The organism is uncultured Fibrobacter sp., from assembly GCF_900316465.1.
In the GTDB taxonomy this organism is placed as follows: Bacteria; Fibrobacterota; Fibrobacteria; order Fibrobacterales; family Fibrobacteraceae; genus Fibrobacter.
The window spans coordinates 173,014-230,684 of record NZ_ONDD01000001.1 but is presented as its reverse complement, the minus strand read 5'-3'; the positions used below and the strand labels follow the sequence as shown (position 1 = coordinate 230,684).

51 protein-coding genes and 2 tRNA genes (2 of these 53 only partly in view) are annotated in these 57,671 nt (G+C 51.5%); 37 read left to right on the top strand and 16 right to left on the bottom strand.

The genetic code is table 11. The features are described from left to right. The 4 genes from QZN53_RS00835 to QZN53_RS00820 all read right to left on the bottom strand — a co-directional run. Positions 1-229, bottom strand: partial view of an electron transfer flavoprotein subunit alpha/FixB family protein gene (locus QZN53_RS00835; protein WP_072798132.1) — the 5' end (the start) only. It extends 797 nt beyond the left edge of the window; 229 of the gene's 1,026 nt are visible here — the first part of the coding sequence; it begins with the start codon at positions 227-229; its stop codon lies off the left edge, out of view. Between the two features lie 3 nt (positions 230-232). Beyond that, complete coding sequence (locus tag QZN53_RS00830) at positions 233-1,114, bottom strand: electron transfer flavoprotein subunit beta/FixA family protein (RefSeq protein WP_072798135.1); 882 nt, start codon at positions 1,112-1,114, stop codon at positions 233-235. A 763-nt stretch (positions 1,115-1,877) separates the two neighbouring features. Next, entirely contained in the window at positions 1,878-2,888 is a 1,011-nt protein-coding gene (locus QZN53_RS00825) for an FISUMP domain-containing protein (RefSeq protein WP_163436766.1), read from the bottom strand. Between the two features lie 99 nt (positions 2,889-2,987). Next, entirely contained in the window at positions 2,988-4,889 is a 1,902-nt protein-coding gene (locus QZN53_RS00820) for a M6 family metalloprotease domain-containing protein (RefSeq protein WP_163436765.1), read from the bottom strand. Between the two features lie 123 nt (positions 4,890-5,012). Here QZN53_RS00820 and pyrH point away from each other — a divergent pair, with 123 nt between their 5' ends. Beyond that, complete coding sequence (gene pyrH / locus QZN53_RS00815; protein ID WP_088628038.1) at positions 5,013-5,720, top strand: UMP kinase; 708 nt, start codon at positions 5,013-5,015, stop codon at positions 5,718-5,720. A gap of 10 nt (positions 5,721-5,730) precedes the next feature. On the opposite strand, the gene QZN53_RS00810 is transcribed toward pyrH, so the two are convergent. Beyond that, a complete protein-coding gene (locus QZN53_RS00810; protein WP_163436763.1) occupies positions 5,731-6,738 on the bottom strand; it encodes a Fic family protein in 1,008 nt (335 codons plus the stop codon). Between the two features lie 271 nt (positions 6,739-7,009). Between QZN53_RS00810 and QZN53_RS00805 the strand changes: the two genes are divergently transcribed. Further along, the gene (locus QZN53_RS00805) at positions 7,010-7,852 is read left to right on the top strand and encodes a 50S ribosomal protein L11 methyltransferase (RefSeq protein ID WP_163436761.1); all 843 of its coding nucleotides are present in this window, start codon (positions 7,010-7,012) and stop codon (positions 7,850-7,852) included. 9 nt (positions 7,853-7,861) lie between these two features. Here QZN53_RS00805 and QZN53_RS00800 read toward each other — a convergent pair whose 3' ends face one another. Further along, positions 7,862-10,093, bottom strand: coding sequence for a YgiQ family radical SAM protein (locus QZN53_RS00800; protein WP_163436759.1), 2,232 nt, complete (start codon positions 10,091-10,093; stop codon positions 7,862-7,864). A 35-nt stretch (positions 10,094-10,128) separates the two neighbouring features. Between QZN53_RS00800 and QZN53_RS00795 the strand changes: the two genes are divergently transcribed. Beyond that, on the top strand, positions 10,129-11,292 hold the full coding sequence (locus QZN53_RS00795; protein ID WP_163436757.1) for an aminotransferase class I/II-fold pyridoxal phosphate-dependent enzyme: 1,164 nt from the start codon (positions 10,129-10,131) through the stop codon (positions 11,290-11,292). Here QZN53_RS00795 and QZN53_RS00790 read toward each other — a convergent pair. Then, positions 11,287-11,991, bottom strand: coding sequence for an epoxyqueuosine reductase QueH (locus QZN53_RS00790; protein WP_163436755.1), 705 nt, complete (start codon positions 11,989-11,991; stop codon positions 11,287-11,289). The genes QZN53_RS00795 and QZN53_RS00790 overlap by 6 nt on opposite strands. Before the next feature lies 1 nt (position 11,992). Continuing rightward, positions 11,993-12,385: a hypothetical protein gene (locus QZN53_RS00785; protein ID WP_163436753.1), complete on the bottom strand. Its 393-nt coding sequence runs from the start codon at positions 12,383-12,385 to the stop codon at positions 11,993-11,995. A 233-nt stretch (positions 12,386-12,618) separates the two neighbouring features. Here QZN53_RS00785 and QZN53_RS00780 point away from each other — a divergent pair, with 233 nt between their 5' ends. Beyond that, the gene (locus tag QZN53_RS00780) at positions 12,619-14,007 is read left to right on the top strand and encodes a hypothetical protein (RefSeq protein ID WP_163436751.1); all 1,389 of its coding nucleotides are present in this window, start codon (positions 12,619-12,621) and stop codon (positions 14,005-14,007) included. A gap of 2 nt (positions 14,008-14,009) precedes the next feature. Continuing rightward, positions 14,010-14,570, top strand: coding sequence for an NUDIX hydrolase (locus QZN53_RS00775; protein WP_163436750.1), 561 nt, complete (start codon positions 14,010-14,012; stop codon positions 14,568-14,570). Positions 14,571-14,666: 96 nt separating this feature from the next. Here the strand turns inward: QZN53_RS00775 and QZN53_RS00770 are convergent, their stop codons facing one another. Beyond that, on the bottom strand, positions 14,667-16,088 hold the full coding sequence (locus tag QZN53_RS00770) for a hypothetical protein (RefSeq protein ID WP_163436748.1): 1,422 nt from the start codon (positions 16,086-16,088) through the stop codon (positions 14,667-14,669). A 126-nt stretch (positions 16,089-16,214) separates the two neighbouring features. On the opposite strand from QZN53_RS00770, the gene rsmG reads away from it, so the two are divergent. Then, entirely contained in the window at positions 16,215-16,988 is a 774-nt protein-coding gene (gene rsmG, locus QZN53_RS00765; protein WP_233144321.1) for a 16S rRNA (guanine(527)-N(7))-methyltransferase RsmG, read from the top strand. A gap of 90 nt (positions 16,989-17,078) precedes the next feature. On the opposite strand, the gene QZN53_RS00760 is transcribed toward rsmG, so the two are convergent. Further along, on the bottom strand, positions 17,079-19,256 hold the full coding sequence (locus QZN53_RS00760) for a PorV/PorQ family protein (RefSeq protein ID WP_294650881.1): 2,178 nt from the start codon (positions 19,254-19,256) through the stop codon (positions 17,079-17,081). Beyond that, entirely contained in the window at positions 19,249-19,812 is a 564-nt protein-coding gene (locus QZN53_RS00755) for a hypothetical protein (RefSeq protein ID WP_294650879.1), read from the bottom strand. The genes QZN53_RS00760 and QZN53_RS00755 overlap by 8 nt, the downstream gene beginning before the upstream one ends. 72 nt (positions 19,813-19,884) lie before the next feature. Here QZN53_RS00755 and QZN53_RS00750 point away from each other — a divergent pair, with 72 nt between their 5' ends. Together QZN53_RS00750 and QZN53_RS00745 are read left to right on the top strand one after the other, a co-directional pair. Continuing rightward, positions 19,885-21,312, top strand: a complete 1,428-nt coding sequence (locus QZN53_RS00750) for an FKBP-type peptidyl-prolyl cis-trans isomerase (RefSeq protein ID WP_294650877.1) — start codon at positions 19,885-19,887, stop codon at positions 21,310-21,312. Positions 21,313-21,353: 41 nt separating this feature from the next. Next, positions 21,354-22,421, top strand: coding sequence for a glucokinase (locus tag QZN53_RS00745; protein WP_163436744.1), 1,068 nt, complete (start codon positions 21,354-21,356; stop codon positions 22,419-22,421). Positions 22,422-22,544: 123 nt separating this feature from the next. Here QZN53_RS00745 and QZN53_RS00740 read toward each other — a convergent pair whose 3' ends face one another. Next, positions 22,545-23,408, bottom strand: coding sequence for an SPOR domain-containing protein (locus QZN53_RS00740; protein ID WP_163436742.1), 864 nt, complete (start codon positions 23,406-23,408; stop codon positions 22,545-22,547). A 210-nt stretch (positions 23,409-23,618) separates the two neighbouring features. On the opposite strand from QZN53_RS00740, the gene rpsU reads away from it, so the two are divergent. From rpsU to QZN53_RS00720, 4 genes are all read left to right on the top strand, one after another. Continuing rightward, on the top strand, positions 23,619-23,828 hold the full coding sequence (gene rpsU / locus QZN53_RS00735; protein WP_014546541.1) for a 30S ribosomal protein S21: 210 nt from the start codon (positions 23,619-23,621) through the stop codon (positions 23,826-23,828). A 140-nt stretch (positions 23,829-23,968) separates the two neighbouring features. Next, entirely contained in the window at positions 23,969-24,439 is a 471-nt protein-coding gene (locus QZN53_RS00730) for a GatB/YqeY domain-containing protein (protein WP_088628069.1), read from the top strand. An 86-nt stretch (positions 24,440-24,525) separates the two neighbouring features. Next, positions 24,526-25,131, top strand: coding sequence for a hypothetical protein (locus tag QZN53_RS00725; protein ID WP_163436741.1), 606 nt, complete (start codon positions 24,526-24,528; stop codon positions 25,129-25,131). A gap of 9 nt (positions 25,132-25,140) precedes the next feature. Next, positions 25,141-26,670, top strand: coding sequence for a sigma 54-interacting transcriptional regulator (locus QZN53_RS00720; RefSeq protein WP_163436739.1), 1,530 nt, complete (start codon positions 25,141-25,143; stop codon positions 26,668-26,670). A gap of 35 nt (positions 26,671-26,705) precedes the next feature. Here QZN53_RS00720 and QZN53_RS00715 read toward each other — a convergent pair whose 3' ends face one another. Both QZN53_RS00715 and QZN53_RS00710 read right to left on the bottom strand, forming a co-directional pair. Further along, positions 26,706-27,317: an outer membrane beta-barrel protein gene (locus tag QZN53_RS00715; RefSeq protein ID WP_163436737.1), complete on the bottom strand. Its 612-nt coding sequence runs from the start codon at positions 27,315-27,317 to the stop codon at positions 26,706-26,708. Between the two features lie 29 nt (positions 27,318-27,346). Next, on the bottom strand, positions 27,347-27,967 hold the full coding sequence (locus QZN53_RS00710; protein WP_163436735.1) for a hypothetical protein: 621 nt from the start codon (positions 27,965-27,967) through the stop codon (positions 27,347-27,349). A gap of 79 nt (positions 27,968-28,046) precedes the next feature. On the opposite strand from QZN53_RS00710, the gene tyrS reads away from it, so the two are divergent. From tyrS to QZN53_RS00610, 20 genes are all read left to right on the top strand, one after another. After that, positions 28,047-29,264, top strand: coding sequence for a tyrosine--tRNA ligase (tyrS, locus tag QZN53_RS00705; RefSeq protein ID WP_163436733.1), 1,218 nt, complete (start codon positions 28,047-28,049; stop codon positions 29,262-29,264). A gap of 6 nt (positions 29,265-29,270) precedes the next feature. Then, positions 29,271-30,227, top strand: a complete 957-nt coding sequence (locus QZN53_RS00700; protein WP_163436731.1) for a 1-phosphofructokinase family hexose kinase — start codon at positions 29,271-29,273, stop codon at positions 30,225-30,227. A gap of 3 nt (positions 30,228-30,230) precedes the next feature. Continuing rightward, the gene (locus QZN53_RS00695) at positions 30,231-30,893 is read left to right on the top strand and encodes a futalosine hydrolase (RefSeq protein ID WP_163436730.1); all 663 of its coding nucleotides are present in this window, start codon (positions 30,231-30,233) and stop codon (positions 30,891-30,893) included. Positions 30,894-30,897: 4 nt separating this feature from the next. After that, on the top strand, positions 30,898-31,689 hold the full coding sequence (locus QZN53_RS00690) for a 1,4-dihydroxy-6-naphthoate synthase (RefSeq protein WP_163436728.1): 792 nt from the start codon (positions 30,898-30,900) through the stop codon (positions 31,687-31,689). Positions 31,690-31,818: 129 nt separating this feature from the next. Next, the gene (locus tag QZN53_RS00685; RefSeq protein ID WP_072801029.1) at positions 31,819-32,019 is read left to right on the top strand and encodes a hypothetical protein; all 201 of its coding nucleotides are present in this window, start codon (positions 31,819-31,821) and stop codon (positions 32,017-32,019) included. Positions 32,020-32,214: 195 nt separating this feature from the next. Then, positions 32,215-33,732, top strand: a complete 1,518-nt coding sequence (locus QZN53_RS00680) for an OmpA family protein (RefSeq protein WP_294650859.1) — start codon at positions 32,215-32,217, stop codon at positions 33,730-33,732. An 11-nt stretch (positions 33,733-33,743) separates the two neighbouring features. Continuing rightward, positions 33,744-35,990, top strand: a complete 2,247-nt coding sequence (locus tag QZN53_RS00675) for a tetratricopeptide repeat protein (RefSeq protein WP_294650856.1) — start codon at positions 33,744-33,746, stop codon at positions 35,988-35,990. Positions 35,991-36,066: 76 nt separating this feature from the next. Next, positions 36,067-39,957: a tetratricopeptide repeat protein gene (locus QZN53_RS00670; RefSeq protein ID WP_163436725.1), complete on the top strand. Its 3,891-nt coding sequence runs from the start codon at positions 36,067-36,069 to the stop codon at positions 39,955-39,957. Positions 39,958-40,144: 187 nt separating this feature from the next. Next, positions 40,145-40,765, top strand: a complete 621-nt coding sequence (locus QZN53_RS00665; RefSeq protein ID WP_088628014.1) for a MotA/TolQ/ExbB proton channel family protein — start codon at positions 40,145-40,147, stop codon at positions 40,763-40,765. A 40-nt stretch (positions 40,766-40,805) separates the two neighbouring features. Next, positions 40,806-41,693 carry a biopolymer transporter ExbD gene (locus tag QZN53_RS00660; RefSeq protein ID WP_163436724.1) on the top strand — a complete coding sequence of 296 codons (888 nt, stop codon included), beginning with the start codon at positions 40,806-40,808 and terminating at the stop codon, positions 41,691-41,693. A gap of 2 nt (positions 41,694-41,695) precedes the next feature. After that, positions 41,696-42,190 carry a biopolymer transporter ExbD gene (locus QZN53_RS00655; RefSeq protein WP_088628012.1) on the top strand — a complete coding sequence of 165 codons (495 nt, stop codon included), beginning with the start codon at positions 41,696-41,698 and terminating at the stop codon, positions 42,188-42,190. 2 nt (positions 42,191-42,192) lie between these two features. After that, positions 42,193-43,131 (top strand): AgmX/PglI C-terminal domain-containing protein, encoded by a 939-nt coding sequence (locus QZN53_RS00650; RefSeq protein ID WP_073319377.1) that lies wholly within the window; start codon positions 42,193-42,195, stop codon positions 43,129-43,131. A 171-nt stretch (positions 43,132-43,302) separates the two neighbouring features. Further along, complete coding sequence (locus QZN53_RS00645) at positions 43,303-44,610, top strand: hypothetical protein (RefSeq protein WP_163436723.1); 1,308 nt, start codon at positions 43,303-43,305, stop codon at positions 44,608-44,610. 109 nt (positions 44,611-44,719) lie between these two features. Further along, on the top strand, positions 44,720-45,085 hold the full coding sequence (locus QZN53_RS00640) for a hypothetical protein (protein ID WP_294650848.1): 366 nt from the start codon (positions 44,720-44,722) through the stop codon (positions 45,083-45,085). A gap of 50 nt (positions 45,086-45,135) precedes the next feature. Continuing rightward, positions 45,136-46,158 carry a rod shape-determining protein gene (locus QZN53_RS00635; RefSeq protein WP_073319386.1) on the top strand — a complete coding sequence of 341 codons (1,023 nt, stop codon included), beginning with the start codon at positions 45,136-45,138 and terminating at the stop codon, positions 46,156-46,158. Between the two features lie 14 nt (positions 46,159-46,172). Continuing rightward, positions 46,173-47,000: a rod shape-determining protein MreC gene (gene mreC, locus QZN53_RS00630; RefSeq protein ID WP_163436720.1), complete on the top strand. Its 828-nt coding sequence runs from the start codon at positions 46,173-46,175 to the stop codon at positions 46,998-47,000. Next, the gene (mreD, locus tag QZN53_RS00625) at positions 46,993-47,484 is read left to right on the top strand and encodes a rod shape-determining protein MreD (RefSeq protein WP_163436718.1); all 492 of its coding nucleotides are present in this window, start codon (positions 46,993-46,995) and stop codon (positions 47,482-47,484) included. The genes mreC and mreD overlap by 8 nt, the downstream gene beginning before the upstream one ends. Continuing rightward, a complete protein-coding gene (gene mrdA, locus QZN53_RS00620) occupies positions 47,477-49,351 on the top strand; it encodes a penicillin-binding protein 2 (protein ID WP_163436716.1) in 1,875 nt (624 codons plus the stop codon). Before mreD ends, mrdA begins: the two co-directional genes overlap by 8 nt. Next, on the top strand, positions 49,329-50,582 hold the full coding sequence (gene rodA, locus QZN53_RS00615; RefSeq protein WP_163436714.1) for a rod shape-determining protein RodA: 1,254 nt from the start codon (positions 49,329-49,331) through the stop codon (positions 50,580-50,582). Before mrdA ends, rodA begins: the two co-directional genes overlap by 23 nt. Positions 50,583-50,678: 96 nt before the next feature. Further along, positions 50,679-51,392: a ComF family protein gene (locus QZN53_RS00610; RefSeq protein WP_163436713.1), complete on the top strand. Its 714-nt coding sequence runs from the start codon at positions 50,679-50,681 to the stop codon at positions 51,390-51,392. Between the two features lie 42 nt (positions 51,393-51,434). Here QZN53_RS00610 and QZN53_RS00605 read toward each other — a convergent pair. Beyond that, positions 51,435-51,515: transfer RNA gene (locus tag QZN53_RS00605), tRNA-Ser, on the bottom strand. 85 nt (positions 51,516-51,600) lie between these two features. Here QZN53_RS00605 and QZN53_RS00600 point away from each other — a divergent pair. Then, positions 51,601-52,737, top strand: coding sequence for an HD domain-containing phosphohydrolase (locus QZN53_RS00600; protein WP_163436711.1), 1,137 nt, complete (start codon positions 51,601-51,603; stop codon positions 52,735-52,737). Positions 52,738-52,820: 83 nt separating this feature from the next. On the opposite strand, the gene QZN53_RS00595 is transcribed toward QZN53_RS00600, so the two are convergent. Continuing rightward, positions 52,821-52,893 (bottom strand) — tRNA-Phe (locus QZN53_RS00595). Positions 52,894-53,102: 209 nt separating this feature from the next. On the opposite strand from QZN53_RS00595, the gene QZN53_RS00590 reads away from it, so the two are divergent. The 4 genes from QZN53_RS00590 to QZN53_RS00575 all read left to right on the top strand — a co-directional run. Beyond that, positions 53,103-55,613 carry a CotH kinase family protein gene (locus QZN53_RS00590; protein ID WP_205428104.1) on the top strand — a complete coding sequence of 837 codons (2,511 nt, stop codon included), beginning with the start codon at positions 53,103-53,105 and terminating at the stop codon, positions 55,611-55,613. A gap of 71 nt (positions 55,614-55,684) precedes the next feature. Continuing rightward, positions 55,685-56,365: a ubiquinone/menaquinone biosynthesis methyltransferase gene (locus QZN53_RS00585; protein ID WP_163436707.1), complete on the top strand. Its 681-nt coding sequence runs from the start codon at positions 55,685-55,687 to the stop codon at positions 56,363-56,365. Continuing rightward, positions 56,362-56,991: a UbiX family flavin prenyltransferase gene (locus QZN53_RS00580; RefSeq protein WP_163436705.1), complete on the top strand. Its 630-nt coding sequence runs from the start codon at positions 56,362-56,364 to the stop codon at positions 56,989-56,991. Before QZN53_RS00585 ends, QZN53_RS00580 begins: the two co-directional genes overlap by 4 nt. Positions 56,992-56,993: 2 nt before the next feature. Continuing rightward, positions 56,994-57,671 carry the 5' portion of a 4-hydroxybenzoate octaprenyltransferase gene (locus tag QZN53_RS00575; protein ID WP_294650832.1) on the top strand. The gene runs 216 nt beyond the window's last position, so 678 of the gene's 894 nt are visible here — the first part of the coding sequence; the start codon lies at positions 56,994-56,996; the stop codon falls past the right edge of the window.

Below are 57,671 nucleotides of genomic sequence, written 5' to 3'. Positions count from 1 at the left end.
GCGGGTTGGTGGTGTAGGGGAACAGGCCTTCGGCGTCGAACACATGAACCTTGTCGACACCGTACGGGAACACCTGCTTTTCAATGCCATCGAGGCCCTTGCCGGCGCAGATGCACTCGAGCTGAACGCCGAGCGTGTTGGCCAGCTTGCGACCCTTGGACAAAAGTTCGAGGGAAACGTCAACGACGGTCGTGCCCTCAATTTCGCAATATACAAATACGTTATTCATAGGCTAGCCAATAATCTTCTCGTCTAAAAGTTCCTTGATAAGTCCTTCAACGTCGGCGTCGCTCGCGGTAAGCGTGCGGCTTTCCTTCGCCTTGAACACGATGTTCTTGACAGCCTTCACGTTCGTCGGAGAACCGGCCTTACCGATCTGCGTCGGGTCGGCGTCGATGTCCGCGGCACCCCACTGCGGGATGTCGAGATAGGGCTTCTTCGCGATGAGGGCGGCGTACTTTTCGGCGGCTTCCGGAGCGCGTTCGGCAACGGCGGTCGCGTTCTTGAACTTCATGATGCGCTTCGCGTTGCGCGGGCGGCACGGAGCGGCACTGCCGTTCACGGTCACGACCAGCGGGAGCGGTGCTTCCACCGTTTCCACACCACCGTCGATATGGCGGCGGATCACAACCTTGCGTGCCTTCTCGTCGAGGCTCAGAATTTCTTCGGCGTAAGTCACCTGGGTAAGGCCGAGCTTTTCTGCAATCTGCGGACCGACCTGGGCGGTGTCGCCATCGATAGCCTGGCGGCCACCGAGGATAATGTCATAGTCGCCGACCTTCTTGACGGCCTGGGCGAGCGTGTAGCTAGTAGCGAGCGTGTCAGCGCCACCGAGGGAACGGTCCGTAATCACGTAACCGCAGTCGGCACCGCGGTACAGAGCTTCGCGGATAACTTCGGCGGATTTCGGCAGACCCATCGTCAGCACAGAGATGGTGGAACCCGGGAACTGGTCCTTCAGGCGAAGGGCTTGCTCCAGGGCGTTCAGGTCTTCGGGGTTGAAGACCGCGGGCAATGCGGCACGATTGATAGTACCCTGCGGCGTCATGGCGTCCGGGCCTACGTTTCGTGTATCAGGTACTTGCTTAGCAAGCACAACGATTTTAAGACTCATATATCCTAACTATTGATTTGCGGTTAATGTTTAGTTGGGGTACAAGATAGAAATTATCGCTTGTTCAAAGCGAAGCCAATTGTGTCTTTTTGCTTGTTAGTGTCTTGTAATAATTCTGTAATATTTTAGTAATAAACGGATTCCGCAGAATGCGTGCCGAAATTCCCCGCGCTCTGTCTTCCCGGCGAAGGCCGGGCGGACAGCACTTAGCACTTTTAGTGCTTAGTGCGCATGGCCACCAAGGTGGGACCTCCTTTTCCCGCCCTCTGTCATGCCGGATCCAATCCGGCACCTCCTTTGATGCCTGAAAAGGGAGAAGCCTCTCCCTGGCTCGCACTTCGTTGCTCTCCACCCTCTCGCCTAGGGGCGGGGCCCCTAAGACCCCAAAAAGGCCACACTGATTCGAAATCACTAACGTGATTTCTGAGACATAGGTTAATTTAAACGCATGCCTCTTTTGTTGTCTTGCCGGGCTTGACCCGGCACCTCCTTTGATGCGTGAAAAAGGAACGCTCCGTCTCTGCCTGCACCGCACGCTCACATGGCCGTTCCGGAATGTTCGCTTTGCGGTCAGGCACTCGCCTCCGCTTCCCTTAGCAGTTACTCTTCTTCTGTCTTCCCGGCGAAGGCCGGGCGGACAGCACTTAGCACTTTTATACGATACTTGGTTCTTTAGCACCTTAGTAGAGTTATCCTCTTTGGGGAAGTGCTTAGTGCGCATGGCCACCAAGGTGGGATCTCCTTTCCCTGCCGGAAAAAAGGATTAGTAATCCTTTACGCAACGAATGCTATAAGGGATATGTTTTCCAATATGATCATCATCCCCAAGCCAAACACTTTGCTCAGTAATGGTGACCGCGAATGTTCCAATTTTACTAGATTCCTTAGGCAGCAAAAAATAAGCCTGCATCACGCTAACGTCATAAGCCTTCATCTTAAACAAAACAGACATTCCAGATGAATTAGCCCCGATCTTTTTCAATTTCCAATTTGATTTTGATGCAAGATCTAACCCTGCACTCGACGTATAGGTTCTCCATTCATAACCATTCATAATATGCCATCCATCCGGACAAATCCCCTGATGGATTTGCTTATCACCTTCTAAAGACTCTTTCCAAAACAGCGTATCATATTTTGCAGGCAAAGCCATCGCTTCGCTCCAAGTATACTGACCTCCCCACCCATTATCGCAGAACCACTCGTCATTCAGTTCACAATGTTTTTCCACCTTAGTATCATCAAGCATTCGCTTACTAGAATCAATCATCACACCATAGTTCAAGTTCTGAGCAAAAACTTCTATTTTATCTGCAGAACCATACGATTCCGACAAAATAACTGTTTTATACACTTGATGATCTCGAGGATCTTCGAATTCACTATAAACAGGTTCATAATCCGAAGCAAACAAGCTATCCATATTGGGGTAAACTTTTTCCTTAGGTTTGTAAACGATGGAATCAGTCTCCCAAAAGCCATCTTCACAATGAGCATATACGGCACGATTCTCCTGATACAACGTATCTAAAGAACCTTCATCGCAGTATTTCAATACGAATTCGCTACTACTTGACTCAACCACCGACGAGCTACTATTCTTACCGCTTACGGAACTAGAAGAATTCTTTTCCGCTACAGAAGAACTGGAACCAGGCTCCTCATTGCTACTCGACGAGATTTCACCGATTGGATCGGGAGCGGAGCTACTAGATTCATCACCGCAGGCGACAAACAAAACCGCAACAACCAACAGCGCAAAAATCTTTTTCACAGAAAACCTCCAGTAACCACAATCGTTTTTGCCAAATTTAAATTATAAAAAAAGGAATCACGTTAGTGATTCCCCATCCGTGTGGCAAAACGAATTCTTTTACTTTCCGATTTCTACATACCTGCCCTTGGGCAAATCAGGCATTTCACCGGAGGCGTTTCTGGTGCCTACGGGTTTGCCGAGAATGTTGAAGATTCGGCTTCCGGGTTTGCCGTGTCTCGACTTTTCAAGGTTTGAAATGACGGTGGTCTTTCCGCCAATGGTTATTGTGATTTCGAAGGTGACTTGCTTGTTCCCGTAAACGACGGCCTGCTTCACAACATAAGTTTCCCCGGCCGAGACCTTGTTCGGCATGTGGCCAATTTTCGTGGTCATGGTCGTGAGGTCCACGTTGGAGAACACGATGCTGGAGCCGTTCGGGTCCCAGGCGACAATTTTGCCGGATTTGTCGAACCAATGCCCGGTGCCTTCGCCGGTCGTTTTGCTGTTGAGGCTTCCGTCGGGTTCCACTCCGTAGAATTCTACTTTGTCTTCAATTTCGGTGCGCTTGATGCCGAGAATACTTGCGACTTTGCTGCCGTTCAGGTCGAGTGTTACGGACGCATAACTATCGCTAATCGGGAGTGTTGTTTCGAGCGCGATTTTCTGGACAGTGATTTCGACGGAGCTGCTGGATGCGGGTTCTGACGAACTGGACGAAGGCTCGGAGCAGTTCTCGCCGATGCAGAACGTGAGTGTTTCGCCGGGGGTTCCGATGTCGGTGATTTTGAGGCCAGTCTTGGAGCCGTTATACCAGCGGATAGCGGGGTAGGCATCATCTGAAAATTCTGAATAGGTTCCGCTCTTGAAGAACGTGTTGGCGGTGCTGCCTGGGCTTGGCCATTGATCGCCCGGGTTGTCGCTTGATTTGCCTGCGGCGCTCGCGTGCACGATTCGGAGTCCCAGCTTGTCTGAAGCAGAATTGCCTTCGATGGAAAAATCGTAATGCTGCATCAAGAGGCCGCTACCTGCAAGCACCTTGTTGCGGCCCGTGTTGCGTACGTAGGACCATACGAGTCCTTCTTGGTTTGGCCTGTTTGGGTTCTTGTAGCGGTAGCAGAATTCGCCGGGCTTGGTGGTTTCGAGAGGCGTTATGTTGTTTATGTCATCGCTCGTGATGTCTACAAACGGAATCCAGCCTTGGTCTGCACGGTAGAAGTCGTTGATCGCGACGGGATTCAAGTCGTTCGCGCGGTTGCCCATGGTACAGTAGTCACCATACCAGTAAAGGTCCGGCCAGCCAAAAATCATGTGTCCACTTTCGTGCACGAATACGTATATCGAAAATTTGCCCGGCATGTCCGTCATCTGGTGGTGCGTGAGTTTCACGCCATCGCGCCTTTCGTTGGACCATCCGGAATGTGGCCACAGGCCCTGCCCCCAGGTTTCACCTGCGCCGGCGTATACGATGTTGATGGCTTCGGTAGTGCCGTCCTTGTCGTTGTCGTAACGAGAAAAGTCGACTTGAGAATCAAAATACGCGAACACCTCTTTCATTAGGGAATCGGACCCTGTGTATCCCGGCAGGCTTTCGTACCAAGATTTAGGATGCTTAGCGCGATACCATCCGTAGACTTCGTTGGTGAGGTCCAGTTGCCCGTTTGAAACGTCTAAATAGTAGTCGCGCACAGAACCGTTGCAACCGTCTCTATTGAAACCTTCTTTGTTCAGCCATTCTTCGACTTCGCTTACGGTGACAGGTGCAGCCTTGTCTGAAAAATCGACAAGTAGAGTCAGACTGTAAATCTTCCCTTTGGGGGCGGCGTAGTGGCCTTTCGTTTGTGTTGCAACTGCTCTCGCTAAACCGGAACTGGACGCGCTTGCTTTGGATCCGGTGAATGTCGGTCGGGCTTCTTCGGGCCATTCCTGGACGCGTTTCCCCTGATACACGATGTCTGCAAAAAGCATCGTCGGGAATAATAATGAGCCTAATAACAGGCCAAATGCAATTTTGGTTTTCATAAACATCCCATTTTCTTTAAACCACCAAATATGGAAATACATTTTTTTTACGGCGATAGGCACCCTTGTCCGTTTTTTATTACATTTCAGAGCATAAAATATTCCTAATTCCCCAAAAAAATTATGTCTAAATTCAAGCGCATTCTTCTCAAGCTCAGTGGCGAAGCCCTCGCAGGCGAAAAGGGCCACGGTATCGACAACCAGATTCTCTCTGACATGGCGTCCGAAATTGCCTCCATCGTCAAGCAGGGCGTGCAAGTTGCTCTCGTCATTGGCGGCGGCAATCTCGTCCGCGGCATTTCTGCTTCTGCAGGCGGCATGAACCGCGCCCAGGGCGATGCCATGGGCATGCTTGGCACTGTGATGAACGGCCTCGCCATGCAAGATGCTTTGGACAAGCAGGGCGTTGACTCTGTTGTGATGTCCGCGATCCGCATGGAACCGGTCTGCGAATTCTTTGACCGCCGCAAGGCCCTCAAGCTTTTGTCCGCAGGCTCCGTGGTGATTTTCTCCGCAGGCACCGGCAACCCGTTCTTCACGACGGACAGCTGCGCCGCTCTTCGCGCTATCGAAAGCGAATGCGACGTGATTATGAAGGCGACTAAGGTCGATGGCATCTACACCGCAGACCCGGTCAAGGACCCGACCGCGACCCGCTTCGACGACATCAGCTACAAGGAAGTTATCTCTCGCGGCCTCAAGGTCATGGACACCGCAGCGGTCGCTCTCTGCATGGAAAACAATATGCCCATCTTCGTGTTCAAGATGGAAAAGGGCAACCTCACGCGCGCCGCTATCGAAGGCGACCTCGGCACGCTGGTGCACTGCTAATTTCAAGCGGTTAAATCAAGCTGTATTTTTGGCTTCGTCCGCCCTTGTTTTCGGGGCGGACGATTTCTTTTTGAATCAAGTCCTGAATGTCGCGGAGTGCGGAATCGTGGCTCGTGCCGGTAAAGGTGGCCACCTCTTTCACCGAGAATATGGCCGGCAGTTCTCCGTTCCAGACGGCTTCGATAATCCTGCGTTCGCGACCACTCAAGTCAGCCTGCTGGTTCTTTTGCAAGAACTGCATTTTTTTGAGGGCACCTGCAATTTCTTTCTTGCTATCATCAATTGATTTTTGCATCGCATTCAAGAACCACAAAATCCATTCGGTCAAGTCGCCGTTGCCTGCCTGCGCCTTGAATAAAGTTTGTATGTAATTTTCGCGGTCTTTCAAGATCTGTTCGTTCAGCGCATACTGGCAGCGAGTCGTGTCTTCGCTGCGGGCTAAAAGCATGGCGGAGAGTGCGCGGGCGATGCGTCCGTTGCCGTCTTCGAACGGGCGGATCGTCAAAAACCAAAAGTGGGCAATCGCCGCTTTAATGGCGCCGTCTTGTGTCGAGTTTTCAAACCAGTCTATAAAACGTCCGATTTCAAGCGGAATGCGTTCCGGGCTTACGCCGGTAAATGTTCCTGCAAAGCTTTCCTTTGTCCTAAAGCTCTTGACCTTGTTCTGGCCAATGGCCGCATGCCATGCGAATAGGCGTTCTTCGGTCAGCGGGAGCTTGGCGTTTTGAATCGCGCCTACAAAATTTCGGATGTCGTTCCTGGCGGAATTCTTTTTCTGAATTTCGCTTTCAAGCTTCGGAATTTCTAGAGTGTAGCCGTCCAGCGCGTAGTTGGCCGCAATGTCTTTCGCGAGCATGCGCGTCTCGGTGTCCGAATCACAAACCAGGTCTGCAACGCCCACGAGGGCGCCTTCAAGCAGTCGAGTCTGTCCCAAGGCGTCCATCACGCTCTGCGCGTTGTAGCGGAACTTGGTCCAGTCGGGGTACTGGTGTATAAAAAGCGGCTTAGAAACGATCATTTAACGCAAAATATACGTAGATAAGCCGAAAATGCAAGCCCCAAAGGCCTTATTCTAACTTGGAATACGAAATTATAAAAAAAGTTTACCTTTCGGAAAGAAACTGTTTATATTAGTTTACAAGATGGATGAAAGGGGCCAAGCGGTTTGAGGTGTTTGCGCTTGGTGAGAGGCTCGGTGACGGGGTTGGCGTACCGAGCCTCTCCTTTTTTTTATAATCCCCGCGAATTCGGGAATTGGCTCATGTTTTTTGAATTTCTATTATTGAGCTATGCAAAAAATTGATACCTGGTACAAGGCCGAGGGCTATTGCCCTGCCGAAGAATTTGAAATCGCAAGCTACCTGCTTTTTGAAGCTGGCGTGGCTACGCTTGAAGAATTGGACCCGAAAGAAGAAGGCCGTACGGACTTCTGTTTTTATACCGGCGACAAGGCCGAACGTGACCGTATCGTAAACGAATTTCCGCAGTATCATTTTACGCTGAGCGATGAACCCGCGAAGGATTGGGACAAGTGGTGGCGCGACCGTGCGCAGCCGGTGTCTGTTTCCCCGCATTTGTGGGTGCGTCCGCCTTGGGTAGAATTTACGCCTGATGACCCGAAGGCTGTGGTGCTTGAACTCGAAGCCAAGACCGCTTTCGGTACCGGCGAACACGATACTACTAGCAGCTGCGCCACTTTGATGGAATCGGTCGATTTCAACGGCAAGACGGTGCTCGACATTGGAACGGGTACGGGCATTTTGGCCATGTACGCTCGTCGCTTGGGCGCAAAGCTCGCGGTCGGTACTGAAATTGACCCGCTCACGATTCCCTGCATTGCCGAAAACTTTGAACGCAATGGCTTCAAGGAAAGCGACTGCATTCTCGGATTCCTGGATGCTTTCAAGGACGGCGCCAAGTTCGACGTTATTCTCTGCAACATGATCCGCAGTGAACTCTGGCCGCTCCGCGATGACATCGAAGACCTGCTTGCCGCAGGCGGTGAACTTATTATCTCGGGCCAGCTCCTCACCGAAAAGGATTATATCCTCAAGTGGTTCGAAGAAGCCGGCTTCAAGGTTGTGCAGGAACGTGTCAGTGGAGAGTGGTGGAGTGTGTTAGCGCGCTCTTAAATGAGCCTACTACCTTCCCCGTTTAAACGAACTGAATTGAACGGGGGAGTTGTTGCGATTGTTATCCTGGCGGCTCTTGCCGCCATTTTTATTGAAGTCGCGCCCCTTGTTGCCGTTAAACTTGCGGTCGCTATGGAAACTCTTTCGCTCACCGCTTCCGAAATTGTTGTTGCGGTTTTCGTCACGGAAGTCGCGGCGTTCGCGATTGTCATCGCGACGACCTTCGCGCCTGTCATTGCGCGGATCGCCAAACTGTGCGGCGCGGCGTTCTTTGCGGGCGGAGTTTTCCCAGCGGCCCTTGTCGCCGGACTTTTGCGGCACGATGGTGACGGCCCGCTGCTCGCGTTTCTGCTGTTCGCGCTGGCGGTATTCTTCGTTTTCTTCGCGTTCCTTGCTCGGGAAGAATTCCTTGCCTTCAGCCTTTGCGCTGCGGCTTAAGAGCAGTCGGCCAATCTTGCCGAGTTTTAAGCGTTCGAGCGTCGCACGAATCTGCGGGCGGTTTTCCGGAATATACCAGAAGAAGAACTGACGCTGGCTGCGCTTCTGTTCCGGCGTTTTCGCCACGTAAAGCGGCTTGCCGTCCGGTGTCATTTCGCTGTAGAACATTTCAGTAGCGATTGTCATCGGTGTCGGCGTAAAGTCCTGCACCTGTTCCAGCTGGAATCCGAGCTGCTTTGTCTCGAGTGCAAGTTCCGCCATGTCGGCCTCGGTACAGCCGGGGTGGCTACTGATAAAGTAAGGAATAATCTGCTGGCGCTTTCCGATGCGCTTGCATTCGTCGTCGAAGAATTCCTTGAACTTGTGGAACAGCGTAAAGCTCGGCTTGCGCATCAGCTTGAGCACGGCGTCACTCGTATGCTCCGGTGCCACCTTCAGGCGTCCGCTCACATGATAGTCGATGAGCTCGCGGGCATATTCTTCGTGGTCGCGAATCAGTTCCTTGTCATCGGTTTCTTGCAACAGCATGTCGTAACGCACGCCACTTCCGATGAACAGGTGCTTCACCTTCGGGTGGTTGCGCACTTCGCGATAAAGTTCCAAAAGCTCGTGATGGTGCGTGTCCATGTTGTCGCAGACTTTCGGGGTCAGGCAACTGGGGCGTGCGCACTTTTGACAACGGCTCGGGTCGCGACCGCGCATGTTGTACATGTTGGCGCTCGGACCGCCCAAATCGGTGATGGTGCCGGCAAAGCCGTCCATCTTCGTAATCAAATCCACTTCGCGCAGAATGCTTTCGCGGCTACGGCTCGCAATGAATTTGCCCTGGTGCGCGTTGATGGCGCAAAAACTGCAACCGCCAAAACAGCCGCGGTGTGTGTTGATGCTGAACTTGATCATGTCGAACGCAGGCACGTTGCCGCGCTTTCTGTAACGCGGGTGCGGTTCGCGGGCGTAGGGGTATTCAAAACTTTCGTCAAGTTCGCCGTATTCCAGCGGCGGGTACGCGGGGTTAATCACCACGGTCTGTTCGGCGACGTCTTGCAGAATGCGGCGCTGGAACCACTTGTTGCATTCAATGTCCACTCTGCGGCAGTTCTCGATTTGATTGCGCTTGTTGGCGAGGCATTCCTCGTAACTATACAGGCGCAAGTCTTCCCACTGCTTGGTCGTAGGGATTTGGCCCTTGGGTGCAAGGTAAGCGGTCTGCGGAATCGAATGCAGGCTGGAGAAGGGTACGCCCTTCTTCAAGAGTCGTACGATTTCTTTCAGCGGCTTTTCGCCCATGCCGTACACGAGAATGTCGGCTTGCGTATCAAACAGAATGCTCGGCTTAAGTCTGTCGCTCCAGTAGTCGTAATGCGTTACGCGACGCAGGCTCGATTCAAGCCCGCCAATCAGCAGCGGAACGTCGGGGTAGAGCTTCTTTAAAATCTTGGCGTACGTGTAAGTCGCGTAATCGGGGCGGAACCCTGCCTTGTTTCCCGGCGTAAAAGCATCGTCGCTACGCAGGCGCTTGGCGGCGGTGTAATGGTTCACCATGGAATCCATACCGCTTGAAATTGCGAAGAACATGCGGGGCTTGCCGAGTTTCTTGAAATCACGCAAGTCGTCGCGCCAGTTCGGCTGCGGTAAAATTGCCACGCGTAAGCCTTCGTGCTCGAAAAGGCGGCCGACCACGGCATGCCCAAAGCAAGGGTGGTCCACGTAGGCGTCCGCGCTAATGATAATCACATCGACATAGTCCCAGCCGAGTTCGTCCAGGTCTTCTTTGCAGATGGGTAAAAAGCGCGGATCGTACATAGAGTGAAAGATAGTAAATTTCTAAATTTCCTCCCATGAAACCTTTAAGCAATCGTACTGAACATTTTACGGAATCGGTCATTCGTCACATGACGCGCATTGCAAACGCTTGTGGCGCCATCAACCTCTCGCAGGGCTTCCCGGATTTTGATCCGCCCAAAGCCTTGCAAGACCGCCTAGCCGAAGTCGCCCACACGGGCCCGCATCAGTACGCGCTTACCATCGGTGCGCAGAATTTCCGCGAAGCGCTTTCTAAAAAGCAGGAACGCTTCAGCGGCCTGCGTTACGACCCGCAAACCGAAATGGTCATCACCTGCGGCAGCACCGAAGCCATGATGGTTTCGATGATGTCGATTTGCAATCCGGGCGATAAGGTGGTCATCTTCTCGCCGTTCTACGAAAACTACACTGCCGATACGATTCTGAGTGGAGCGACTCCGATTTATGTTCCGCTCGATCCGCACGATTTCACCTTCGATGCAAACGTCCTCGAAGATGCCATGAAGCAGCCGGGCGTGAAGGCGCTCGTACTTTGCAATCCGTCGAACCCGAGCGGAAAAGTCTTTACCCGCGAAGAGTTGCAGATTATTGCCGACCTCGCCATCAAATATGATTTGTATGTAATCACTGACGAAGTCTACGAACATATCATATTTGCTCCGCACCATCATACTTATTTGGCGACGCTTCCGGGAATGCGCGAACGCACTATCGAATGTTCCAGCCTTTCCAAGAGCTATTCCATTACGGGCTGGCGCTTGGGCTATGTGCTCGCTGCCGAACCCGTCATGAATTGCATCAAGAAAATTCATGACTTCACGGTGGTGGGCGCCGCTTCGCCGCTGCAAGAAACCGCGCTTACCGCTCTCAATTTCGGCGACGATTACTACGCGGAACTGCAGGCGCATTACACGCACATGAAGGAAATTTTCACGGGCGGCCTGCGCAATCTAGGTTTCAAGTTCACCGAGCCGCAGGGCACGTACTTCGTGATGATGGATATCAGCGAATTCGGCTACAAGTCCGATGACCAGTTCTGTATCGACCTTGCGCAAAAAGTGGGTGTCGCCGCAGTGCCGGGTTCCAGCTTTTTCCGCGAACCGGTGAATCACCTGATCCGCTTCCACTTCGCCAAGAAAGACGAAACTCTCTACGACGCACTTAACCGCTTAGAAGGTTTACGTAAAAAGCTACTATAGATTGGGTTGTCCTGATGTCATTCCGGCCTCCGAGCCGGAATCTCCTTTCTCGGAATCTCGTTTCTCAGCATCTCGCTTTGAATACGCGCACCCGCAATAATTCTGCCTATACAAATTGTATTCTGCCGAAAGCTGAATAGAACGCTTGTATCCGCCCTTCTTCTTGAAGTCGCTGGGCAGGCGCTTGATTCCGTAAATATCGCACTGCTCCTGCACCACTTCGTTCAGCACCTGCGCATTTTTCATGGGGCTAATCGTAAGCGTGGTGGTAAAGTATTCGCAGCTCAGTTCGCGGGCGAGTCTAGCTGATTCGGCAAGGCGAAGCTCGAAACACTTGCGGCAGCGCGCGCCGCCTTCGGGTTCATTTTCGAGCCCGCGCGCGACATCGTAGAATTTTTTCGGGTCGTATTCGCCTTCAATCAGCGTGACCGGATACTTGGTCTTGAATTCGGCAACGAAACGCTTGATTTCTTCGACGCGGTGGCGGTATTCTTCGTCCGGCGCGATATTCGGATTATAGTAGAAAAGCGTAATCTTGAAGTACTGCGACAAGTATTCAATGGTGTAGCTGCTACAGGGCGCACAGCAGGCATGCAACAAAAGCGTCGGCACTTCGCCGGTGCGTTCCAGCCTGCGGATAATATAATCCAAATCGCGCTGGTAATTGTGCTTGGGGGCGTTGGACTGCTGCGGTTCCATCTTATTCCCAGCTGAGAGTTCCGAAAGCGGTAATCCAGTAGCAAATGGCCGTAATCACGGCGAAGGATCCCATCACGGTGCGTTCCTTGTAGGCGGTACTAAAGAGAACCGTCGCGGTATAAAAAGTCAAGTACAGCGCAAAGAAGAATGCGAGAATGCGCGTTATCATGAACGGGATAATCTCGGGCAGAACATGCCCTGCCGAAAGCAACACGAAAAGGGCGACAAACTGCATCGTGGTCGGCACAATGAAGGCCTTGCGAACTTCGGGCGGAATCACCTTGTAGCGGGCGTTCATGGCGTATGCGCCGAGCGGGGCGCCCAAGGCAAGCGCAATATTCAGAGCAATAGAGGGCAAAAAAGCGATAGCCCCGATGATTGTAGCGATAATCATTAGCTCAAATTTAGAATTTAGGCCCTAAAAAAGAGGACGGCCCTGGGTAAAGGAGGTAACCTAGGGCCGTCAGGGAGTGTTTGGGTACCTAAAAAATAGATATTCCAACTTGGAATAAGCCTAAAAATCGTATAAATCGCGTATACCCGAGTAAACATCCTGTATCCATCTAAAACAGGGGCGGAAACGGCGATTTTTTTGAAATTTTGACCTTTTTTTCTATATTCCTTACCATGCTGGACCTCTATAACATTGTGGCGGAACTGTGTTCTGATATCGTAAACTCCTGCTCGGAGAAATTCTTTGTCGAATACAGCTGTGTCTCGCCGGCGGAAAAATCCCGCATCGCAAAAGTCGTCCAGGCAGAAATTCCCGCGCTGTTTCAGGAATCCGACAATGGGGTGGGCGTTCGCGAACTTTCCTCCGAAAACCTAACCACGGAATTTCTTGAAAACTTGAAATCGCTCGTCAATCGGTTGAAAGCCGACCGCGATTATTACGCGCTATTGGGTCTTTTGCAAATTTTGGACCAGGCGATGGCTTCGCTGTTGAATCTGGCTATAGCGGAATTTGAACAGGAAAAATTTTCAATCGTACTGAACACCAACCGCGAATCGGTGGGGGTCGGGCTTTTGCCGCGTTGCTCTTGCATATGGGAACGCAAACACCGCTTGATTCACCGCTACAACAACCTCGAAAGTTTCCTGTACAATATTTTGCTGATCGAAAACTCGGTGCTTGGCGAACTGATTGACAAACATTACTTTTTGAAAGACGAATTGTTCCCGCATTTCAAGGAACGTCATGCCGTAAAGATTGCGGCAACCCCTTTAAGGTTAGAACGGAATTTTAAAGTCCAGTTGACTGACAAGGACAAGGTGCAATATTTCAATATTGCCTACGAAAACTCGACTTTTGAATCGGACAACGAACTCGTCTGGAAAAAGATTTGGACCGCTGCTGAAAATGAAAGCGATATCGTCGTTTTCCCGGAACTCCTCGGGAATGCTGAGATGGCGGAATTTGTTTCAGGTAAAATCAAGTCGCTTTCGCCTGATGACGCCGCCAAAATTCCGTCGCTCATTGTGCTGCCCTCTTACTGGGAAAAGAACCGCAATGTCGTCACGGTCATGGACAAGTTTGGCAACGTGATTTGCAAGCAGAACAAGCAAAACCCGTTCCGCAAAGAATTCGGTGGTGTCGGTTATCTGGAACAAATCAGTTCCAATCTCGTGGTGAATATTTTGCACTACGAAGGCATTGGCCGCATTGCGATTATGGTCTGTCGTGACTTCTTGGAAACGGAATACATGCAGCAACTCATGCGCTGCTTCAAGCTCACGCTGATAATCGTGCCGTCGTTCTCGACAGGTTCCTACGATTTCCGCCGTTCGTTTGACTTGTGCGCCCACGAAGACTGCAACGTGGTCTGGGTTAATACCTGTGCCGCGCTCGTTAGAGGCAAAGAATCGAACTTCCAGGACATCGGCTACGTGCGCAAGCGAATATCGCGCAACGAAGACGAAGCGCAAATGCTTTACAAAATGCCTATTTGCAAGGGCGCGTTTAACCGTGAATGCAAACATGACTGCATTTATTACGAAACTATACAAAAGGTGTGATCATGGAATTTGAATCGATTGAAAAAATCCACCAGGGCAAATTCATTACCCGCTACGATATTCACTATAAGACTGTCAGCGGCAAGCCCAAGACTTATGAAATGATCAGCCGCAATCCCGACATTACGGGCCTCAAGGACATGCTTGAAAAGAAACCGCATGCGGTCGTGATGATTATGCATGACTGCACCGGTCAAAAGCTCCTGCTTTGCAAGGAATACCGCATGGCCGTGGGTGAGAGCATTTACAACTTTCCGGCAGGTCTGATCGATCCCGGCGAAACCTACGAAGAAGCGGCTGCCCGCGAACTCCGCGAAGAAACGGGCCTTTCGCTTATGCGCATCGACGAAGTCTGGAAACCGAGCTATTCCGCCGTCGGTTTTTCTAACGAGCGAAATGTGGTCGTTTTAGGCGTGGCCGGTGGCGAAATCCGTCCGAGCGATTCTGAACTCGAAGAAATTCAAGCGCAGTGGTTTGACAAGAAACAAATCCGCGAAATCCTAAAAGACGAACGCCTCTCCGCCCGCACGCAGACCTATTGCGCCCTCTGGAGCCGTGTTTAAATGTCATCCCGGGCTTGACCCGGGCGGACAGCACTTAGCAACTTGTTGCTTAGTGCGCATGGCCACCAAGGTGGGATCTCCTTTTACTGCCTTCCCCTAAAAACAGATTCTCGCCCTCATCGCCGCATGCAGTGGGTGAAACTCCTCTTCGGCGTTTCGCTTGAATGTAACCGCTAGCGACAACTGTAAAAAGTCATTCCCGACTTCGGCGCTGCTGCGTAGCCTGATCTCTCGCGAAGGCATGCCTTGGGGCACTGTAATCGCAATGCTTGCGCTATTAGCTGCATCCTGTGCGTAAGCGATTCCGGCTTCGTATAGAGGCGTGCTAAAACCTTCGCCTCGCGTGTGCCTTGCGCGAACCTTTCCTGAAAAAACAAAATGCTCGTGTGCCGATTTTTCGCTTTCTAAATTCCATGTTGACCGAATTTTTAGGGCTAGGTCATTTTGCCTGCAATGTTCCTCTGCCGAAAGGCAAGTTACGCTTGCCGCCGCCCTTAAAATCTCGGGGCCCGATTCTGCGCTCGCCTTGAACCGAGTTTTACTTGTGTCGCTTTCAAGCGGAATCATCGTTCGCGCATCCGCCGAGAATTTACTCTTCCAAGCATCGCTAAAAATCGCACCAATCGTCTGGCTTCCCCAAAGTTTACTCTTTGCAATCGTCGCGCTCAAACGCGATTCCTCCGGCAGCGAATCCCCATGCACGTAAGCATCCGTCTTCCATACAATCGTCGCGTATTCCATCTTTTCGCGGTGTTTCAATTGCAATTTCATCAAGGGCAAGTCGCCCGCATTTTCTGGAACCCACCAAACCGAAAAATTACCCCAGTTGCCCTTGGCCTCTGCCGTAAATGAACGATGCTCGATGCTGTCCGCATAGTGTAGGTGATTCCAATAGGCAAGCTCTATTTCAAAGTCTTTTCCTTGCCCGCGGAAAGGCGTGAAGGCGAAGCTCGGGCGGATTGTTTTCGCAGTGTCCAAGAGTCCTCCAAGCCGAAAAGTTCCTATCGGGCTGTAAAGCGGATAGAATAGGGCGGTACCCCACAAGGTATCAAGCGGAATCGCACTATGTAATTCCTTGGTCGAAATCTGGCCGAAGTGCGCTTCGCTACCTTCATTCCGGTAAGTCAAGAGCGATTGCGTTCCAAGCCGTAAAGAATAGCGGTAAAAAATCAAACGCAAGTCCGTACGCTCGCTTTCCAAGTGCCCAAGCGAATCGGCGCGGCCTCGCCATTCAATATACCCATGCGGAACAAGGCTCGGCCGCGATTCCGGTTTTGATTTCTTCGGTCGTGTTTTCGCATCCTTGCGCTTCGCGGGCGCAGTGTCTCCGCTTGCGCAACTTTCTAGCGCGTACACCTCGGCGAGCATGCAGGCTTCCTGCTCGTTGCCTTCTTCGAGCAGGTCCAAGATTTCCCGGGCTTCATCGCCGTCAATGATTCCGTCATCCCACCATTCAAAAACTTGCGCCTCGGTAAGTCCATGCGAATCCGCATAGGCGGGCGTCAAAATTAAAGCCATCTGGATTAAAAAGGCTGGCAGACATGGGCAGTATAGAATTCTCATTTTTTCGGGTCCTCTATATCTATACGCCAGATTCTCCGAAATTGTGAAAAATCGTCCCTAAAAAATTCTATTTTTGTTTTTATGGCAAACAACTGGTCTAAAAAGCCCTTCTCGAAGGCTCCTTCCCGCAACGCATCTGCCGCAGGCCGCGACTTCGTGCCGCACCTCAAGGCGCCCCGTACCGACTTCCCGCTCTTTAACGGCAAGCGTGTTACGCCGTCGCTCGCGGGTCTCGACAAGTTGCTGCATTACTATGGCGTAGAACTTCAGCCCGAAACTCTCAAACAAATTTGGGAATTCCATCAGCTGTTGCGTGCCAATAATGACGACCAGGATCTGACGCGCCTCAATGCTTTTGAGACTATGGTCGAACGCCATTATGCCGACTGCACGCTCATCAATGCGTACGTGCCCAAGTGGCCCGCCCGCATGATTGACGTCGGTAGCGGCGCCGGTTTTCCGGGACTTCCGCTCAAGATCGTGAATCCCTCCATTCGACTCACGCTGTGTGAACCGCGCCCCAACCGAATCAACTTCTTGAATATGGTCATCGAAAAGATGGGCCTCAAGGGTATCGATGTGTTCGGTCACAAGGTCACGAGTCGCAGCATGACTATTCCGGTCGATGGCGTCATCAGCCGCGCCTTTGAACTGATGGAAAAGACGCTCCCGCGCATTGCCAATTCGCTGAAGGTCGGCGGCCGCGTATTCTTCATGAAAGGCCCCGCCGTCGCCGATGAACTCAAGACTTTCCACCCTGAAGATTTCGGCTACAAGTTCGTGGGCAAGCATTTCTATACCATTCCGAACAGCACGCAGGAACGCGCCCTGATTATCCTTGAACGCGTAGAGTAGTTTTTACGAAAATACAAAAGAAAAAAGTCAGGTTTTCGCCTGACTTTTTTAGTCGTAATTCTGTTTGCTAACTACAGCGCCTTTAGCGCATTAGAACTTGAACAGCATGCCGAAGCGCATCTGACCGTCGCGAACGCCGTCGTTGTCGCCTACGTCCTTGATGGTGGCAAAGTCGAACTGCAGCACGTCAGAGAGCATAAAGCCAAAGCCGAGGTCGACTTCGTTACGCTTACCGGTCTGGTCGTAAAGGTAACCGGCGCGCAGTGCAATCGTGTTGGCGTAAACGAATTCAGTACCCAGGTTGAACACGCCCTGCATAATGGATTCCTTGACCTTGTTGCCGTCTCTTTCGGGGTGAATCAAGGACTTCCAGCTTGCAATGTAGAACGGTTCCGGATTGCCCTTTTCATCATCATAAACCACTTCGCGGTTGTAGTCGGCGACCACGGTCCACTTGTAATCGGCAAGGCTCAAGATTTCGTAAGAAAGTCCCAAGCGCCATGTCAGCGGAATCGGGTCTTCAATCGTCTTGTCCACATAGTAGACACTCGGGCCGATGTTGGTAAGTACCAAGGCGAAGTTTAATTTGTCTATAAACAAGTTCTTCTTGAGCACGCCGATATCGAAAGCGTAACCGAAGGTGGTTGCTTCTTCTTCGCCTGCGGCCGCGCCGGAACTCAGGTCAGAATAGAAGAACTTGATCGAGAGGCCTAGGCCCCAGTCGTTCGGGAAGCGTGTGCCGTAGCTGAAGCCGCCCACGATTTCAGAACTGTTATAGGCAACCAAATCGTCGGCGTCTACATCGCCCGAGGCGACGGTCGAACCGAAACTCACAAAGTTCACGAAGAATCCGAGTGTTCCCCAGTCATTCAGCGGAACAGTCATGCCTGCAAAAAGGTGATACAGGTCCGGAATGTTCAGAATCGGCAAGAGCTTTTCGTAGAAGGCGGTAATCTGGTAGTCGGCATCCTTGAACTGCTCCATGCCGTTCGCGGTGCTGAACCAGACGTCGTTTCCTTGCGGGAGCACTGCCCAAACCTTGTTGGTGCTGAGTCCGTTACCACTGTGGTAATGTACCCATTCATCTTCGCTCTTGGTGGAGCCTTCTTCTTCGGCGGCACCACGTTCAAGTTCTGCCTTACGGCCGCTTGCGGTGGCGTAGTCCGGCAGGTGGCGCCATACGCCCTTGTCGGTTGCAATCCAAATGCCGCCACGCTGGTCCACAGAAATGTCGTTCACCTTGTTGTCGGCGAACTGCACCTGTTCCCACTTGCGCAGCGTAAAGTGCGAAAGACCTCCGTTGTGGGCAGCCCACACATGTCCCGAACTGTCGACGGCGAGTGCGGTCGGGTTCAGGTCCATAATGCCGTCTTCCTGGTTGAACAGGCTCCAACGGTCCTTGTCATTCACGCTCTTTTTCGGGATAAGTCTTGCGATACCTGCGCCTTCGACCGCCACATAAAGTTCCTTGCGGTTTTCAGACCACACAAGTGCACGAACCTTCTGGCTCGGGAGCACTTTACCTTTCTGTTCGAATTGACCGTTGCGGTAAACGAACAAACCGTCTTCGGTACCAATCCAGATAGAGGCGCCCTGGCTTTCGAGGGCAGTAATGCGGTGGTTGCCGAGTTCCTGGTCGTAGTTTTTCCAAGCCTTGCCGTCAAAACGGTAGAGCGACTTGGGAGTACCTACCCAGAGCTTTTCGGTGCGACTTTCGTAAAGAACAGCCGTAATGGTATCCTTCACAATCAGGTTCCAGGGCATCTTGACTTCGACCACGTGCTTTTCGTCGTCGGCATTCTTGATGTCGTTGAACTTCTTCACCTGGCGCACGTATTCGTCCAGGCCATGTTCGGTACCTACGTAAACCTTGACTGCGTCGCGGACCTTGGCGTTACCCTGCAGAGTAATGGAGTGGTAATCGACCCATTGTTCGCCGTCAAATTTTTGAATGCCGTTGGCAGTACCCGCCCAAAGTTCGCTCTTGCTAAAGAAACCGTCCTTGGAACGCGAAGCCATGCTTGTAAAGTAGGGGGCGTTCTTGGAATCGGCAGGGTAGCTCATGCGCCATTCGTCGGCAAGCGGGCCAAAGGCAAGACCTGCCGGGTTGTAGTACATGGCGGTCGGGTCGTCGGCAAGGGCGGCGCCGGCTTCGCCCATACCCAGCTGGCGGGCGCCAACGGGCATTTCGAGCGTGATAATGGCAGAGCCTGCCGCAAAAGACAATGCGGGCGCAAAAACGAGAGCTGTAAGTAGAGATTTACGCAAGTTGCCTCCAATCGGGGACGTCGTAGTGGCTGCCGTGCGAGGGCACAACTGCCTTCCAACCAGACTTACTGGGGTTTTCCCAGGGTTGCTTGGGCAACAGCTTGCAATCGCAGCCGAGTACATAGGGCGGCAGAATTTCAGCATGGTTGCGAATCTGCTCGCGGGTAATAAAGTTTTCGTCGCTTACGAACTTCACATATTGCTTGCCTTTGGGGCCAAGTTCAATGCGGTAAGTGGCGGTGCCGTTCTTGTCGCCTTCGTCAATGGTGCGAATGGTTTCTTCCATGGTGGCGTTCCATTGGGCGATCAGTTCTTCTTTCTTTTCGGGGGGCAGGTTCTGGGTGTCAAGCCAAGACCTCAAGGATGCCTCAGAAGGTTTGACAGCGGTCAGCGATTCGCGGGCGGGGCGTACCACAACGGCGTACTGGCCCGAAACGTCAATGACTCGTTTGGGTTCGTCTTTTTCGTCGGAACTGTGAATAATTACGTACGCGCCTATGGCGGCAAGTATCACGGACAAGACGATAATCGCTATGACAATAATGACTGATAGCATATTTTATTCCATTTGGAATTATTCGTTACTCTCAAAAACTAGCATTTTCTAAATTGTGGGACAGGAGATTTTATGTTAAAATTGAAGTTTTTTCTTGTATTGCTGATGTGTAGTGCCTGTTTTGCCATTCCTTTCAAGGTGGAAACGGTGAAGGAAGGCTCTGGAGACCCCATTAAGGCAGGTCAGCTCATCAGGGTGCATTACAAGAGCTATGTGTATTTAGACAGTGCAAGAATCTTGGCAGAAAAGGCTCGCCTGGCCGATTCACTCCGCATCGCAGATTCTTTAAGACTTGCAAACGACTACAATTCCGACCAGGTTGCTGGCGTGACAAAAGTTGACACGACTGCGCTCGTAGACAAGTCCGCCAAAAACAAGAAGAAAAAATCCAAGAACAAAAAGGAATCTAAAGCTGCGGTCGATACGGTGGCTCAAGCCCCTGTCGCAGAACCGGTGGCGCTTGCGACCTACATCGATTCCATCTCTCCGCTTCCGTCCGACACTCGTTTCAGGATGTTCTCGGAATCTTATTCCGGCGGCGAACCGCTTGAATTCACGCTGGGCATGGGCCTTGTCATTGCGGGCTGGGAAAAGGGTCTTGTCGGCATGAAGCCGGGCGAAGTCCGCAAGCTTTACGTTCCCTACCAGATGGGTTACGGCGAAAATTCTCTCGAAGGCGTTCCTGAATATTCCGACTTGTTCTTTATCGTAGAACTCGTCAGCGCCGACAAGCCGATGGAACCGGATGCATTCCCCAAGAATGTGGAAGGCCTCAAGTGGCGTGAAGCCGCCAAGGGCCTCAAGGTCTACGACGAAAAGGTCGGCACCGGCAAGCCCGCCATGGTGGGCTCCGTGCTCAAAACGCATTACACCGGCTGGCTCCTTTCGGGCCGTAAGTTCGGTTCTTCTAAAGACATGGGCAAGCCGCTCTCGGTCGTGATGGGCGCTGGCAAAATGATCAAGGGCTGGGAAGTCGGTCTCGAAGGCATGCGCGAAGGCGGCGTGCGCTGGTTCCGCATCTCTCCGGCTATGGGTTATGGCGCAACGGCCTACTCCATGATTCCTTCGAATTCAACTTTGATTTACCGCGTGGAACTCGTCTCTTCCGAAGTAGACGACGCCGTTATCGCGAACATGGATTTCTTCCCCGACACTTCGACGCTTACGTTTGAAAACGGTCCCGAAGGTCTGCGTTATGCAGTCATCAAACAGGGCGAAGGCGATCCCGCCCAAAAGGGCAATGTGGCAAAGGTGCATTACACCGGTTGGCTTACCAACGGCTACAAGTTTGACAGCTCTCGTGATCGCGGTCAGGTCTTTGGCTTTACGCTGGGTGCAGGTCGCGTAATTCGCGGCTGGGAACTCGGCGTGCAGGGCATGCTCCCCGGCGAAAAGAGGATTTTGGTGGTTCCGCCCGGACTCGGTTACGGTGCTCGCGGTGCAGGACCTATCCCTGGCGGTTCAACTCTGATCTTTGCAGTTGAATATCTCGGAGAGTAATTAGTTATTATTTACCGGTATGAATAAAACTGGAGTTTTTTATGCAAATCAAATGGCTTAATCCCGATGCAAAGTTTGATCGTCTCGTTCTGGCGGGCGATATTGGTGGTACTAACACGAACCTTGGCCTGGTGGGCTACAAAGATGGCAAGTTCACTCTGATCCTTGAAACCGATTGCCCGTCCAAGGATATCGATGGCCTGGACGCCCCGATTCGTGAAACGCTCAAAATTGCAGTCGAAAGTCGTGCAGACCTTAAGCCCTCCCACATTTGCATCAGTGCAGCTGGCCCTGTGGCAAACAACAAGTGCGTCATGACGAACCTCCCCTGGAGTGTCGATGGCGATGCTCTGACTTCTGCTACCGGAATTCCGACGCTCGTCATTAACGACTTCATGGCTATTAGCTACGGCATTCCGACTCTCGATGTCGATGATCCGGCCCAGATCCACAAGCTTGTGCATACCGATGGCAGTACCCCCGCTCCGCAGAAGACCACGAAGGCTGTAATTGGCCCGGGTACCGGCATGGGTGTAGGTTTCCTCGCATTCGACGGTCAAAAGTACATTCCGGCATGCTCCGAAGGTGGCCACTCCACGTTTGCTCCGTTCGACAAGGATTCCCAGGAATTCCACGATTATATGGAAAAGAAGATTGGTACCGTGCCCGGTGTTGAACCGCTCGTTTCTGGCATGGGCCTTCGCAACATGTACGAATGGTGGAAGGAAACCCGCGGCGTTCCCGATAACGAAGCCTTCAAGAAGATTGAAGAAACCGAACCGAATGACCGCCCGAAGTACATCAGCCGCGCAAGCGACACCGATCCGGTCGCAGCCGAAATGATGCGCCTGTTCGTGAAGATGCTTGCCCGCTTTGCAAGCGATGCCGCAACGCTGTTCCTCCCGCTGGGCGGTTTCTACCTGGCTGGCGGTACCGTGCAGAAGGACCTCCGCTGGCTCGAACGCGACAACTTGTTCATGAAGTATTTCGAAAAGAACTACAACCCGAACATCCGCCCGCTATTGAACAAGATCCCGGTGTACGTCATCAAGGATTACAGCATCAGCCTTTACGGCGCTGCCAACGCAAGCCTCAACTTGCAGAAGTGATGCCCGTTCGACAAACTCAGGGCTGGCTCCGCGTCATCCTGAGGCGCACGAAAGAACCGAAAGGTTTAAACGAAAAAAACTCCGCAAAAGCGGAGTTTTTTTTGATATTCACATTTTCGAGACTTATTCCCAGTCGTCGAAGTTGTCGGAGGCTGCAGGTGCTGCCGGAGCGGGTTCCGGTGCGGGTTCAGGTGCCGGAGCGGGAGCCGGTTCAGGTTCAGGCTCAGGTGCCGGGGCTGGGGCCGGAGCAGGCGCAGGAGCCGGTTCGGGTTCAGGTGCGGGAGCCGGAGCAGGTGCCGGTTCAGGCTCGGGTGCGGGGGCCGGTTCCGGTGCAGGAGCGGGTTCGGGCTCGGGTGCCTGGGCCGGTTCATTATAAGTATTAGAATTGGAATAAGAGTTGTTCGAATAGTATTCGTCGCCGCCGGGGTTACCCACGTCGTCGTTCTTGCTCTTGTCTACCCACCAAGCAAAGTTGAGCGGGGTAAGGACTTGTTTGCCGTATTCCTGGGCGTTGGCGCTCGATTCAAAGTAGCCCACGCGAATGCGGTAGTAGGTTCCTTCGAGTTCGCCCGGGTTTTCAACTTCGGCAATGTATGCCTTCACGTTGTTTTCGGCGAGTTTCTTCACGATGCCGTCGGCAGCTCTCTTGGAGGACTGAATGCTCACCTGGACTACATATTCACCCTTGGAAAGCGGCTGGATGCTACCAGCTGCTGCAGGAACGAACGATTTCGGGGCATCTTCGACCGCGGCGTCCTTGGAGTCAGCGTTTCCGGAAAGGGACTGGATGGGCACGAGTTCCGGTTCGTCGGCCTTCGGCTGTTCGGCAGCCTGTTCAGTTGCCTGACCGGCCGGCTGGTCGGCAGGAGCCTCTGCGGTGGGTTTTGCCGGATCCATCTTCGGGACGAGTTCTTCATCTTCATTGCAGGCGACAAGCAAAGAGCTTGCGAGGGCAATGGCGCTCAGAGACAAGATTGATTTTTTCATCCAATTCTCCAATTTTTAGAAAATAAGACAACAAAACGGTCTTTTATAACAAAAATATACATAAGTCTTTGATAAACCGCAAGTTAAATTGTAAAATTTATTCAAAAAAGGCGGTAAAACAGGCTTTTTATTATACCCTTGACGAAATTCAGGCAATTAAATATATTTGGCTATCCAAAAACGAATTTCTAATTTAACCAAAGGATAATCGTGATCGGCGTAATTGTTAAGTCCAACGAACCTTTTGAACGCGCTCTCAAGCGTTTCACCAAGTCCTGCGAAAAGAATGGCATCATTTCCGATGTCAAGAAGCGTCAGCGCTTCGAAAAGCCTTCTGAAGAAAAGAAGCGCATCGAAACGGCTGCCCGTCGCAAGCGCTTGAAGGAAATCGCTGACCAGAACCGTAAGCGCCTCTACTAATTTGCTCCCGGTTTCCGGGTCAAATTGGCAGTCGCCATTAAGGCATCGATTTTTGTAATGAGTCGTCGGTCTATGACCGGTGGCTCGTTGCGTGTTTCTAGAGAATTTTAACCGCGGATGTGTCCGCAAAGGGTAAAACCATGAGCAGTGCATTGCTGACTAAGATTAAGGATGATATCAAGGCCGCCATGAAGGCGCACGATTCCGAAACTCTCGGAACGCTCCGTACCCTCCATTCCGACATCAAGAACGAAGCCATGAAGAATGGTGCCACTCCGGCCCAGATCGAAGAAACGATCACTGACGAAATGTGCGTCGACGTTCTTGCCCGTAGCGTCAAGCAGAAGCAGGAAGCCATCGACATCCTCACGAAGGGTGGCTTCATGGACAAGATTCCGGCAGAAGAAGCAATCATTGCCCTGTACCGCAAGTACATGCCCGCCGAAATGACCGAAGACGAAGTCAAGGCCCTCATTGCAGAAATCAAGGCCGCGACGGGTGCTTCTAGCCCGAAAGACATGGGCAAGATCATGAAGGAACTTTCCCCGAAGGTTAAGGGCCGTTTCGACGCCAAGCGCGCCTCCGCTCTCGTGCAGGAAGCACTGAAGTAAAAAGCGGCAACCTTTGATTAAGGAGTCTTCCCCGACTTGGTCGGGGGACTCCTTTTTTATATCAAACAAAATGTTATATTGGTGACATGCTAAAACGGTTAGGATTTGTTTTTTTGTTCGTCTTGATGTCGTATGCTTCGGCGTCCGGCATTTCTTGGAAAACGATTGACGTCAAGGTAGGGCCTTTCATTGGGGGCTGGAACGATGTCTCGACAACGATGACAGGCTTGTCGCTTTCGGTTGTGAAACCGGTAACGTCTTTCATCGGTGTTGGTGTTGTGGCCGAATTCGGAACATCGGCTTCGGAATGCGAAGATTGCATGGAATATGAGTTCAAAGAACTTTCCGAAGGGGTTCTTGTCAACTTTAATTACCCTATCTGGGGAGGCTTCACCATTGTCACGAACTTCATGTTCCTGGTTGATTTTCAAGATGGATCGTATGCCGGTATAGATGGTGTTGTAAGGACTGACGCCTTTGATGAAGAAGGAAATCGCTTCGATGCTTACCAATATGAATATGACGAAGGGGATTATTACCGCGAGTCCTTTATGTTCCGCTCAAGTTTGGGCTTTGCTTGGCGTACCAAGAGCAATGTTTTCGGATTGGAATTTTACCCGGTAAACTATGCCATAACGGAATATGATGCCTGTTTGGCTTTTGCGTTGAATACGGTCTTCCGGATTTTTTAGGAGATAATCTTGCCTACCTCACAATCCAAAATCCAGGAACTGGAACTGCTCTATAAAATCAGCTCCATTCTGAACCAGACGCTTGATTTCGAAAGCGTCGCGCATCCGATTTTGGAGGTGGTGGAATCTACGATGGGTGTGGAACATGCAACCCTCACCTTGTATAACCGCCACACGGGCGAAATCTCCATTGAAATTGCAGAAGGCCTTTCGAGCCGCCAGGCGCGCAAGGGCCGCTATAAGGTGGGCGAAGGTATTACCGGCCGCGTCGTGGAAACCGGTAAGCCGATTATCATTCCCTCGGTGGCTAAAGACCCGGATTTCTTGGACCGTACGGGGCGCGGTAAGACCGAAGACAAGGCCTTCCTTTGCGTGCCCGTGATTATGGAACACCAGGTGATTGGCGCCTTCAGTGCCGACGTCCAGAATCCGGTCGAAGAAGAACTTCCTGAAAAGCTTCGCCTGCTTGAAATTATTGCGCAGATGCTTGCGGCGGCAGTGAAGCTCCGTCGTGAAGCCCGCGAAGAAAATGAACTCTTGAAGGCCGAAAATGAACGATTGACCTTGGAGCTCAAGGACCGTTTTCATCCGGACAATATCATCGGTCGCTCTAGCGAAATGCAGCGCGTGTATGCGCAGATTGACCAGGTGTCCCGCAGCCCCCTGCCCGCGTTGATTGTGGGCGAGGTCGGTACGGGCAAGGGGCTCGTGGCCGAAGCCATTCATTACCGTTCTGACCGCAACATGGGCCCGTTCGTCCGCGTCCATTGCGCCTCGATGCCGGAATCCGTTTTAGACCGCGAACTCTTCGGTAGCGAACGTGGCGCCTTGGTGGGTGTCATTTCCGAGACGCCTGGCCGCGTAGAACAGGCCGAAGGCGGCACGCTCTTCCTCGACGAAGTGGGCGAACTTTCGCCGAACCTTCAGGTAAAGCTTTTGCGCTTGCTTCAGAACGGCGAAGTCGAACGTATTGGCGCCCGCATTTCAAAGAAGGTAAACGTGCGCGTGATTGCGGCCACCACCAAGAACTTGCAGCAGATGGTCGAAGAAGGAACCTTCCGCGAAGACCTATACTACCAGCTGCATATTTTCCCTGTTTATGTGCCGCCGCTTCGCAACCGCAAAACCGACATCGTGCTCCTGGCGGACCACTTCGTCGAACATTACTGCCGCATCGTGGGCAAGAACGTGCGCCGTCTCGCGCGTACGACCATCAACATGCTCATGAGCTACCCGTGGCCCGGAAATGTGCGTGAACTCGAAAACGGAATCGAGCGCGCCATCCTTGTGGCTGACGAAGACGTCATTTACCCGCACCATTTCCCGACCACGCTCCAAACCGCCGAAACCAGCGGAACACCCGTAAACGGAAACCTCAAGCGCATGGTCGAAGCCTACGAAAAAGATATCATTTGCGATGCCCTCAAGAGTAGCCGCGGAAAAATCGCCGCTGCTGCCCGCAGCCTTTCTACGACACCGCGCATTCTTACATACAAAATAAACCAGCTCGGTATAGACCTCGCTGGTTTCGGGAAATAATGCAGCTTCGCTAAGTGCTGCCTGCTATAACGGAATTAGTTGTAGGTGGCAGAAAACCTTAGTGTTATACCTAGGGATGATTCCTTTGTATCTTTAAGGTTGGAAGCGAAACCGTATAGAAGGGCTGCCGATGCTCCGATACCCCAGTTGTCGCTGACCCACCATTCCTTTCCTCCGCCCACTTGAAAGCCGAATCCGGTGTTGATGTCCTTAGTTGCTCTGTTTTTGACGACCGCGGAGAATACTGCTACGTCACTATTGGCATGGAATTGACTGATGCCGCATGAACCTGTGATGAAAATATTGTTTTCAAAATAATGTGTGACACCCAAGCCTAAAAGAGACATGTTGACTCGAATGTCTTCGTATTCACGATCATAGTCGGTGGTTCCCGTTTTTGTTGTACCGGCGAGTGTTAGGTGCAAAAGGGTGTTGTAGGAAACATTTCCACCAAGTTTTACATCAATATCGGTTGCAAGTCCTGCCTTGTTGTCGGTTTCTTCTTGCCACTCCTCAACAACAAAGTCAATGGATTGGTAGCCCATACCCATGGCTATGCTCAAGAAGCCCCCGTCGTGGGCATGCGGTTCCGATGTAGCGAAAGAAAGGGATGCCGCAAGGGCTGTCAACATGAAGAGCTTTTTCATTTCGTTCTCCTTGAAAGGCTTATGTGTAATTAGTTGAAGGTGAACGTGGCGCTAAGCGAGAACATGTTGGTGCTCGCTTCGTTCTTTTCGCCCCTGTATTCGCCTTCTGCCGAGGTGTAGGTGTACGAGAATGCGATGCCGAGGCCAAGTTCTTCGTGAATCCACCATTCTTTACCGATTGTTGCGATGACTCCAAAACCGGAATCAAGATTCAGAAAATCGGCGGATTGGTTTCCGATGGTTACGCTGTAAGTGGTGACACCGGCCGATGCGCCGAGGAATACGTTGCTTCCGCCCGGAATATAGAATGTTGCGCCACCACCCATAAAAAGAATGTCGAAACCATCGTGCGACAAGCGGTCATCTCTGCCGGTCTTGCTGGTGGCTTCCAAATCAGAATAGAGCTGGTTCATGGCAAATGTTGCATGAATGATAAGCCCATTAACAATGGCTCCGCCGATCTTGATAGAAGCTTCTGCTTGAAGACCGTTGGATTCAATTTGGGCAAACCCATCATCAATGTCGTCATTGAATGTTCCGTAACCAAGGCCAGATGTGACGCTGAAAAAGAAACCGTCGTGTGTGAAAGGGGCCGATACGGCAAAAGAGAGGGTGGCAGCAAAGGCGATTAGTGCAAATAGCTTTTTCATAGAGTTCTCCTTTAAAATGGGAAGAAAGATAGAAATATGTTTTTCTATATTTGTTTTTTGTAAAACAAAAGGAAATAAAATGCAATTCCGTCCTGTTAAAGAACAGCTTGAAATCTTGATGCGCGGTGTAATTGATGTTGTGCCGCAAGATGAACTTGAAAAGAAACTCCAGAAGTCTTATGATACCGGTGTTCCTCTCCGTGTCAAGATGGGTGTGGACCCGACTGCCCCGGATGTGCACTTTGGTCATACTGTCGTGATGCGCAAGCTCCGTCAGTTCCAGGACCTGGGTCATACCGTCGTGCTTATCGTGGGTGACTACACGGCTCAGATTGGTGACCCGAGCGGTCGTAACAAGGCCCGTCCGCGCCTCAGCCATGAACAGGTTCTCGAAAACGCAAAGGAATACCAGGAACAGTTCTTCAAGGTGGTTCGCCGCGACCAGGTGGAAATCCACTACAACGGTGAATGGTTCTCCAAACTCCCGTTCAGCAAGGTGACCGAACTCATGGGCCAGTTTACCGTGGCCCAGATGCTTGAACGCGAAGACTTCCACAACCGCTATGCCGCAAATACTCCGATTAGCCTGCACGAATTCATGTACCCCATGATGCAGGGTTACGATTCTGTCGCCATCAATAGTGACGTGGAACTCGGCGGTACCGACCAGAAGTTCAACGTGCTTCGCGGTCGTGACTTGCAGCTTTTCGAAGGCATGGAACCGCAGATCGGTCTCTTCATGCCGATTCTTCTGGGTACCGACGGCAAGGTCAAGATGTCCAAGTCCATCGGTAACTACGTGGGCCTGAATGAACCGGCCGACGTGATGTACCACAAGATTTACAGCCTCGCCGACAGCATCGTCGAAAACTGGTTCGAACTTCTGACCAACATTCCGCTCGAAGAAATCAAGCAGATGATGGCCGACATTGCCGCAGGCAAGATGAACCCCAACGATGCCAAGCACCGCCTCGCTATCGATATCGTGACGCAGTACTACGGCGCAGACGCCGCCGAGGCCGCCGCTGCCAAGGAACGCGAAATTCACAGCGGTAATGCCATTCCGAGCGATGCAGCCGAATGCAGCGTAGCGGCCGGCACCTACGGTGCCCTGGACCTGCTCGTTGAAATCAAGGCATTCGCCTCCAAGGGCGAAGCTCGTCGCATGGTCCAGAACGGCGGCGTGAAGATTGCCGGCGAAAAGCTCGCCGATCCGCAGTCCCAGATTGAAATCAAGGGCGCAGACCAGCTGGTTATCCAGGTGGGCAAGCGCAAGTTCTTCAAGGTCAATTTCTAGGCTATCATGTCGCAGGAAATCCTTATTCTCGGGCTCAATCCCGCTTGGCAACGCTTGTTCTTCCTGGACAAGTTTACGCCGGGCGAGGTTCACCGTATCGGAAAGATCGAAGAGTATGCTTCGGGCAAGGGCATCAACTGCGGGCTCGTACTTCACCTCTTGGGTGGAACGCCGCTCCTGATGCACTTCTTGGGCTCGGAACATGGTCCCAAAATCTTCGATGAAATTTCTGCATACGGTATCCAGCAGGCGCCCGTTTGGATTAAGGAACCGACCCGCATTTGCACGACTATCGTGAGCGAAGGCAATTCGACCGAACTCATTGAACCGTCTCCGATTCTTTCTGAAATCGAAAACGACGATTTCCTGCAGACCATTAATGACTACTGGAGCTCTACGCAAAGAGTCGCCTTGTGCGGCACCTTCCCGCAGGGCTTTAACATTGAACAGCTGAACGCGCTTGACTTTGCCGGTAAAAAGATTTATGTCGATGCTATCGAAGGCATTGATTCCTGGCTCGAGAAGGGCGTAGAACTCCTGAAAATCAATATCAAGGAATACTGCAAGCTCCTTTCTCGCTTGGGAATTCCGCAGGTCATGTCGAGCCCGCAGTTCTGGAAAATGACTGCCACGGCAGTCCTTGAACGCTTGCCGATTAAGGCTCTTGTTGTCACCGACGAAGACGCTCCGGTTCGCGCATTCCGCTTGGTCGAAAAGAAATTCCAGGGAGTGCAGCTCTTGCCGCCTACTGTGCAGGTTAACAACCGTATAGGCGCCGGAGATTCGTTCTTTGCAGGCTGGCTTTATGCCGATACCATGGGCCTTGATTTTGAACAATGTCTTATCAAGGCGACGGCGGTTGCCTCTGCCCGCTGCGAGGTGGAACGCCCTTGCAACATCAAGGTTGAACGCGTTGCTGAACTAGAAGCGGCTATAGTCGATGCGGTAGAAAAACTGGAGTAAGCCGTGCTTTTCCCCGACAAGAATAATTTGTTTGCGTTTGCAACGCCAATGGAATTTGCTTCTTGTTTCCCGGAATATGCCGACACTGCCGATAGTATCACTTTAGATAAATTAATTGAACTCTCGGAGAACCGAGGCTACGCTTGCGTTCTCGGGATGGGTATCTTAAGTTTCTCGACGAATCTGACGTATTTGATTGGCTCTGCCAAACAGCAAGGGATTCATTTTACGGCAGTGTATATTCTCGGGGTCTGTGGTGCTTATCCTGGCCGCGGAATCAATGTCCTCGACGTCGTCCGAGTCGATTCCGAAAGCGTGGGGGATATGGGCTACCAAGAAAAGGACGGCTCTTTTTTCCCGTTTCCAAGCTCCGTTCGCGCGTCTGCCGTAGAACACGCTCCTGCCCATGTGCAAAAGCTAAAATCTGCCGTAGGCCTCACGGTGAATTGCTGCACGGGCACAGAAAATCTCGCCCAGATGCGTTCCAAGACGTTCAATGCCGATATCGAGAACATGGAAGGGGCGGCCGGAATTGCGGCCTGTATGGCCCACAATATGCCTGTTTTCGAAATTCGCGCCGTGAGTAACATGGCAACCACGCGCGATCGCGCTTCCTGGAAATTCCAAGAAGCCCTCGTCGCTCTCCGCAAAACGATTTTTGGGTGATTTCATGCGTCTTAAACTCGGAATTTCTACCTGCCCTAACGATACCTACATTTACGAAGCTCTTGTCCAGGGGCTTGAAAATTCCCCTTTTGAATGGGAAGTCCACTTTGCCGACGTGCAAACACTCAACGAAATGGTGCGCCGCGGTGAACTCGATGTGGCCAAGGTGAGTGCCCAGGTATACCCCAAAATTGAGGCGGAATACGCCTGTCTTAGCTGTGGAGGTGCTATCGGGTATGGTTGTGGTCCGTTGCTTCTTTCTTCTGTAGGCAACGCTTTTTGCCCCGAAAAACCGGTCGTTTTGCCCGGTGCAGACACGACTGCGGCCCTTTTATTCAAGTTTTGGCATAAAAAGACGGGCCAAACCGAGCAGAAAATCGAATATGCCCTGTTTGACCAGGTTTACCGTTCCTTGCGCTCCAAAGAGGCTGTTCAAGGCGTTGTCATACACGAGCATCGCTTTACCTGGAAGCGTGATGGCCTCTATTTGCTGCAGGATTTAGGCGCTTTCTGGGAAGAAAATACGGGTACGCCGATCCCGCTTGGAATCGCTGTAGCAAGGAAATCCCTTGGTGTCAACACCATTTTCCAGATTGAAGACGAAATCCGAAAAAGTCTGAATATTGCCCGTAAACGCGAAAATTTGGTGACCCCATTTATCGATAAATTGGCTCAAATTGACGACCCAAATGTCATGGAAGCGCACATTAGGATGTTCGTAAATGACTTTTCCGAGGAGGTCGGAGAGCGGGGAAGAGCCTCTCTCGGGTACCTTTGGACCCTTGTCAAGGGCTAAAATCGTGTTAAATTTTGGCAAAATAGGCAATTTTTGGCCTTTTTTGAAGATTTTTTTACAAAACGGCTAAATTTTAGGAATAACTTTAATTTATTTTCCATACTGCATATCTTTATATGGAGTTTGCTTATGAGCTTAGTGAACGATCTTGAACTGGAAGTCGAGAACTTCAAGCGCGAGTACGAAAAGTTCGAGCGCGGTAACAAGTCTGCTGGCACCCGTGCCCGCAAGGTTCTGCAGGATATCAAAAAGACCTGCCAAGAAATTCGCGTGTCTATCCAAGGCGCGAAAAAGGAAGAGGAAAAGGCCGAACCGGCATCCGCCGATTGACCTCGAATGGGCGAGTAATACCTCGATGAACCGATTTAATCGACATTTTCTCAATTATTTTGGCATTTTTTGCGAAAAGCGTTTGACTAATGCCGTTTTTAGAGGTATATTCCCACTTGAATTTTGCATTTGCCTTTTTGGCAGATGTATAGGTTTTAATTTCAAAGTGTTCTATGATTGGAGAAACGTAGCAGTATGACCCTAAAGAAACTGGTCTTAATCACGGCCGGGGCGATGCTTCTTTCTGGAACCGCCATGGCAAAGAATATCAATGTTCCTGGCGACTATCAGAAAATTGCAGACGCACTCGGTAATGCGGACGCCGGGGATACCATCCTTGTCAAACGCGGAACTTATAACGAAAACATCACCTTGATCATGGGTGTTGTACTTAAGGGCGAGGATCCCCATACTACCATCATTGATGGTGGCCGCAGAGGTCCGACCGTCATGGGTACTTCGGGCGCCGAAATGTCGCACTTCACTGTGAAGAACGGTCTTGAAGGTATCCTTTGCGAAAACGCAGCCCCTTACATTCACCATTGCTACGTGCTTGATAACCACGCCACCGGTATCGGTGCGTTTATCTCGCTCCCGCATCTCCGCAACAACGTGGTGTACGGCAACCGCTGGTCCGGTATTCTCGCCTGGGGTGCTAAGTCCCTCGACGCCTTTATCGAACACAACGTCGTCCTCCGCAACGGCTACTCTGGCCTTGCATTGAAGGGACCGACCAACGTGACCGCACGTAACAACATCTTCATGGAAAACCACTACTACGGTGTGTTTGCTGATCCGGCTGCCGGTCAGACGAAGGTGGAATACAACAACATCTACAAGAACTACTACCCGTTCAACCAGTTCATCAAGGTGAACCGCACGAACGTGTCGCTCGACCCGAAGTTCATCAATCCTTCGCTGTCGCAGCCGAACTTCTACTGCCAGTCCACCTCGCCGATGCTCAAGCGCGGTAAGGGTAAGGCAGACATCGGTCTGACTGCCGCCGAACTGGTGAAGGAAGAAGAAGTGGTCGAAGAAACTCGTAATCCGGATACCGATGGCGATGGCCTTTGCGATCCGTGGGTTTCTGAAGAAGGCGTTTCCGACAAGTACGCAAGCGTCTGCACCGGCCTCGACAACTGCCCCGAAGAAGCTGAAGACTTCGACGGTTACCAGGATGATGATGGTTGCCCGGATGCCGACAACGACCGCGATGGTCTTTGCGATCCGTGGGTTGAAGCTAAGGGTATGCTTTCCCAGTTCGCCCACATTTGTAAGGGCGTTGACCTCTGCCCGGAACAGGCAGAAACTCTGAACAGCTATAAGGATGAAGATGGTTGCCCGGACGAAGTCCCGCAGCCGCCTAAGAAAGTCTTCGTGCTGGAAGGTGTGAACTTCGAATCCGGTAAGGCTACGATTACTCAGGATTCCTACATCTCCCTCATGAAGGTGGTAGACATTATGGAAACCTTCCAGGAAGCAACCTTCGAAATTGTCGGTCACACTGACAACGTCGGTAGAAAAGAAACGAATATGCAGCTCTCTGCAGACCGCGCCGCTTCCGTGAAGAACTTCCTCGTGGAAAAGGGCATCAATGAAAGCCGCATCGTTACGAGCGGTAAGGGTGACACCGAACCGGTTGCCACGAACAAGACCCCTGAAGGTCGTGCCCAGAACCGTCGTATCGAGTTTATCCGTACGGATATCAAGTAAAGGAGTAAGTGATGCGTACTAGTGTTATTAAAACAGCAGTCCTTGGACTCACGGTAGCCAGCACTTCCTTGTTTGCAGAAGCCACTTATTCTCCGCATAAGTATCAGCAGAATGACTGGTTTGCAGAATTTGGTGGCAATACTGCCATGTATGTGAACCCCGCAGGAATTTCTGAAACTGACCAGTTGGAATTCAGCGCCGCGTTCTTTAGCTCTATTAGTGGTGAAGCTAGCCAGGAATACGTTAGCTTGACTTTCCCGATGGATTACAAGCACACTCTCGGTTTCTCGTTCTTCGAAAACGGTGCTTCCATTGACGGTGGTAAGTCTTACGGCGAATACGCCTTCTTGCTCGGTTATGCCTACAGGCTCATGCATTGCATCGCCTTGGGTATCGACGTGTCCGTGCTCTACATCAACCAGTTCGACGATGTGAAGCAGGTGACGGTCGGTTCCGACGTGGGCTTGAGCTGGAACCCGCTCAACTCTTCTAAGTTCGGTTACCTCTTGGTGGGCGTTGCCCTCCAGAACATCGCTCAGCCGGGCGTTAGCATGGAAGATGACGGTGGCTTCGTTGCCCCGGGCTTCTTTGGCGGTGACCGCGACGATGCTTACAACATTCCGTCTAACTTGAACTTCTCCCTCTTCTGGCGTGGTTTCAACCGCGTGATCGAAGCTAAGGCAGAACTTTCTCTCATCGACGTGTTCCATTCCGACACCGAAGGTGGCGACGGTCTGAATCCGGAAATGAGCTTCACTTTGACCTACTACCTCTCTCCGCACCTTGGTGTTCGCCTTCGCTTCACGAAGGAAGGTTACCCGGTTGCCGGCGCTACGGTTAACGTCAAGGACGTGAGCATCTTCCGTTACCTCGCTCTCGACCTCGAAATGTCTCACGATGACCTTTACGCTAAGAAGAACCGTGGCTTCATCTGGGCTGTCAAGCTCACCAGCCGCTTCGGTGACACTCGTGAAGAAAAGATCGGTGAAGAACGTTATCGTCGTTTGAAGATCGAACCTGAAAACGACTACCGCGCCGCTATGCGTCTCTACTTGAACCGTCAGTTCTTGGAAGCTGCATACGCCTTCGGTAAGGTTCAGACCAAGTACCCGGCATTCCACCTTGTGGACCAGGCCGCCTTCTATAAGGCAAAGTCTTTCGAAAACCTCCGCATGCACAAGGCTGCTAAGTCTGTGTACGAAGACGCTATCAAGCGCTATCCGCAGAGTGACCAGCGCGCCAAGTATCACTTCCAGTTGATGAACATCGACTATAAGGAAGGCAAGTACATCGACGCTATGGCCAAGTACCAGAACATTGCTCAGAAGTTCGGTGAAAGCGACGTGAAGGCTGACGCTGACTACGTTGCCGGCCAGATCAAGTTCGAACAGGGCCTCTATCAGGAAGCTGTCGACCTGCTCGCCGCCATCCTTCCGGGTAACGCCAACTACTTCTACGCCCGCTATACCATGGGTATTGCTTACAGCCGTCTCGGCAAGTTCGACGAAGCTGAAAACTGCTTCCGCGACATTACCGAACAGCCGGTGTCCAACCAGTCTGAACGTGACTTGCAGGACGCTGCTAAGGTGAAGCTCGGCCACATTTACTTCTCTGGCGAAAAGGCCGACATTCCGGCTGCTGCCCAGATGTATGGCCAGGTCCAGCCCGGTTCTCCGGTGTACGACGAAGCTATGCTCGGTATCGCTTGGTCCTTCCTCAAGGTGAACAAGCCTGATGAAGCTATCAAGCCGGCACAGTGGATCATTAAGAATATGCCTGAATCCTTCCTCGTGTCTGAAGCATACCTCGTTCAGGGTTACTGCTACTTCATCAAGAAGGACTACAACAACGCTGTCAAGTCTCTGGAACAGGCTGAAAAGCGTACCGAACAGCCGGTTGTGACTGTTGCCGCTCGCGACAGTGCCCGTCAGGCCTTCGACGCCATGCAGGACGAATTCGACTCCGTGCAGGTGAAGGCTCTCGACCTCGCTCGTCAGCTCCCGACTCCGCGTGTGCAGAGCAAGCGCGAAGCCTTGCAGCCGAGCTTCGACAAGGCTAACGCCGCTATCGAAGATTACGCCGCCTTCACTCAGAAGGCTATCCAGAGTGACCGATTCGAATCCAACCGCAAGCGTATTTTGGATGACGCAGGCTTTACCTTGGCAACCGTCAAGACCAAGATGGGTCAGGGCGCTGCAAGCTCCGAAGCCGCTCAGGAACTTGAAAGCTTGGATGACGACTTAGACGAATTGGAATAAACAAAGAATGAAGTTAGACCTGGCTTTTTGAAACCAGGTCTTCCCCTTTTTTATCTTAATAGGTGGAAAGAGAAAAATGAAAAAATTTTTGCTTGTTGGTGCAATCGTCTGCTCGCTCGTAGGCTCCTCCTTTGCAGCGTCAGATCCTTGTAAAGACAAAGTCAATGAAGCCAAGAAATTGGCGGCCAAGTGTAAGGCCATGCCGAAGGGACCGGAAAAGACCCAGTGCGCAGGTTCCTACAAGGTTCTCAAGAACCAGGCCGAACAGGCTTGCCGTTCCGGCGGCCTCGATGAAAAGGGCATGGAAGATGCCATTCGTCAGTGGGAAAAGCAGGTAAATAACTGTAAGGGTAAGCAGAACAAGCGTTGCGCCTCTGCTCTCCAGCAGTTGGGTCATTACCAGTTCCAGCTCGAAGAAAAGCACTTCCTCGATAAGAACGCCCAGTACGAAGAAGATGTAGCATGGTGCGCCGACCGCGATAACAAGCCGGCAAAGTGCGCCAACATCGACCAGCTCCCGAAGGCAGACCACCAGAAGTCTCTCGGCTACTTCCTCGAATACATCGACAAGTACCCGAAGGAAGACAAGACTCCGACCGTGATCTACCAGGCTGCCGCCGTGCAGGAAGCTAGCGGTGAAGACGACAAGGCATACAAGCTCCGTATGCGCCTCGTCGAAAACTTCCCGGACAACGGTCTCGTTCCGAAGGCTTGGCTCCGTATTGCGGAATACCACTTCATGAACCGTAAGTTCCGCGACGCTATCAAGGCGTACAAGAAGGTGACCGGTTTCGAATCCCTCACGGGTAAGGAAGCCGCACTCGCCATGTACCACTTGGCTGAATCTTACTATAACATTGCTGAATACGAAACTGCTGCTGTCAAGTACTACGAATACATCATCGGTGCTGACAAGGGTAAATATCCTGCAGACTTGCGCGCAGAAGCTATGGACTTCATGGCAGCCTCCTTCTCCGACCTCGAAGGTGGTGGTGTTGCCGAAGCTGAAGCTTTCTTGAAGGACAAGAAGGTTCCGTTCAAGGATTCTGTGTACTATCGTATCGGTATGAAGAACAAGGACCACGACCGTAACGAAGAAGCCGTGCAGTCCTTCAAGCGCTTGATGTCTATCAACCCGGACTACATCGACGCACCGCTGGCTGACATTGCGATGATCGAAATCCTCATCGTCCAGCAGAAGTTCGAAGAAGCCCAGCAGCACCGCTACACTGTGGTGAAGCGTTATGACCGTAGTTCTTCTTGGTACAAGAAGAACCAGAAGTATCCGGAATCTGTGAAGAACGCTGAAACTGCTATCCGTGGCGCTATGCTCGACATTCCGCAGTATCACCACGCTCGCGCAGCCAAGCTCACCAAGGAAGGTGACTTGGAAGCCGGTAAGAAGCAGTATGCCGAAGCTATCAAGGCTTACGAAGCATTCCTGAAGCGCTATGCCAAGGAACCGACCTGGGACGAATACAAGGTTCACATCAACCTCGCTCTCGTGTACCAGGAAATGGGCCAGTATGCTAACGCTGCCAAGATGTTCAACTGGATCGTCGATACCGACACCACTCGCTACGGCCGTCGCCCGATGGGCTCCGAAGCTCTCCTGAAGAAGGAAGAAGCTGCATATAACGCCGTGCTCATGATGGACCAGTCTCGCGAAAACGCCAAGAAGAAAAAGTATGGCGATGACGCTGTCAAGGCTTACAAGTCCGAAGAAACTAAGGCTTACTTCGAACAAGTTAACAAGTACATGGCCAAGTACGGTCAGAACAAGGAAGCTGCAGAACTTGCATACAACGCCGCTATCGTTCATTACGATGCTAAGCAGTTCAAGGTTGCTGTGGGCGTGCTCCGCAAGCTGAAGCAGGACTTCCCGAAGCATCAGTACATTTTGCTCATCAGCCGTATGCTTGCCCAGTCTCTCTTGGAATCTGGTCAGTATGACGAATCCCTCACCGAATTCGAATGGCTGTACAAGCAGTATACTCAGGTCAAGGAAACTCGTAATGACTCCATGGCCAAGGAAATTGAAAAGGCTATCGCTTACGTGCTCTTCCAGATGGCTGAACAGTCCGTTAAGGCCGGTCAGTATCAGAAGGGTGCTGAAGCTTACCTCGCTCTCGTGAAGCGCTACCCGCTCATCGACATTGCTGACAAGGCTGTGTTCGAAGCCGGTGCCGCTTATGAAAAGGATCAGCAGTACACCAAGGCTGCCGAAACCTTCATGATTCTCCCCAAGCAGTATGCTAAGTCTTCTCTCACCATCAAGGGTATCGTCCGTGCTGGTGACGCTCACAAGAAGGCTGCTAACGCCAAGAAGAGCGACAAGGCTTACTACGAACAGGAATACCGCGAAGCTGCCCAGACCTACTTGTTCATCACGAACAACTTCCCGCAGGATTCCATGGCATTCATGGCTATCGGTTCTGCAGCCCAGGTCTACGACACCATCGCCGACAAGAAGTCTGCTGCTGTGACTTACGAACTTGCTTACAAGCGTTATCCGAAGGATGAACGTACTCCGGGCTACCTCTACAGCGCCTGCTTGAGCTACGATGAAGCCAAGATGACCGACGAAGCAATCCGTTGTAACAAGGACCTCGTCCGCGACTATCCGAAGAGCTCCTACGCCCTCGACGCTGCATTCAGCATCCCGATGGCTTACGGCAATGCTAAGAAGTGGGATATCGCTGCTACTGAATATCACAACTTCATCAAGGCCTACGGTCAGGAAGATAAGGAAAAGCTGATTGCTGCCTACATCGGTGCTGCCCGAGCCTACATGGAACTTAAGGAAGAAGACAAGGCTGTCGAAGATTACCGCAAGACTCTCGAAGCTTACGACAAGTACGGTCTTCAGATCAAGAATGCTGACCCGGGTGTTCCGGCTGAAGCTGCCTTCTACCTCGGTGAATACGAATACCACAAGATGGATCCGTATGTCCTGAAGGGTAAGGAAAAGGAAAAGGCCAAGACCATCAAGACCTTGGTTGATATCCTCCAGAAGGCTATGAGCCAGTACTCTAAGTCTGCTACCTACGCATCTGAACGCTGGACCTTCAAGGCCACCAACAAGATGGGTATGCTCTTCGTGACCATGGCCGCCAAGATCCGTGAACAGGAACTCAACGGCAAGAAGGAAGAAGAAAAGTTTGCTGAACGTATTGGTATCGTGCAGCAGCTCCCGAGCTACTATGAACAGGCTCGTCCGATCTTCCAGAAGAACATTGACCTCGCTCGCGACCAGGGCTTCTACAACCAGGACGTGATCGAAGCAGAAGAAGGTTACATTGAAATGTACTACCAGGGTTGCGCTGTGTTCGTCGAAGTGGCTGACGCATTCGCTAACTCTCCGCTGCCGGACTCTGCCTCCATCGTGAAGGAATACGTTGAATACGAAGGCATGGCCAAGGAAGACGCTATCGAAGCTGTCCATGAAGACTTGGAAGCTTACCGCGAAGAATTGACCAACCGTTCTAACGGCGCTAAGGAACTCGCTATCCCGCAGTGCGCAACCGGTATTAAGGCTGCTGCTCACTACGGTATCGAAAACCAGTGGACCGAAAAGCTCTTCGAACTCCTCAAGAGCCTCGATGAAAACAATGAGACTTTGAACACCAAGATCGAAAAGTTCGACCCGTCTACGCTGTTCTCTGACCCGGCATACTTCAAGACGAAGGCTCGTTTGGAACAGATCGCCAAGTCCGAAGTCATGACTCCGGAAGAACAGATCACGACCTACCGCGAAATCATCAAGGACGCCAAGGCTGAAAACGAAAAGCTGAAGGCTGAACTTGCTGACCTCCAGAAGCAGCTCGCTGGTGGCTCTGCCTCTACGTCCTCTTCTGCTGGCTCTTCTATGGACGAAGCCGACGACTCCGTTGAACCGGAAGCCGCCCCGGCTCCTGCCCCGAAGGCTAAGAAGAAGGCCGCTAAGAAGAAAGGCAAGAAAAAATAGCGGTAAAAACAATTTTACGGGGAACCTAGTTCATAGGGTTCCCCTATTCTATAAGGGTAAAAATGGCGTTTTTTGAGTAGTAAACAAGATTTTACCGGCTCGACTACACAATTTTGCCCTAAAAAAGATTAAATATGAACAAAGATTTTTCAAAATAAACCAAAACACTCAATCAAGGAGTACTCTAATGTCTAAAATGCTTCAATCCTTCAGCCCGGAATCTGATGGTTACCAGTTCATGTGGATCATCCTCGTGGTGTTCATGATTGGCCTCGGCTTCTCTGTTGAACGCTTCCTTTACATCATGGTGAAGAGCGCTAAGGGCCGTAAGGATTTCTTGGCCAAGTTCGGCACTCACATTTCTGCTCAGCGCTATGATGAAGCTCTCAGCTATGCCAACGCAACCAAGCTCCCGATCGCTCGCGTGATGGCCGCAATCGTTGCTGCCCGTAACGGTGGTCGTGAAACCATGTCCGCTGCTTGCGACGCAGTGTTCCTGACCGAAGCTCCCCGTCTTACTCGTTATATCAGCATCATTCAGGTTATGGCTTCCATCTCCACGTTGCTTGGACTTATGGGCACCATTTACGGTCTGATCTACACCTTCGATGCTGTGGCTAACAAGCCGGCTGCTGAACGTGCCAAGGCCCTTTCCGATGGTATTGCTATCGCTATGGGTACTACGCTCCTCGGCCTTCTCTCCGCTGTGCCTCTTCTGGTCATCGTCGGCCTCCTCAACATGAACTCCGAACGCCTCATCCAGGAAATGGAAGAAAAGGGCCTCAAGATTATCAACTCCCTCGCATAATCGAAGAGATAGAGAGATAATTTTAACGGAGTTATAAAACATGGCAAAAGAACTCAAGAAACCAGCCAAGCCTGAAGAACCGGACCTGTTGCCGGCGATGGGCTTGTTCACTATCCTGATTCCTATGCTGTTGTCTATGACCGCCTTCTCCAAGCTTGCTATCGTTGAAATCAACATGCCGGAACGCAGCATGATGAACATGGACAACGATACGCCTCCGGAACCGGACCAGCAGGCTCTTAACCTCTCGCTCGCTATTACCAGTGACTATCTGGTGATCGGTGCCCGCGGTGGTTTCCAGCCGAACGTTTACTTCAAGGAAATGTGGACGTTCCGTTGCAAGTCTGATGCGCAGCTCATTACGCATGCGCCGGAAGATGTGAAGTCGGCCGTGGAAAGCGGTCATGGTCCCAAGTGCAAAGACGGATCCGAAATGGATAAAGAAAAGTATCTTTATGAAATCGAATCCATCGAACTCTGGGCCATCAACAAGGAATCCGAAGAAGACCCGGGCCGCGTGATTTGGGCCGTGTATTCTTCTCAGTCCGAAAATGTGCCTGACAGCGCATACGTGGACGGTAACAACTCATTCCTCGCTGCTCCTGGCGAAGGCGCTATGGGTCTGACCCCGCCGCCGATGCTCAAGAAGCCGAGCGCAGGCGCTGTGCTTGCAACCCTCACTCCGAACTCGGCTCGTACGCTGAAACCGGATGTGGCTGCAAAGAACATCATCTACCCGCTGTCTGCTTACGACTTGATCGCTAAGGACCTGATTCAGATCCATACGCAGTTCATTGACCTCGAAGACGTCGATAACATCATCATCGTTGCTAACGACGACACCCAGTTCGATAAGATCATTCAACTTATGGACCGTGCTAAAGAAGCCGGTTTCAGCAAGATCAACCTTGCTAAGCTGGGAGGTTAATCATGGCTAGAAGAACTCGTAAATTTAGCGAAGACGTACCTTTCTCCCTCACGTCCATGATGGACATGATGACCATTATTCTGGTGTTCATGATCAAGAACTTGGACGCTGAAGGTCAGCTTTTGACCCAGGCCGAAAACCTCATCCTTCCGGTGTCTACCTCTAAGGTGCAGCCGAAGGAAGTGGCTCTGACGGTCGTGGTCGATAACAACTACGTTGTGGTCGATAACGCAAAGATCGTTCCTACCGAAGACGTCTTGAAGCAAGAAGATCTTCTTGTGACCAAGGTGGACTCCGTTCTTAAGGAACGCCGCGCAACGGAACAGGAACACGCCCTCAAGATGGGTCTTCCTGCTGACGAAGCCGGTAACATCATTGTGCAGATCGACAAGAACATCCCTTACGATGCAATGTATAAGGTCATGGCTACTTGTGGCTTCTCTGGCTATACGCACATTGCATTCGCCGTTATGCAGAAGAACGGAGGGGAGGAATAATTATGGCTAAAAAGAATACTCCCGAAATGGATCCGTTAGTAGCGTCCCTGATGCCGGAATCCGACAAGAAGATGGGTGCTATTGCCGGTATCTCTTTAGTCGTAGCTTTGGCTATCTGCCTTTGGGCTTCCATGTACGAACAGGTGGTGGACGAAGTCGTGTTCGACGACTCTGCCGCTGCTGATCTTACTGCTTCTATGACCATCGATGAAAAGAAGGAAGAGAAGAAGGAAGAGAAGAAGAAGGAAGAACCCAAGAAGCCTCGTAAGAAGGCTGGTGGTGGCGGCAAGCCGCGTGGTAAGGGTCAGCCCAACGCTCCCCAGACTCGTGGTGTGCTTAAGCTCTTGACTGCTCAGACCAAGAATGCCTCTGCAGGCGCCTATGACCTCATGAAGAACCAGAAGTTCTCTAAGGACATCGATAAGGTGCTGAAGGACGTGGCTGGCCTCCAGACGACGGGTAAGACCGTTCTCGGTGGTCGTCGCGGTAAGGCAGATGGTGGCTTTAACGAAGGTTATGCCGAAGGTGGTTCCGGTGGTATCGGTGACGGCCTGGCAGGTCTTCTCGGCGGCGGTGGCGGTGGTATCGCTACCAAGGCTAAGGGTTCCATCAGGACTCCGTCTGAACGCGATATCGACATGGGTGCCGGTGGTGGATCTCGTTCCGCTGCAGACATCATGAAGGTTGTGCGTCAGCGTACTCCGGGTCTCCGCCACATCTATAACAAGTTCCTGAAGAAGAAACCGGGCTTCCAGGGTAAGGTTACCTTGAAGTTCACGATCGCTCCGGGTGGCGAAATCATCAGCATCTCCATTGCTTCTTCTACGACCGGTTACGGCGAATTTGACGGCGAAGTCAAGAACGCTGTGAGCCGCTGGAAGTTCAGCAAGGTGAAGTCTGGTAACACCACTGTTACGATCCCGTTCACCTTCTCCGAATAATTCGGCGAAAACTTGAAAAAAGACCGGACTGTCAAGTCCGGCCTTTTTTGTATTGTAGATAACGGTTCCAGTCGGTTTGTATAAAAAAAGTTGACTTTTGTTTAAAATTTTATTGCGTTTTTCGTTTAATTAAACTAACTTTAAAACAGAAATTTCAATAGGAGTTTTCCAATGAACTTAAGAACAGCTGCCGCGGTTGGAGCCGCATTCGGTATTCTTGGCGTGGGTTCTGCTTTTGCAACCTTTGCACGTGTTGAATCCATGGGCAAGAACTCTACTTACATCATGGACGATGTAAGCATCTTCGATAACCCCGCAAACGTAAATCTTTACTCCAACTATTTGATCGGTGGTTTCGGTGCCTATACCGACAACAACATGTCTGCTGGCGGCAATGTTGATCCGCAGCACCCGACTTTTGGTGGCATCTTCTCGATTTCTTTTGGTGAAGACAATATTCCCGACCCGAAGTTCTCGATCGGTGGTCTCTTTGGCCGCGTCAACAACGACCTCGCCATGTATCTGCCGGACTACGTGCAGACTGGTAAGAGCACCTACGCTGTTGTTCCTGAAACGGTGACGAACTTTGATGGCTTCTTGGGCGGCACGTTCTCCAGTGGTGACGCTTGGGGCTTGCATATTTATATCGCTCATCAGGATGGCGGCGACCTCGATGAAAGCGGCACCTACCAGACTAACGACGATGCTTATGCATCTCTCGTTCAGTTGGACGCAGGTTTGAACTTCCAGACGGGTAGCGGCACCTCCTACGAAGTGTCTGGCGGTATTGCTCGTGTGCAGTATGGCCCGGATCGCCACAGCTTCTTTGACGATGGCGATTTCACGATTCTCGCCAAGGCTCGCGCTTTCTTCACCATGGAAGCAATTGATGGTGAACTGGTTCCGGCCGCTTCTATCAAGCTCGCTCAGGCTCCTGGTATCGAAGACAAGCATGCTCAAGCTGGTATGGGCATTAACGTCGCTATGGATCGCGGTTTCTTCTGGCTTGGTCTTGACTTCATCTGGAATCAGAAGAAGGCTCATGACTGGTTCTACGACAAGACTGTGAACGGTGGCGCATGGATTTATGATGCCCGTGACGACGAAGATCCTCATTGGGACAAGCGTTCCGATGTTGGCGGCAAGGTCAGCTTCGGTATCGAACGTAACATTTGGTGGGATTGGTTCGTTATCCGTGTGGGTGGCCAGAAGTCCATTCTCTACACCGATTGCGACGTGAACTCCAAGAACAACTACTCCGATTCCCGCTATGGCATTTGCAAGGACGACGGTACGTTCTTCTCTACCAACCCGCTGGCTGACGGCTCTGCCGACGACCACGTTGGATTCGGTTTCGGTATCAATATCGAAGAACGCCTGAAGATCGACGTGACTGTTGCAGAAGACCTGCTGTTCCGCAACCCGTTCCAGGGTGAAGGCCGCATCTTCTCTCGCCTCGATGCTACCTACTCGTTCTAATTCCTACGGAATTGCTCGGACTTGAATACGAAGACGCCCCTCTTGGAAGGGGCGTTTTTGTTGCTTGTGGCAATTTCTTTTTCGGCGGTTGATTTTCTACTTTATGGGCATGAGATTACTTGTTTGTGTATTGACTTTTGCGGCCTTTCTTGTGGGTTGTTCCGAACCGACGGAACGTATTGAGAACAAATTAACTAATTACCTGCAAGATGACTTGAAGTTCATGGTGGCTGAAACCATCAAGTCTTCTAAAACGCGCGAAGGGCTCTTGGATACGCCTTATTACCGAGTCAAGGACTTTAGGCTTTTCGATGGCGCAGAGGCCCGCATTTATGCGGCCTATGCCGAGGTTGATTTCTTTATCTACAAAGACATCGCCATGCACGAGAAGCGCAAGTATCGCTACGACGTGAATACGCGCGGTTGGGACCGCTACAAGAAAGAATGGAAGTTCGGCGCGGACACGTTGCGGTAGTTTTTTTATATTTTTTTTACGGAAGTTAAATCTTAAAAAAGGATTGGATCTTGTTCGGCCTCTTTTCTTGCGATATCGGTATTGACCTCGGCACAGCGAATACGTTGGTCCATGTGGCAGGTCAGGGAATTGTCATTAATGAACCTACGGTTATTGCGGTGGACAGCAAAAATAACCGTGTCTCTGCCATCGGTTTCGAAGCGAAAAAGATGCTTGGCCGTACGCCTGGCGAAAGCCGTGCCGTGCGCCCGATGCGTGATGGCGTGATTGCCGATTTCGAACTGGTAGAAAACCTTTTGCAGACATTCATCAAGCGCGTGCAGAAGTACCCGCTGTGGATGGTGAAACCCCGCGTGGTGGTCGGTGTTCCTTCTGGAATTACCGAAGTGGAAAAGCGTGCCGTGATCGATGCTGCCAAGCAGGCCGGTGCCAAGGAAGTTCACCTGGTACATGAACCTATGGCTGCCGCTATCGGTATGGGCATTCCTGTGGAAGACCCTGTGGGTAACATGATTGTGGATATTGGCGGTGGTACTTCCGATATCGCCGTGATCGCTTTGAACGGCACCGTTTGCAACGCCTCTGTGCGTGTGGGCGGTGACGAAATGGACGAGGCCATTGTCCGCTACCTCCGTACCATGTACAATCTTTGCGTGGGTGATAGCACTGCAGAACAGATCAAGATCCAGATTGGCTCTGCAAGCCCGCTTGAAGAAGAACTGACCATGGAAGTGAAGGGTCATGACTTCTTGGCAGGCATGCCGCGTACCACGACCATTAACAGCGCCGAAATCCGTGAAGCCTTGAATGAACCTGTGACGGCCATTATCGAAGCCGTGAAGCAGGCCTTGAGCATTACTCCGCCGGAACTCTCTGCCGATATTTACGACAAGGGTATCATCATGACGGGTGGTGGTTCTCAGCTGCGCGGCTTTGATGAACGTATCCGTAAGGAAACGGGTCTTTCGGTGAACGTGATTGATGAAGCTCTGACTTGCGTCTGTAAGGGTGCGGCTCGCATTCTCGAAGACCTGGATAAATATCGCCCGGTTTTGATTGCATCTTCGAACTAATTTGACAGGGCTCGATGCTTAGGGCGATTCGCTTTATTGTCGACTTGTTTACACAAAGGCACGGTATCGTTGCCTTTGTCTTTTTCTTGGCTCTCGGCCTTTTGATGAGGCAGGCGCCGAACACGATTCGCGAGAGTATTGTCTCGTCGGCAGTGTCGACGCTGTATTTCCCGGCGCAGCGCATTGTGTCTGCGGTGGGACATTACAAGGCTGTAGCACTTGAAAACGAACAACTGAAAGAAGAAAACGCACGCTTGAGGCAAGAAACCTACCATGCCCGCGAAGGCTTGCAGGAACTCGCCCGACTGCATACGCTAGTCCGATTTGACGACAAATGGGATTTCCCGATCGTGACGGCCCGCGTGATTGGACACAACCCCGGAAGATTCCTTACGACGATGGTGATTAACCGCGGTACGGAGCATGGCGTGAAAGAAGACATGCCCGTGTTTTCGATGAACGGTTTGGTCGGAAAAATTTCGAAAGCGAGTATGAGCCATTCGCGCGTGCAGTTGCTCGTGGATCCGAACCTTAAGTTGTCTGTAATGGATCGTCGCACTCGCGTGGTGGGCTTTTTGGAATCGATGGACGGTGTTCGCTTGACGGCACTTGTTCCGACCCATGCGGGCGTGCATGCGGGCGATACGCTTGTGACTTCTGGCTTGGGAGGCATTTTCCCGAAGGGCATTCCTGTGGGCACTGTAAAAGAAGTCCGCAAGTCCGATCTCGATGTAATGCGCCAGATGGAAGTGGAACCTTTCCAGGATTTTTCGATTCTTGAAGAAGTGTTCGTGATGGAAAAGGAACCGGATTGGATAATCAGGGAGCTGCTTGATGAATAACTTAGGGTGGCTCAAATCGCTTATTTTGTTTGTAATCGTGTTTGCCTTGCAAATGACGGTTGCCGAATGGCTTAGCTTCTTTGATGTGGCGCCTGATTTTGTGATTATCTTTATTGTGGCGATGGCCATTAGAAGGGGCCCTACGGCCGGATGTTTTTGGGGCTTTGTCGCAGGCTTTACGCAAGACGTGTATGCTCCGGTGGAATGGCTCGGTGCAAATACGATTGCCATGACGGTGGTCGGTTATGCGGTGGGGCAGCTTGAAGAACGATTCCTTTCGCTCAATTTGCCTGCTAAAGTCGGCGTGCTTGGCTTGGGCTTTTTTGTGAGCGACATGATTTACTTTGCGATCACGGGACTTTCTAAAGACGTTGTCACGAATTTGTTCCTCACGAAATCGCTGCCTGAATGCATTTATACAATGCTGATTGGCGGTATATTCTTCTACCTGGATTTAGGCAGTAAAAAGAAGAAGCATGCTTAAGGGAATGTCCGAAAACGAGACCCTGCAAAACAGGAACTGGAATGTATTGATTTACATGACAGGTGTCGTGGTCTTGTTTTTCGTTCTCATTTTGCGCTTGTTTTCGCTGCAGTTCACCCATTACGACGAAAACCTGCAACGTTCCGAAAACAACCGCTTGCGTAAAGTGGTCTTGGTTGCCGAACGCGGATACATTTATGACCGAAACGGCGAAGTGCTGGTGCGTAATCGCCCTTCTTACCAGATTGCCTTGACGGCGATAAACATGCCCCGCAAAAAAGCGGAACGAGATTCGTTGTTTCACAAGTTGCTGGGCATTAAGGATGTTGCGGGAGAGCGACTCTTTGATTCCCTTTCTCTGGATACGGCATTCCAGCGTTCTCGCTGGATCAAGAATAGGCCGATTCGCCTGCTGGAAGATGCAACTGCCGAACAGGTTGCCATTATCGAAGAACGTTCCGAAGAATTGCCTGGTGTCATGACGGTGATTGAATCGCGTCGCGAATACCCTTACGGCACGCTGGCCTCGCATGCACTGGGTTACACCAGCGAAATTTCGGAAGAACAGCTCAAGCTGCCGGAATACGAAGGCTATACGCAGGGCGACCGAATTGGGCAAAAGGGACTTGAACAATTTTACGACAAGGAGTTCCGCGGTGTTAATGGCATGAAGCTTGTGGAAGTGAATGCCTCTGGCCGCGAAGTGGGCTCGCTTGACGGTGTCGAGGGGACGGAGCCTGTGCCGGGACTTCGCTTGGTGTCGACGATTGATTTGCGCTTGCAGAAGGTTGCCGAAGAGGCGATTCCCGATTCTGCGAAAGGTGCGCTTGTGGCGATTGATCCGCGCAATGGTGAAATTTTGGCGATGGTTTCTTCGCCGAGGCTGGACCCGAACATTTTCTCGCTGAAAAAGCGCGAGCGTAACAAGGGCTGGGCGCATGTGGCGCTTGATTCCATGAGACCGCTCACGAACCGCGCGATTTCGGGTACGTATCCGCCGGCATCTGTTTTTAAACTGGTGACGGCGGGCGCGGGCCTTGAAAGCGGAATTTTGACGGAGAATAAATATTATTCCAAGCCCTGTACAGGTGGCTACCAGTACGGGGCGCGCTACCAGAAATGTTGGGGCACGCATGGCAGCTTGAATGTGGTGAATGCGATTCGCCTGAGTTGCGACGTGTTCTTTTACCAGGCCGGTCTCGATATCGATATGGCCCGCATTAATGAATTTGGCCGGCGCTTTGGCTTGGGCGAAAAACCGCTTGGAGTCGACATCCCCGGCGAAAAGGGTGGCTGGCTCCCGGATTCGGCGTCGTTTAACCAGAAGAACAAACGCTTGGGTTGGCGCTGGGCTCGCGGCTTGATCTTGAACCTTTCGATTGGCCAAGGACAGATCGTGACTCCTTTGCAGCAGGCAACCTTGATAGGTTCCTTGGCGACGGGTAAGGGCGTTTACAGACCGCACTTCATGAAGGAACTCCGCGACATCGACGGAAACGTGGTTCGCCGCTATGAGCCCGAAATCGTGCGCCCGGGTAACATGAAACCGTATACGCACCGTATTTTGCTTGCTGCCATGGATTCCGTGGTGAACCATCCGGGCGGAACGGGTAAACGCGGCGCTATCCCTGGAATTCGTGTGGGCGCCAAAACCGGTTCCGGTGAATGGAAGAAGGGCGAAAAGACACATGCCTGGTATGCGGCCGTAGCTCCGCTTTATGATCCGGAAATTGCCGTGGCTGTGATTATGGAAGCTGCTGGTGGCGGCGGTGCTGTTTCGGGCCCGATTGCCAAGAAAGTGATGGAAGCCTATTTTGAAAATAAGGAAAAGGAGGCGGGAAAAAATGAAACCCAATCGACTCCTTAGCCGTTCGCTTCGATTTGACTGGATGTTCATCGCGCTTACGATTGCCTTGATGAGCGTGGGTGTTGCCCTTGTGTATTCGGCGACGATTGCTGAAGATGCATCTGTGGTGGAATTGTTCTGGTTCAAGCAGATTATATACTTTATCTTTGGCGCTGTGTTTGCTGCTGCCCTTATCTTTGTGCGCATAGACTGGTTGAAGCGTGCGGCGTTCCCGCTCTATGTGGTTGCCCTTATTTTGCTTGTGGTGGTGCTGTTCTTTGCTGGCGATGTGGTGAAGGGTGCTGGACGATGGATTGACCTGGGCGTTTTCAAGTTGCAGCCTTCGGAATTCGCAAAGATTGCCTACTTGCTGACCATTTCTTATTGGCTCTCGAAACATCCGGTTAGCTTGTATAAACTGAAGTCGTTTGTGGTGCCGTTCTTCTTGTTTATTGTGCCTTTTGCCTTGGTGCTTAAACAGCCTGACTTGAGTACGGCTCTCGTGTTTATTGCTGTTACGATGGTGAGTTTCTTTTTTGCAGGGCTTACGCTTACAGACATGTTCTTGATTGTAAGCCCGGTGCTTTCGGTATTTTTCTCCCATTCGCAGGCGCTTGTATTTGAAATCCTTTGGGGCCTTTTGATTTGCGTGGTGGTGTTTGCGCTGTTCCGCAGAAAACTTCCGAAGGTGCTGTCGGCCTTGATTCTGATGGCGAATATTTTTGCGGGGTATGCAAGTTCTATGGCCTGGAATATGCTCGAGCCGCACCAGCAAAAGCGCGTGAATACTTTCTTGGACCCGATGAGTGACCCCTTGGGAGACGGTTACCAGGTGCTACAGTCCTTGACTGCAATTGGTTCGGGTGGCCTTACCGGAAAGGGCTTCGGAAACGGCTCGCAGACAAACCTCGCCTTTTTGCCCGAAGAACATACGGACTTTATCTTTAGCGTGCTTGGCGAACAGTTCGGCTTTTTGGGCTGTGCCTTTGTGCTGATTCTTTATGCGTTGTTCCTTTGGCGCGCCACATCGATTTGCAGACTGTCTTCGGACCCGTTCGTGACGCTTATGGTCATGGGGGCTTCGACGGTTTTCTTGTTCCACATTATGGTGAACATTGCGATGACGGTCGGATTGATGCCGGTAACGGGTCTGCCTTTGCCGTTCCTGTCTTATGGCGGTTCGTTTGCTTTGACTTGTATGGTGTTAGTCGGATTCTTGCTTTGCTTGCATTTCCAGGCTCGCCGCCGCTAATAAAAAACTTTGTTGTAAGGGATAAATTTTCCCATTTTTCCGAAATCTGGCGTATAGATAAAGAGGGGCTCCCGCAAGAGCCTCCGAGGAGTTTATATGCGCTGGATAGAAAATGTGGAACGTTTTGTTTTTGGGGCCGAATGTCTGGGCTGCAGGGCGCCTTCGGGTGCCTTGGACCCATGGCTTTGCCCGGAATGCGTCAAGGAACTGGAACGCGAATCGACGGTAGAGCTTTCTCCCGGGCCGGATACCTATAGCCTGTACCCCATGCGGCCATTGACGCGGCGGTTGGTGCATGCGCTCAAGTATAGGGGGATTTCTGGGATGGCGACATACTTGGTCAAGCATTCGGCATCGGTACGGTGCGGGCTTGTGCGCGAAGAGTTGTCCATGTTTCCAAAGCCGCTTTACTTTGTTCCTGTGCCGCTCCATAGGGCCAGGTATAGGGAACGCGGCTACAACCAGGCCGAAAAGATTGCGGCGGCACTTTCGCTTGCCTTGGACGGTAAAGTTTGCCGTTGGCTAAAACGGCGTACTTTCGTTGTTTCGCAGACCAAACTTTCTAAGGAAGAACGAGAGCGCAATGTGGCGTTTGCGTTTGAGTGCGTGTTGAAAAATCCTCCGACTTCGGGAACGGTCATTGTCGTGGATGATGTCTTTACGACTGGGGCAACTACCTCGGCGTGTCTTGCCGCCTTCGGGCGGGATTTTGCGCTACCGATTAAGGTCTGCACGCTACTTTACGACGAGCCTGCCTCGGCTGTTGCCGATTTTGTCGCCGACAACCAGATGGAATGGGAAGTAGAGTAAATGATGGCAAATAAAAAAAGCTCCCTAGAGGGAGCTTTCTAGCGGAGGAAGAGGGACTCGAACCCCCAAGCCTTACGGCGGCGGTTTTCAAGACCGCTGACTTACCAATTAGCCTATTCCTCCAGGGTTTCCCAAGGATAGAAAAATTCGCCTAATTCTGTCAAGCATAGTTGTGAATAATACAAAGTTTATTTAAATTTTACATAGTATGACGGAACTGGATGAAAAACAGGTTGTAGAGTCCCAAAGGATACTAGAGCTGTTGTTCGCTTACATGCCGAAGATTGCGGCTGAGCGAAAGATGGATGGCTTGCTTATCCTGATGGCTGATTTGGGTCGCGCCATTGTGGCTGCGGACCGCTGCTCCCTGTGGCTTGTCGATAACGATCGTGGTGAATTGTGGACCAAGGTTGCGCACGGTGTAAGTGAACTTCGCATCCCGTATAACGCAGGCTTTGTGGGCTATTCAGTCAGGACTGCCGAACCGCTCCTGATCAAGGATGCCTACCAAGACCCTAGGTTCGACCGTCGCTCCGACGAAAAGACCCATTATCGAACAACGTCTGTAATGACGGTTCCGCTCATGAATTCGGCGGGCAACGTGATGGGTGTGTTCCAGGCGATTAACAAGCAGGGAACCGACGAACAGGGCGAACCCGCCGTATTCTCGACACAGGACTTGGAACGCCTGAGCCTTACGGCAGTTTATTCCGCAAAGACGGTTGAATCCGCCATGTTGAACATGGAACTGGAAGCGACCCAGCGCGAAATCATCCATATTCTGGGTGAGGTTTCGGAATACCGCAGCCAGGAGACGGGCGACCACATTCAGCGCGTAGCCGAGATTTCTTGCATGCTGGCGAAGTTCCTGGGCCTCCCGGAAAACGAGGTCGAACGCATTCGCTTGGCGGCCCCGATGCATGACCTGGGCAAGGTCGGCATTCCCGATGCCATTTTGAATAAGCCCGGCCGCTTTAACGATGACGAATACACGATCATGAAGACCCATTCCGAAATCGGTTACAACATGCTTCACAACTCCAAGCGCAAACTGCTTCGCTTTGCTGCCGAAATTGCCCGTTCGCACCATGAACGCTGGGACGGTCGCGGCTACCCGAAGGGTATTGCCGGCGAAGATATCCCCTTGGCTGGCCGCATTTGTTCCGTTGCCGATGTCCTGGACGCGCTTTCTAGCCCGCGTTGCTACAAGCAACCGTGGCCCGAAGAAAAGGTCAAGGAAGAATTCATCAAGCAGCGCGGTGCGCAGTTCCAGCCGGAGCTCGTGGACGTCTTGATGGAACATTGGGACGAAATTTACAGCCTTTACCGCCACGACCCCAATTAAAATTTTCTAAACACTTCGCGTTTTCTTTGACGCGTTTGAAAACAAAAATTAAAAAAGACCTCGAAATCGAGGTCTTTTTTTCGTGGCACCGGTCAGAGTTGAACTGACGACACGCGGATTTTCAGTCCGCTGCTCTACCAACTGAGCTACAGCGCCGACTTGGTAGGCCAAATATAGAACACTCTGTGATACTTGTCAAGGGTAAATAGAATATTACTGACATTTTTCCCTTTTTTTTGAATAATCTTCTAAATTTAGTATCTGGGTGCTAAAGAATATGGCCTTGGAAAGTGGGATTTCCTGGGAAACGTTTTTAATAGGATAGCAGTGTGTACATATTCAACAAAGTAAAATGTCTTGCTTTGATGGGCGGACTAAGTTTGGTTTTTTCGGGCTTGGTAGCCTGTACGGAAGAATCTGCATCGCATAATCATGCCGATGACCCTGTTCCAGTAAGGGTCGATACCTTGGTCAAGGTTGATTCGATTACCGGCGATACGATTACTCAAATTGTTGAAACCCCGGGGCAGAGGGATACTGTCCGTACAATCGACCCGGTCACGGGCGATACGCAGTATGTAGATAGAATCATTTATGTCCCGGCCGATACGACGGTTCGTTGGGTAGGTAACTCTTCTCTGGTGATTACCGAAATTTCTCCGGTGAACCTGGACTGGCTCGATGAAAACGGAGACGACCCGGGTTGGATTGAAATCTACAATGCCGGCGATTCCGCTGCTAACCTTAAGGGCTATTCGCTTGTTGAAAATTTGGAAAAGCCGCGCAAGTGGGTCTTTGGTGATGAACTGATTGCTCCGCGCTCTTTCCGTACCGTATTCTGTGACAAGAACGATGTGAATGCGGTGGCACCCTCTGCAGACACGACCATTTATAAGACACGTACCCATACCAGCTGGAAATTGAATAAGGATGGCGGTACGGTTTACCTGATCGACCAGTATTATTCTATCCGTGACTCGGTCAAGTATCCGGCACTTAGTGCGGGTATGAGCTGGGGCATTATTGATGGCGGTGCCTGGAAGTTCTTTGAAAAGCCGACTCCTGAACAGCCGAACAATGTATCTGATGGTTACGAAGGTGTCACGCCTACAGTCAGCTTCGGTGAACATGGCGGTGGATTCTACAATGGCTCTGTGACATTGAACAAGCCGAACGTTCCGGAAGGTGTGTCCGTGCGTTGCACCAAGGACGGCTCTGTTCCGACCAAGAATTCTGAAGAGTTCAAGTCGGACATGAAGATTGAATCGACTACGGTTCTTCGCTGTGCCGCGTTCAAGGATGGTCTCCTTACTAAGGACGTGACGACCAATACCTACTTTATCGACGAAACGGCTAATATGCCTGTGGTGGCCGTAAGTGTAGATCCGAGCTTCTTTACCAAGTATTACAAGAAGACGAATGGTGGCGAACCCGATATGGATTGCGACCAGATGTACGCTCCTAACGAATGCTATCCGGATGACCCGGGTGAACTTCCGGTTCACGTGGAATACTACGAAAAAGGCAGAAGCAGCAAGGGTAAAGCCTGGGAAGCCGATGGCGGTATTTCCTTGATGGGTGGCTGGAGCCGCATGGAACGCAAGAAGTCCGTGGCCATCGTGATGCGCGAAGAATTCGGTGGAACCTGGCTGAAGTATCCTTTGTTCGAAACCCGCAAGGGCGTGAACGACAAGTACAAGGGCTTTAACCTGCGTAACAATGGTAACCGTTTTGTGAGCGACTACTTTGCCGATGCCGTGGGTGGCGCTATCCTTGAAGGAAGTGGCGTGGATTACCAGCGTAGCCGTCAGGTGGTTGTGTTCTACAATGGTAAGTATTATGGTATTCACGACATGCGTGAACGTTTCAACAAGAACTTTGTAGAAACGAATTACGGAATCGATGCTTCGTCGGTCACGTTCCTCAAGCATTTGGGTATAAAAGTTGAAGCAAGTAACGGTACCGCTGACGAATATCTCGCCATGTTGGAATATGCCGCTTCTCACGACTTTAGCACCGACGATGAAGCGTATACCTACATGACTAAACTCATGGATATGGGTAATTTTGCCAACTATATGCTTGCTGAAATGTATGTTCATAACGGCGACTGGCCGAACAACAACGTGCGTGTCTGGAAGTCTCCGGAATCTCCGCTTTGGAAGTTCATGATTTATGACCTTGACCACGGCTTTGACTGGGATTGGGGCGTGTCTGGCTTTAGCGAAAGCACGAATATGTTCAAGTGGGTCAAGCAGGGTGGCCGCGGTGATACTGGTGCTAAATGCCATACCAGCAGCACTAAAGAAATCACCGGCGAAAAGGTTCATTGCTTCCATGTGCTTTACACGAAGTTGATTGAAAACCCCACGTTCAAGCGTTTGTTCCTGAACCATGCCGCTGTGATGCTTCAGTCTTACTTGAATGCAGAAAATGTCAAGGCAAAAGCAAAGTTCCTTGCTGGCATGCTTAATTCCGAAGATGTTGCTAGGGATATGGATGTGGATGCCTATAAGGAAAGAAGAGGCCAGTACAACCATAGCTTTGATCCGTATGGCGAAAGACTCGGCCCCTGGGCAGAAGAACGCGATGGCAAGTTCCTGTCTGAAATTCAGGAAGAATTTGGAGTCGGAAGCATGACTTCGGTCTCGATTACCGCAAATGGTAAGGGCTCCATTGTTATGGATGGCATGACTTTGCCGAGCGCAAATTATAAGGCCAAGTTCTTTGCCGGAAATGGAATGGTGCTGACGGCTATCCCCGAAGCAGGTGCTATATTCGGCGGATGGACGGGTTGCGAACCTGTAGCTGGCGTGCCGGAAATGTGTGTCGCGACAGTTGCAGAAGGCTTGTCTATTACGGCAACCTTCAAATAATAGTGCTTTGTAAGTTTTTGGAAAGGAGCCTGTGGCTTGAAGCCTAGGCTCCTTTTTCTATATTTGGCGCTATGATAAGCCCTGTGCGCAGAATGTTCGACGAGATTGCCAGTCGCTATGATTTTTTGAATCATACGCTCAGTTGCTTTCAGGACATTTTGTGGCGCCGCAGTTGCTGTCGCGAACTGAAAAAGGTAAAGCCCGGCAAACGTCTCTTGGATTTGTGCGGAGGCACGGGCGATTTTGCGGTCACTTACGAAAAATTCAATGGCAAGCCCGATGTCGCTGTTTTAGGCGATTTTTCTTATGGAATGTTGAAGGGCGCTGCAGGAAAGACGATGACGGCTATCCCCGTGCAGCTCGATGCCATGAAAATGCCTTTTGGCGACGCCTCGTTCGATGTGGTTCTGAACGGATTTGGAATGCGTAACTTGCCCGATGCCGAAGGCGGCTTGAAGGAATCTGCCCGCGTGCTCTCGAATGGGGGGTACTTGCAGGTGCTGGAATTCTTTTCGCCGAGGAATGCGTTCAACAAGTTTTTCTACAAGAGACTTGCACCGCTCTTTATTCCGGTGCTGGGGGCCTTTTTTAGCAAGCGGGAAGCTTACGAATATTTGGTGAATTCGGTGCTCCGTTTTTTGCCGGTTGCAGACTTTGTCAGGTTGGCGGAGTCGAACGGCTTTGAACTGGTGCATGTGAAGCCGTGCTTTTTCGGGGTGGCCTACCGCGTATTACTAAGGAGACGAACATGAGGTTCATTTTGGGGGTGACCGGCGCGAGTGGCGCCATTTACGCGACAAGAACCGCGATGCATTTAAAACGCCTGGGGCACCATGTGACCGCCTTGGTGACGCCGCCGGGCAGGGGCGTGGTAGCCTACGAAGGCCAGGATGAATTGTTCGATTACGTGGACGAAGCCCCCGACGTGAAAAACTTCTTTGCCGAATGTGCGAGTGGTTCTGCCGACTATGCAGGCATGGTTGTGGTGCCCTGCTCCATGGGAACAATTGGCCGCATTGCTGGCGGAACGTCGGACAACTTGCTGATTCGTGCAGCCGATGTATGCCTCAAAGAACGCCGCCCTTTGATTGTGGTGCCGCGCGAGACTCCTTACAACTTGATCCACTTGGATAACATGACTCGCTTGACCCGCCAAGGCGGGATTGTGATTCCGGCGTCGCCGCATTTTTATGATCACCCGAAGACAATTGAAGAATTGGTAGATACCGTTGTCGCAAAGATCTTGATGCATCTGGGTGCGATGAGGGATGCTGCCGATATTGTGAAACCTTGGAAGGGAATTTCGATACCTAAGGTGGTAAAACAGAAGACGCCTTCTGTGAAGCACTTGGCCAAGGTGAGAGCGAAAAAGAAATAGGTATGCTGAAAAAGGTTCTTGAATTCGGGCACATGGTGCGCTTCAGTCATTCGCTTTTCGCGATGCCTTTTGCGATTGGCTCCATGTGGGTCGCGGCGGGCGGTTTCCGCGGCATGGCTGCCGCGGAGGCGGTCAAGATGATTGCGCTTATTGTGGGCTGTATGGTGACCGCCCGTAACAGCGCCATGAGCTTTAACCGCATTGCCGACGCCGATATCGATGCCAAGAACCCGCGTACCGCAAAGCGTCACCTGCCTGCAGGGCGCCTGAGCAAGGCGTCGGTAATCGCCTTCCTGGCCGTAAACGGAGTGCTTTTCGTGCTGTTTGCGGCGCTGTTACAACCGCTCGCCGGCTTGCTTGCATTGCCTGTGTGGCTCCTGTTGCTTTCTTATTCCTACTGGAAACGCTTTAGCTGGCTTTGCCATTGGTTCTTGGGCTTTGCGATAGGCATGAGCCCGCTTGGCGCCTGGATTGCCATTCGCGGCGAATTCGCTATATTCCCGATTTTCTTGCTCGTGATTCTAATGCTCTGGATGGGCGGCTTCGATATTATTTACGCGACCCAAGACGAAGAAATTGACCGCCAGATGGGACTGCATTCGGTGCCTGCCCGTTTTGGCCGTAAACGCGCCTTGCAGATTGCTTTCTGGAGCCATGTGGCTATGCTTGCCTTGTGCGTG

Coding starts and splice junctions, on each gene's coding strand:
- QZN53_RS00775 (WP_163436750.1), top strand. CDS start 14,010: ATGGAATTTGAATCGATTGAAAAAATCCACCAGGGCAAATTCATTACC.
- QZN53_RS00830 (WP_072798135.1), bottom strand. CDS start 1,114: ATGAGTCTTAAAATCGTTGTGCTTGCTAAGCAAGTACCTGATACACGA.
- QZN53_RS00645 (WP_163436723.1), top strand. CDS start 43,303: ATGAACTTAAGAACAGCTGCCGCGGTTGGAGCCGCATTCGGTATTCTT.
- QZN53_RS00800 (WP_163436759.1), bottom strand. CDS start 10,093: ATGTACGATCCGCGCTTTTTACCCATCTGCAAAGAAGACCTGGACGAA.
- QZN53_RS00690 (WP_163436728.1), top strand. CDS start 30,898: ATGCGTCTTAAACTCGGAATTTCTACCTGCCCTAACGATACCTACATT.
- QZN53_RS00650 (WP_073319377.1), top strand. CDS start 42,193: ATGGCTAAAAAGAATACTCCCGAAATGGATCCGTTAGTAGCGTCCCTG.
- QZN53_RS00780 (WP_163436751.1), top strand. CDS start 12,619: ATGCTGGACCTCTATAACATTGTGGCGGAACTGTGTTCTGATATCGTA.
- QZN53_RS00820 (WP_163436765.1), bottom strand. CDS start 4,889: ATGAAAACCAAAATTGCATTTGGCCTGTTATTAGGCTCATTATTATTC.
- QZN53_RS00675 (WP_294650856.1), top strand. CDS start 33,744: ATGCGTACTAGTGTTATTAAAACAGCAGTCCTTGGACTCACGGTAGCC.
- rodA (WP_163436714.1), top strand. CDS start 49,329: ATGAAACCCAATCGACTCCTTAGCCGTTCGCTTCGATTTGACTGGATG.
- QZN53_RS00685 (WP_072801029.1), top strand. CDS start 31,819: ATGAGCTTAGTGAACGATCTTGAACTGGAAGTCGAGAACTTCAAGCGC.
- QZN53_RS00665 (WP_088628014.1), top strand. CDS start 40,145: ATGTCTAAAATGCTTCAATCCTTCAGCCCGGAATCTGATGGTTACCAG.
- QZN53_RS00805 (WP_163436761.1), top strand. CDS start 7,010: ATGCAAAAAATTGATACCTGGTACAAGGCCGAGGGCTATTGCCCTGCC.
- QZN53_RS00740 (WP_163436742.1), bottom strand. CDS start 23,408: ATGAAAAAATCAATCTTGTCTCTGAGCGCCATTGCCCTCGCAAGCTCT.
- tyrS (WP_163436733.1), top strand. CDS start 28,047: ATGCAATTCCGTCCTGTTAAAGAACAGCTTGAAATCTTGATGCGCGGT.
- mreD (WP_163436718.1), top strand. CDS start 46,993: ATGAATAACTTAGGGTGGCTCAAATCGCTTATTTTGTTTGTAATCGTG.
- QZN53_RS00580 (WP_163436705.1), top strand. CDS start 56,362: ATGAGGTTCATTTTGGGGGTGACCGGCGCGAGTGGCGCCATTTACGCG.
- QZN53_RS00810 (WP_163436763.1), bottom strand. CDS start 6,738: ATGATCGTTTCTAAGCCGCTTTTTATACACCAGTACCCCGACTGGACC.
- QZN53_RS00670 (WP_163436725.1), top strand. CDS start 36,067: ATGAAAAAATTTTTGCTTGTTGGTGCAATCGTCTGCTCGCTCGTAGGC.
- pyrH (WP_088628038.1), top strand. CDS start 5,013: ATGTCTAAATTCAAGCGCATTCTTCTCAAGCTCAGTGGCGAAGCCCTC.
- QZN53_RS00640 (WP_294650848.1), top strand. CDS start 44,720: ATGAGATTACTTGTTTGTGTATTGACTTTTGCGGCCTTTCTTGTGGGT.
- QZN53_RS00750 (WP_294650877.1), top strand. CDS start 19,885: ATGTTAAAATTGAAGTTTTTTCTTGTATTGCTGATGTGTAGTGCCTGT.
- QZN53_RS00730 (WP_088628069.1), top strand. CDS start 23,969: ATGAGCAGTGCATTGCTGACTAAGATTAAGGATGATATCAAGGCCGCC.
- QZN53_RS00715 (WP_163436737.1), bottom strand. CDS start 27,317: ATGAAAAAGCTCTTCATGTTGACAGCCCTTGCGGCATCCCTTTCTTTC.
- QZN53_RS00725 (WP_163436741.1), top strand. CDS start 24,526: ATGCTAAAACGGTTAGGATTTGTTTTTTTGTTCGTCTTGATGTCGTAT.
- mreC (WP_163436720.1), top strand. CDS start 46,173: ATGCTTAGGGCGATTCGCTTTATTGTCGACTTGTTTACACAAAGGCAC.
- QZN53_RS00790 (WP_163436755.1), bottom strand. CDS start 11,991: ATGGAACCGCAGCAGTCCAACGCCCCCAAGCACAATTACCAGCGCGAT.
- QZN53_RS00755 (WP_294650879.1), bottom strand. CDS start 19,812: ATGCTATCAGTCATTATTGTCATAGCGATTATCGTCTTGTCCGTGATA.
- QZN53_RS00770 (WP_163436748.1), bottom strand. CDS start 16,088: ATGGCTTTAATTTTGACGCCCGCCTATGCGGATTCGCATGGACTTACC.
- QZN53_RS00680 (WP_294650859.1), top strand. CDS start 32,215: ATGACCCTAAAGAAACTGGTCTTAATCACGGCCGGGGCGATGCTTCTT.
- rsmG (WP_233144321.1), top strand. CDS start 16,215: ATGGCAAACAACTGGTCTAAAAAGCCCTTCTCGAAGGCTCCTTCCCGC.
- QZN53_RS00745 (WP_163436744.1), top strand. CDS start 21,354: ATGCAAATCAAATGGCTTAATCCCGATGCAAAGTTTGATCGTCTCGTT.
- QZN53_RS00795 (WP_163436757.1), top strand. CDS start 10,129: ATGAAACCTTTAAGCAATCGTACTGAACATTTTACGGAATCGGTCATT.
- QZN53_RS00655 (WP_088628012.1), top strand. CDS start 41,696: ATGGCTAGAAGAACTCGTAAATTTAGCGAAGACGTACCTTTCTCCCTC.
- QZN53_RS00600 (WP_163436711.1), top strand. CDS start 51,601: ATGACGGAACTGGATGAAAAACAGGTTGTAGAGTCCCAAAGGATACTA.
- QZN53_RS00700 (WP_163436731.1), top strand. CDS start 29,271: ATGTCGCAGGAAATCCTTATTCTCGGGCTCAATCCCGCTTGGCAACGC.
- QZN53_RS00660 (WP_163436724.1), top strand. CDS start 40,806: ATGGCAAAAGAACTCAAGAAACCAGCCAAGCCTGAAGAACCGGACCTG.
- QZN53_RS00585 (WP_163436707.1), top strand. CDS start 55,685: ATGATAAGCCCTGTGCGCAGAATGTTCGACGAGATTGCCAGTCGCTAT.
- QZN53_RS00590 (WP_205428104.1), top strand. CDS start 53,103: ATGGGCGGACTAAGTTTGGTTTTTTCGGGCTTGGTAGCCTGTACGGAA.
- mrdA (WP_163436716.1), top strand. CDS start 47,477: ATGCTTAAGGGAATGTCCGAAAACGAGACCCTGCAAAACAGGAACTGG.
- QZN53_RS00710 (WP_163436735.1), bottom strand. CDS start 27,967: ATGAAAAAGCTATTTGCACTAATCGCCTTTGCTGCCACCCTCTCTTTT.
- QZN53_RS00610 (WP_163436713.1), top strand. CDS start 50,679: ATGCGCTGGATAGAAAATGTGGAACGTTTTGTTTTTGGGGCCGAATGT.
- QZN53_RS00785 (WP_163436753.1), bottom strand. CDS start 12,385: ATGATTATCGCTACAATCATCGGGGCTATCGCTTTTTTGCCCTCTATT.